Origin of the sequence: Bradyrhizobium sp. 87 (assembly GCF_023073015.1) — a bacterium.
GTDB classification, from domain to species: domain Bacteria; phylum Pseudomonadota; class Alphaproteobacteria; order Rhizobiales; family Xanthobacteraceae; genus Bradyrhizobium; species Bradyrhizobium canariense_D.
In genome coordinates this window covers 223,633-276,732 of the sequence record NZ_JADPIQ010000128.1, presented here as the reverse complement: position 1 = coordinate 276,732, position 53,100 = coordinate 223,633, and the positions used below count along the sequence as shown (strand labels likewise).

The following is a 53,100-nucleotide window of genomic DNA, read 5'->3' as shown; positions in this document are numbered from 1 at the left end:
GACCGCCCCAAGGTCGACGGGCTGCCGGTGCCGGCCGAGCAGACCTCCACCGGCCTCTGCCGCCAGACCGGCAATTTCGCCGCCAAGAAGGTGAACGACGTCACCTGCTCCGCGACCGACAGCGAGGGCCGGAAGTACGAACTCCTGTTCGTCTCCGACGGCACGCCGGTGAGCGTGCGCCGCATCAGGCAGTCGGCGCCGTCGATCCAGGATCCGTTCAAATAGCTCCATCCGTTACGTGAACGCCTTTCCAGCGTCGCGAAGAAGGCGAGATTGACGGAATTCCTGGGCACCGGCAGCGGTCGGCCGCGCTGCGCGGCATGAACATGCTGGTGATGTAGGGCATGCGGCAGGGAATGCAGATCGCATCCTCGAAGACGCCAGGGTCGAATTCAGATGGCCGCGCACCAGCTGTGTGTCGAAGCCGAGATTGCTCACCGACGAATTCGCGCGCATCGTCACCACCGATGACGTGATTGCGTCATTCGCGGCAGAGTGATGGCAGAGTTGCGATCACGCCGGTGATGCGACAATAGATCTCAAGAGACGCACGCAGCCGCGCGAACCGGACCAATGTAACTGCGTCGTTTCGACGCCCGCACTGGCCGGAACGTGCCGGATGACCATGTGTTGTCACACGACATTCAACCGGAGTGATGACATGAAGTATCTCTTTGTCGCGATGGCCGTCGGTGCTGCGGCGCTTGTCGGCGGATCCGCGGCGAACGCGGCCAATCATTCAAGTGCGAAACAGAACGCGCCAGCCGCCCAGTCAACCGATATCAGCGCGCAGCACAGGCACCACCATCACGGCTATCGCCATCACTGGCGTCCTCACCACCATCACGGATTTCATCGTCCGCACTACCGGAGCTACGGCTATTATCCGCGGCACCACGGCTATTACGGCGGTGGACCGTACGGATATTACGGCGGCGGCGGTCCCAGCGTGACGTTCGGCTTCGGCGGCAGCCGCTGGTAAGACGAAAGGCAGCAAGACGAAGGGCTCGCGAAACGCGGGCCTTTCTTTGCTCGTCAGCCTATTCCCGCAAGATTATCCCCGCCGTCTGTTGACCGCTCGCCAGCGCCGCTTCGACTGTACCCATGTCGGCTCCGCGATAGAGCGCCTCGCCGGAGAACAGCACCGGACCGTCGGCGCGCGCAAGGATCGTTTGCGCCTCGCGCGTTCGCGGCGTCGCCCAGGAATAAGCGCCGCGGGCGTAGGGATCGTGCGCCCAGTTTGTCGCGACCGCGATGACGAGTTCGCGTGCGAGGTCCTGGCCCGACAGGCCAAAGACGATCGCAAGCGAATCGAGCCCGGTATCGATCAGCGCTTGCGGGTCGAGACGCGACAGCGCTGCCGTGCGCGGGCCGCCGAACCATCCGGTCAGCACGGGATGCCGGTTCGGATATTGCGTCCACCACACCGGGATGGCCTGGTCGGACAAAAGGAAGGCCATGTCCGCGAGCTCTTCCTTGCGCTCACGCCACCATGGCCGCCTGAAGCGCAGCAGGATTTTTATCACGTTACCGAAGCCGATATCGTCGGCCGCCGCCGCCTTCGCGCGCGCGCGGCTCGGCAGCCCGATCTCGCGCAACAACGGCAACGGAACGGTGATGATCACGCGATCGCAGCCCTGCACGTCGCCGCCGACACAGCGAACGACGATCGCGCCGCCCTCCTCCTCGATCGCCGACACCACGCAGCCGAAGCGAAACGTCACGCCAAGCTTGCGGCACTCGGCTGCCAGGAAGTCGATCATCCCACCATAGCCGCCCTTGATGCGCGCCTGCGGAGAGTGCCCGCCAGCCATCCATTCCTCGCGCAGCGCCAGCGTGGAGGCGGACTCGGGATCGGCCGCATCATAGCCCTCAACCATTCGCTCGATCGAATGGCGCAGCCGCGCATGCTCATCCCCGGCAAAATGCCGGCGCAGGAAATCGGCGACAGTGAGGTCGTCGTTCAATTCCCGGACCACGGCGTGCAGCTCAGCCTGATGCGGATCGTGGCGATCCTCGCGCACGATGTCAGCGCCGTCAAAGCCCCATCGCTCGCCCTCGATCTCCTGTAGGGACAGCCCGGCTTCACGCAGCAACGCGCGCGTGACCGGCGCCTCGCCGTGGACGAATTCGGCGCCGCCGTCGGCGGGGTAGCCGAACTCCGAAGCAGGCAGCGGGTGGATGCGGCCGCCGCAGCGCTCGCGCGCCTCCAGGATTGTCACGGTCCTGCCCGCGCGCGCCAGCTCGCGCGCCGCCATCAGACCGGCCGCGCCGGCACCGACAATGACGATATGCTCGGATGTTGCCGACATCTCGGTGCTGTTACTTGCCCACGGCCTGCGGATCGTTCTGGATCAGATAACGCAGCAGCAGGACGCCGCCACCGAGATCCCGCGTGCTCTCCAGCGTCATCGCGCTCAGCGGTGCGCGCCGGTCGCCGTCCGAGTCCGTGGAATCGAACACGAAGGGCGCGCCCTTGGCACCGTCGATCGCGGGACTGAGGATCAGGTTGAACTCGTCGATCAGGCCGGCACGCAGGAACGCGCCGTTGGCGACACCGCCGCCCTCCACCAGCAGGCGCTTCACGCCGAGCTCGCGGTTGAGGATGTCCAGCGTCAGCGCGAGGTCGATCTCGGACTTGCCGGCAAAGATATAGGACACGCCCTCGCCGCGGAGCCCCGCGAGATGCGAATCGGCGACGCTCTCGGTCAACACGACGACGATCGGATCGCCGCCGATATCGGAGCGGCCCCAGCCGATCTTGCCCTGCGCATCGAGCACGACGCCATAGGTTTTCGCGTCGCGTCGCACAAACCAGTTTTCGCGCGGAAATTTCGCGTCCGCCGTCGTGGGATAGGCATCGCCCTTGGCGAACTCCGAGCCGGTGATGCGGCCGATCACCCAGGCGTCGCCGCCGAGCTCGTCGTGGATCTTCTCGAACCAGTCCGTTCCTGCCCCCTTCGGGCGCCAGCGGCTCGGATGGGTGCGGCCGTCCAGACTCGAATGCATCAGGCAGATGACGTAAGGCTTCATGCGTATCTCCGGGCCGCGCTCAGGCAGCCGGCTCATTGCCCTTCTCATTCCCCGTGGCGCGATCGTTCACGATCAAAGCGAGGGGATTGAGCTTTGGCGGCGCGATGAGTTTCAGCGTGTTGGTGTCGCGATGGTTGAACGGCGCGCCGTGCACGAACAACTCGGTCTGGATCAGATAGGTCCAACTGCCGTCGTCGTTGAAGGTGATGTCGCAGCGGTAAGCATCGGTGCGGAACGCTTGTTCCAGAAAATCAGTCGAGCAGATCCCGTAAGCGGTGTCGCCGCGCTTGGCGGTCACGGAGATCTCCTTGTCGCCCGGCCCGGCCTTGCCCGACGCCAGCAGCACCTGCCCGCGCGGAATCGCCAGCGTCTGCATGATCAACCCGGTCGCGGGCTCCCACAACCAGTAGCCGACCTGGTCGTGGAAGGTGATGTCTTCCTCGGGCGTGTTGATGTGGATGTGATACCGCAGCCCATAGAGCAGCTGCGGCCCGTTGGCCTGCGGATCGATCGGGTCCATCCGGATGCGCTCGATGAAGGTCCGCCGCTCCGGCCCCTCGGCCTTCGGATTGATGTCGATACCCTTGTCGGCCTGCCAGACACCGGCGAGACGGCGGAGCGGGCCGAGATTGGCAAGTCCGTCGGGCGAGACGTCCTCGGGCTCGGTGAAGATATCGGCGGGAAGGGGGAGCATGGGTGTCCTCGCGTCGTTGCGAGGCAGCAATAGCATGAGAGCGCGGGCGTGGCTCGTTCTCCAGCCTCACAATCGCGAATGGACATAGGCGCCACGCGCAGACGATGCATGACGCGAAGCGGAGCCGAACCTCCTCAGTTCGGCTCCGTCGCCAGGACGCTTAGTGGCGGTGGTCCCGGACGATGGGTTGATTGCGATGGTCGCCCACGATGGGCTGGTCGCGATGGTCGCAGACGATGCGTCGTCGCGCTCGAGGGTGTAACCACGTCGCCAATGCGATCGCTGGATGGAGTTGTGCATGGAGTTCTGCCTTTCGCTTGGTGGATCACTGCGAGCTACCTGACAACAAGGTAGATTTTGCAATCGACGTCGAATCTGCCGCAGTTTTAATCAGACACCCGAGCGTCGGGCTTATGCAGCCAAGGCGTTGACGTTCCGTAATTCGTGAAAATCATGGCAGCTGCCCAGGAGAGCGTCATAAGCATTTGTGTTCGGTGTTCCCGTTTGCGCCACGGAATCACGATGATAAGATCACCTCAGGATTGTGAAATACACCATAGGCGACGAAGCCACTCCTAAACTAGCGTTCACGTGACGTCCGTTATTTTCAAGTGAGTGGTTTGGAATGCAGCAGGCTTCGGTCGAGAAGTTCTCGGACCTCATCGGCAGTGTCTATGATTGTGTGATCGCGCCGGAAGGCTGGACCGAAGTTCTAGATCAGATCTGCGCCCAGTTCGGCTTTGCCACCGGCGCGCTCTCGGTCGCCAGCCTCACCAACATGAAGGCCGTCGTCAATGCGGTCTCCGGGTCCGACCTGGCCCAGATGGCCCAGAACGGGGTCGGCTACGGCCCCGACATCATCGAGCTCTGGGGCGGCGCCGAACGCATTCGGCAATACCCGCTCGGCGAGCCGGTCGTTCAATCCCAAGCCGTCCGGCCGGACGTTATTTCCAGCAACCGCTACTATCGCGAATGGGCCATGCCCAGGGGCCTGTTCGACGCCGTTGCCGTCGGCCTCGTTCGCGACAGGACGATGGTTGGAAATGCGATATTCAGCCAGCATGAGTCGGCAGGCCGGATCGACGATGCGCAGGTCGACGGATTGCGCCTTCTGGCGCCTCACATCCGCCGCGCCGTGACGATCAGCAATCTGTTCGACATGAAGGCGGTGGAAGCCAACACATTCGCGGCGACGGTGGAGGCCCTGACGGTGGGCGTCGTCCTGGCCGACGAGGATTCGAAGATCGTTCACACCAACGCCGCAGCCGCGGCGATGCTCGCGGCCGGCGATCCGATCGTGGCAAGGCATGGCAGGATCGCGGTTCAATCCGCGGCGAGCACGGCCACATTGCAATCAGCCGTCGCGCAGGCGGCAAAGGACGAGGCGACGCTCGGGCAAAAAGGCATCGGCATCCCGATCCCTCGCCAAAGCGGTGAGCCTCTCGTCATCCACGTTCTGCCGCTGCGACGCAGCCACACACGATCCGGTCTGATCCAGAGCGCCGCTGCCGCCGTGTTCGTGACGTCAGCCTCCGGGCCGCCGCGATTGCTTCACGATGCGCTCAACCAGCTCTATGACCTGACGCCGGCCGAGATTCGCATCTTCGAGCTCATCTGCGAGGGACACACACGAGACGCAATCTCGGCCTTGCTCCGCGTTTCCGTCAGCACCGTGAAGAGCCATCTCATTCACGTCTTCGAAAAGACGGGCTGCCGGCGCCAGGTCGATCTGGTCAGGCTCGCGAAATCGCTGACGTTCCCGGTGTAACAGAAGACCGCGCTCAAGCCGCTTCCGACGTTGATCGCGCACGCTGCTCGAGCACGCCGATCGTCGAGACCAAATTGTCGCGTCGCGCGCGAAGATTCAGCGCAAGAAGCGGATAGGTCGGCTGAAGCACGTCAAACACCCCTGCTCTCGCCTCTTCCTCGAGAATGTCGGTGTTGATGAGTCTAACGCGCCACCACAAATCGGCGACCAACGCATCGAGCCGGAGTTCGCCGGCAGCACCAGAACGGGACATTTCTTGCATCACTTGCCTCAACCTGAAACGGCCTCTCTTCCAAGGCCAGACTTTGGTCCTGGCTGAGCAAGCAGAGTGCCAGCAACGGCGGGCGCGATCTGGTTCCGGAACGGATTGCTGCGCGAGCCGGCTGGTCAAGGCTTGGCGCTCAAGGCTTGGCGCTGGGCAAGATGTTGCCCGTGGAGAGCGAAAATGGTGCCCAGGGGCGGAATCGAACCACCGACACTGCGATTTTCAGTCGCATGCTCTACCAACTGAGCTACCTGGGCGTGCTCCAAAGAGGGGCCAAAGCCCATCGAGCGGGCGGTTTATAGTGGGCTGAAGGCTGCCTGTCCACCCACGCTTCGCCGATGGCTTCGCGGGGCGTGGCCCGGCTGTGCACAAGGCAGGACGTGGCTCGGAGGCAACGCCGCGTAGCGGTGCATCTACAATTTAAATGCTTGATAGAACAGGGTTATTCCTCTCCGTCTGCCTCGTCATCCCGGCCGGGAATGACATAGGAGCCTTTCAGCCAGCGGTTCAGATCGACGTCGCGGCAGCGCGAGGAGCAGAACGGGCGGGTGGCCTCGGACTGCGGCTTGCCGCAGATCGGACAGGTTTTGAGGGGGCTTGCGGGCTTTTTCACCTGGTCGTCCATAGGGTGCTCAGCTTACACGAGGTGAGAGAGTTCAAGAGCCCGTCGCCAAAGGGGTTCCTCCGGCGGAAGCGCAGGCGTCCCGGCCAGATTTCCGCGGGGCAATTCTACTGTGCATGGGGTTGTTTTCGCGATTTTTGCAGGAGCGGCTTTTCGGCTCAGACGGCGGTGGCGTTGAGCCAGCCGAAGCGGATCGGGAAACCTTCGCCGCCCAGCAGCGTGGTGGTCTCGTAGAGCGGCAGGCCGACCACGTTGGTGTAGGACCCCACCATCTTGACCACGAAGGAGCCGGCGATGCCCTGCACCGCGTAGCCGCCGGCTTTGCCGCGCCATTCGCCGGAGCCGATATAGGCCTGAATGTCGTCCTCCGAGAGGCGCTTGAAGCGGACGCGGGTCTCGACCAGGCGCTGGCGGAAGGCCTCGCGCGGCGTCACCAGGGTGATCGCGGTGTAGACGCGGTGGTTGCGACCCGACAGCAGCCGCAGGCACTGCGCGGCCTCGTCGACGAGGTTGGCTTTGGGCAAGATGCGGCGGCCGACCGCCACCACCGTGTCGGCGGAGAGGATGAAGGCGCCGCGCAGCTCGTCGTCAAGCTGCACCGATTTGAGCGCCGCATCCGCCTTGGCCCGCGCGAGCCGGTTGGCGCAGGCGCGCGGCAGCTCGCCCCGCTTCGGCGTCTCGTCGACGTCGGCGGGCCGGAGCGCGTCCGGCTCGATGCCGGCCTGGTTGAGCAGCGACAGGCGCCGCGGCGAACCGGAGGCGAGAACGAATTTGGGGCGGCCGAGCATCAGGTGATTTGGGGAATGAAGCAGGGGGTGAATTGCGCGCGGAACCTATCGGACGGGGGCTGATTTCACAACCCGGGAACCCGGACTTTACTGATTCGACGGGTACAGGATGCGTGTGCCTGCAGTCTGTGACGCGGGTGTTACGGGCGCCGAATGCTACCCGTTCGCCGCGCCCACCTTCGAAAACCGCCGGCGGATGCGCAGCAGGAGCTGGTCGCAGACGTCGCGATAGGCAGCCAACTTCTGGTCGCGGCTGCCTTCCATGGTGGTGGGATCATGCGTCGGCCAATACTCGACGTCGGCGGCAAGCGTGCGGGTCAGCTCCAGCGCCTTGTGATGCGCCTCCGGCGACAGCGTGATGATCAGGTCGAAATTCAACCCCTCCCAATCCTCCAGTTCCTCGAAGGTCTGAGGCTTGTGGGCGGAGATGTCCTGGCCGAGCTCGGCCATCACGGACACCGCGAACGGATCGAGTTCGCCGCGCCTGGCGCCGGCCGATTTCACGTAGAGCCCTTGCGGAAACATGTGCCGCAGCAGGCTCTCGGCCATCGGCGAGCGCACGCTGTTCATGGCGCAAGCGAACAGCACCGATTGCGGATCGCGTGCGCGTGGCGGACCCGCCATCGCGCTTAACCCTTCCAGTGCAGAACGGTAATGAGCGTGAACAGCCGGCGCGAGGTCTCGAAATCGACCCGCACCTTGCCCTTCAGCCGCTCCTGCAGCGTGCGCGAGCCCTCGTCATGGATGCCGCGGCGGCCCATGTCGATGGCCTCGATCTTGTCCGGCGTCGCTGTGCGGATCGCCTGATAGTAGCTGTCGCAGATCATGAAATAGTCCTTCACGATCCGCCGGAACGGCGTCAGCGACAACAGATGCGCGACCACGGGCGTGCCGTCCTCGCGACGGATGTCGAACATCAGCCGGCTGCCGGTGATCCCGATATGCAGCGTGAACGGCCCCTTCCCGTCGGCGCCCTCCGGCGCGAACAGGTTCTGCTCGATCAAATCGTAGATCGCGATCGCGCGCTCATGCTCGATGTCAGGCCCGGAACGGCCGATCGAGTCCTCGTCGAGCGTGACGCCGACGATGCGATTGGTCGAGTCGTCCTGTTCGGGCGGCTGGGTCATGACAAATTGAGGCGCAATCCAATCGAGCGCGAATGGGCATCTAGCCCCTCCGCCTTGCCGAGAATCATCGCGGCTGGTCCCAGCGCACGCAGCTGATCCGGGCCGCATTTCAGGATCGAGGTGCGCTTGAGGAAATCGTGCACCGAGAGCCCCGACGAGAATCGTGCCGAGCGCGCCGTCGGCAGCACATGGTTGGAGCCGCCGACATAGTCCCCGATCGCCTCCGGCGTATGCGGCCCGAGGAACACGGCGCCGGCGTTGCGGATTTTTGCGGCGAGCGCGTCGGGATCTTGCGTCATGATCTCGAGATGTTCGGCGGCAATCGCATCCGCGAGCGGAATGGCGTCGTTGAGGTTCTTCACCATGATGATGGCGCCGAAATCGGCCCACGAGGCGCTGGCGATTACGGCGCGCGGCAGCGTCTTCAACTGCGCCTCGACGGCTTTTTCGACATCGGCGGCAAGGCGCGCGGAATCGGTAATCAGGATCGACTGCGCGCTGGCATCGTGCTCAGCCTGGGCCAGCAGGTCGGCGGCAATCCAGTCGGCATTGCCGGTGTCATCGGCGATGACGAGCACCTCGGAGGGACCCGCGATCATGTCGATGCCGACCTTGCCGAAGACCAGCCGCTTTGCCGCGGCGACATATGCATTGCCGGGGCCGACGATCTTGGCGACGGGCGCGATCGTCGCGGTGCCATGGGCGAGCGCGGCCACCGCCTGCGCACCGCCGACGCGATAGATCTCGGTGACGCCACCAAGCTTTGCCGCCGCCAGCACCAGCGGATTGAGCTTGCCGTCGGGCGAGGGCACCACCATGACGAGACGCGTCACGCCGGCGACCTTTGCCGGCACCGCATTCATCAGCACCGAGGACGGATAGGCCGCGGTGCCGCCGGGCACGTAGAGGCCGGCGGATTCGATCGCGGTGTAGCGCCAGCCGAGCTCGACGCCGAGCTGATCGGTGAAGCGCTCGTCCTTCGGCAGTTGGCGGCGGTGATAGGTCTCGATGCGATCGCGCGCGAGCTTGAGCGCATCCAGCGTCGCTGCATCACAGGCTTTCACCGCGGCCTCGATCTCGGCGGCGGTGACGCGCAGGTCGGATGCATCGAGCGTCAACCGGTCGAACTTTGCCGTGGCCTCGAGCAAGGCGGCATCGCCCCGCTTCGCCACGTCGTCGACGATGGCACGCGCGGCCGCCTCGACATCGGCCGAGGCCTCGCGCTTGGCGGCGAGGAAGGCCCCGAATCGCTGGTCAAAATCGGCGCTGCTGCGGTCGAGACGAACGGGCATCTTGGCTTCTAACTGGTTTTTGGGGGCGCGGTTTGGCTCACCAGGCCCCTGCTCAATGGCGCGGCGGGGAAGCTGCGTCAACCCTTGAGCCGGGCCGCTCCCCTCCGGCGTCGTCCTGGCGAAACCGGAAGGCGTGGCGTTGGCATGCCACCTCACCCCTCGCCTTCAGCCTCCAACCCAGTCCCCAGCTGATCCGCCCCCAGATCAGTCAGCTCGCATTCCAGGCATTCGACGTCGAGGCGGATGGCGCCGCCTTGGGCAAACAGCAGCAGGGCGCTCCCGCCGGGGGCGTCCTGGCCGTGGAATTCGATGCCGACAAGGTCCAGGACAGTGTCCGGCGCGTCGAGGTCGATGTCGCGCGACTTGCAGGCGAGCACGCGGTCGAACCGGAGAGCCGCCACCAGCCTGCGCGGCTCGGCTTCGCCGTCCAGCGTCTGCTCCCAGTCCAACCGGCTCATGCCGACGACCAGCCGCTTTTCACTTTGCCGCCAGATGATGTCCGAGGGCTGCACGCGGGCGTCCTGGACGTGGGCCGAGATTACGGAGAGGTCGTCGGCGTCGAGTGCGATCAGTTTGAGCTGGGGAGACATCGACGGCGCTTTCTCCTTCGGGCGGATAGGGCTCAACGCGCGCGGGCGGCGAAATTTCCCTAGAACTAATGCCCTACGGGACTAGAGGCTATTGATATCCTCCATCTCCAGCACCTTTCGCGGATACCCCTCCCGCGCAACCCGGATCATGGCGCGGCCGATCTGCTCGGTCGAGGTAACGAGCCGCGGCGAGAGCCGGCGCAGCACCGACCACAGCGGCCAACTTGCTGCATACACGGCCTGCACCCACGCAGTCTTGGAGCGGGCACCGTGGAGCGGTTGGATCGCACCGGGCCGGAACATGTAGGCCGCCTTGAATGGCAGCTTGAGCAGGTCGTTCTCGGTCTTGCCCTTGATCCGCGCCCACATCCGCGAACCCTGCTCGGTGGAATCAGTGCCGGCGCCCGTGACATAGACGAATGTCATCTGCGGATTGAGCCGTGCCAGCGCGGTCGCCGCTGCGAGCGTGATGTCATAGGTCAGATGGCGGTAGCGCTCCTCGCTCATGCCGATCGAGGAGACGCCGAGGCAGAAGAAGCAGGCATCGAAGCCGGTGAGCTGCGCTTCGATCGCCGAGTAGTCCGTGAACTCGCCGTGTGTGATCTCGGTGAGCTTGGCGTGGCGCACGCCGGTCGGGCTGCGGCCGACCACGAGCACGCGATCGATGCGGGCATCGATCAGGCATTCGCGCAAGACGCCCTGCCCGACCATGCCGGTCGCGCCGAAGATGATGATCTGCATCGGGATCTCCCCGCAGCGCGCCTTCCGCGGCAGACTGACTAATGAAAGGCTGCAACCACCGGCTCACACGCGACTGGAACGTGTTCGCACCCGGCCGGTTCGAAATCAGATCGGTCCGCGCGTGGACTGAGGCCGCTCACCCCTTGAAGAACGCAAGCAGGTCCGCGTTGATGGTCTCGGCGTGCGTCGTCGGCATGCCGTGCGGGAAACCCTTGTAGGTCTTCAGCGTGCCGTTCTTCAAGAGCTTGGCCGACAGCGGCGCGGAATCGGCGAAGGGCACGATCTGGTCGTCGTCGCCGTGCATCACCAGCACCGGCACATTGATCTTCTTCAGATCCTCGGTGAAGTCGGTCTGCGAGAACGCGACGATGCCGTCGTAATGGGCTTTCGCGCCGCCCATCATGCCCTGGCGCCACCAGTTCTGGATCACCGCTTCCGACGGCTTTGCGCCGGGACGGTTGTAGCCATAGAAGGGGCCGGCCGCGATGTCGCGGTAGAAGCTGGCGCGGCCGGCAGCGAGCTGCACCTGGAAATCGTCGAACACGCTCTTGGGCAGGCCGCCGGGATTAGCCTCCGTCTTCAGCATCAGCGGCGGCACTGCGGAGAGGATCGCGGCCTTCGCCACCCGGCTCTCGCCATGGCGCGCGATGTAATGCACGACTTCGCCGCCGCCGGTGGAGTGGCCGACATGGATCGCGTTCTTGAGATCGAGATGGGCCGTCACGGCTGCGAGATCATCGGCATAATGATCCATGTCGTGGCCGTCGGCGACCTGCGACGAACGGCCATGGCCGCGACGGTCATGCGCGATGACGCGATAGCCGCGCGTGACGAAGAACATCATCTGCGCGTCCCAGTCGTCAGCCGACAGCGGCCAGCCGTGACTGAACACGATCGGCTGGCCACTTCCCCAGTCCTTGTAGAAGATCTCGACGCCGTCCTTGGTGGTGATGGTGGGCATTGCTAGGCTCCTTGTATGTTCAGGCGACCGCCATCGGCTTGAAGCGGCGCCAGGCGCCGATGGTGAACACCACGAAGAACACCAGCACGAGGCCCTGCACCACGGCGAACACCGGACCTCCGGGCGGCGCCGGCGCCACGGCGGGAGCGAGCGCGGCGAGCGCCGGCACCTTCAGGAACGACTGGATCACCAGCACGAAGACGTTGAAATAGAGCGAGATCATCGCGGTCACGATGTAGACCGGGCGCCACACCCCAGCGAGCTTCATGCCGTAGAGCGCGACGCAGGCGATCGCGAGCAGGACCAGCGAGATGATGCCGATGATATGCGACGGCAGCAGCTCCTTGAACGGAAACAGGAAGCCGGTGGCGCTGGTGAGGATCGTGAACGCTAAGAAAATCGTGGTGAGGCGCGGCATCGGCTTCGAGCCGAGCAGGCCGAACATCACGACAAGGCCGGCGGCGATGCCGATCAGGCTGATGATGACATGAACCAGCGTGAAGGCGGGCAAGCTCAACCCAAGAACCATGACATCTCTCCTACTCTCCATATTGAGGTCGGGATTGATATTACGGTCCTCATCGAATTGCCACACGCGCTGGCGTCACACATGCGTGCGCAGCCATGCGTCGTCGTGCGAATAGAAAACGCATGGCTGAATTATTTGCACCGCTGTCACAAACGACGGCAGTTGTAGCCCGGATGGAGCGAAGCGAAATCCGGGGCTACGAGTCGACGAAGTCGAATCGCGGTTCACACTTCCTTGGTGTCGAAGATCAACAGGTCGGCGCCGCCACTGGCGAATTTCGGCACGTCGGCACCGGTCGCCTTGCCTTCCGGGCTAGCGAATGCCGCCTGGATGTCGGCTGTGCTGTCGAAGGTGAGAATGGCGACGAGATGGATTCCGGAAGGTCCAGCGGGGGAGCCGACCGGCCCCTTGCTGATGGCGTACTTCTTCAAGCCTGGAAGTTTCTTGGCGAGCGGAATATGGGTCTCGGCATAGTATTTGTCGAAGGCCGCAGCATCCGTGGGCGTTTTATACAGCACGACGATTTCAGCCATTTAGTCCTCCCGTTAAGCGCTTCTTTGTCGATCCTCATGGTGAGGAGGCGCGCGAGCGCCCCTGCGGACTATGCTTGCGCATCGCCGCGCGAACCATGCAGGCCCGACTTTGGCAGCTGGGCCTTCATCCTTCGAGACGCGCGCAATGCGCGCTCCTCAGGATGAGGAGATAGTCACGCATCACACCGCAAGATGGCAAGCCTCATTCGACTTGCCATTTACTTGCCTTGTCCTTGACTAAAGCGCCGGTTTTGCGGCGTCGCCGAGGAAGCCGTGCAGGGAGGCCACGACCTGGGCGCCTTCGCCGATGGCGCCGCCGACGCGCTTGACCGAGCCGGAGCGGACGTCGCCGACGGCGTACACGCCGGGCACCGACGTCTCCAGCGGCGCAACCAGCCGGCCCTGGTTCTGCTCGGACTGCGCGCCTGTGACGACGAAGCCGCCGCGATCGAGCGTGATGCCGCAGCCGTCGAGCCAGCTGGTGGCGGGATCGGCGCCGACGAACAGGAAGAGATTGCGGATGTCGGCGAAATCCTCGTCGGCCGAGAGCCGGCTCTTCCAGCGGATGCGCCGCAGCAGCGAGGCCTCGTCGCCTTCGAGCGCCGTGATCTCGGTGTTGAACATCAGTTCGATGTTCGGCGTGGCTTCGATGCGCTCGATGAGATAGCGCGACATGCTGGCGCCGAGACCGCCGCCGCGGATGATCATCAGCACTTTTTTGGCGTGCCCCGACAGGAACACAGCGGCCTGCCCCGCCGAGTTTCCGGCGCCGACCAGCGCCACTTCCTCGCCGGCGCAGAGCTTCGCCTCGACCGGCGAGGCCCAATACCAGACGCCACGGCCTTCGAACTTGTCGAGGTTCTCGATCTCGGGCCGGCGATAGCGTGCGCCGCTTGCGACCACCACCGCGCGCGAATGCAGGGGATCGCAGCCGTCAAGCGCCACCGAGAACGCGCCGTCCTTGCGCGTGCAGTCGAGCGACTTCACCGTCACCGGGATCATGATTTCCGCGCCGAACTTTTGTGCCTGGTTGAAGGCGCGCGCGGTCAGGGCCTGGCCGGAAATGCCGGTCGGAAAGCCCAGATAGTTTTCGATGCGCGCGCTGGCGCCGGCCTGGCCGCCGAAGGCGCGGGTGTCGAGCACGGCGACGGAGAGGCCTTCGGACGCGGCATACACGGCCGTGGCGAGCCCGGCTGGCCCCGAGCCGACGATCGCGACGTCGTAGATACGGTCGTTGCGCGGACCGCCGATCATGCCGATCGCGCGCGCAAGCTCGGTTTCGCCGGGATTGCGCAGCACCGCACCATCGGGTGTGACGACCAGCGGCCAGTCGTCCGGCTTGGGCGAATAACGCGCGATGACGTCGGCGGCGTCGCGATCGCGCGCGGGATCGAGCAGATGATGCGGCTGGCCGTTGCGGGTGAGGAAGCCCTGCAACCGCACCACGCCTGCCGAATGCGACGGACCGATCAGCACCACGCCGCCGACGCCGCCCTGGAGCAGATTGACCCGGCGCAGGATCAGCGCGCGCATGATGCGCTCGCCGAGTTCGGCCTCGGCGACCAGCAGCGCGCGCAGCCGCTCCGGCGGCAACAGCAGCGTCTCGACATCGCCTTCGGCGCGGCCGTCGACCAGCGCCGGCCGTCCGGAGAGCTGGCTCAGCTCGGCCAAAAATTGCCCCGGCCCCTGATCGATCAACGGCGTGACATGGCCGAGGCCGTCGCGCTGGGTGATGGCGACGTGGCCCTTGAGCACGACGAACATGCCGGGTCCCGGCTTACCGGTCTCGAACAGGAATTCCCCATCGGCATAGTTGCGGACCTCGCCGAAATGCCTGACACGCCCGATCTCGGCTGGTGTCAGCGCCGGAAAGGTCTGTTCAGGGCGGGTGAACCGCGACATCTGCGCGTCACTCTCGGGTCGTTGCGATTCGTCCTGCCCCATTGCCACGTCCATGCACTCCAAAAATTCTAGTCGCCGGTCTTGCCGGCTATCTCGCCGGCGGCCCCCTCATCTAGGGAACCATCTTCATTCTGCGAGGGGTCGGTGCTTGCGGCGCGTTCGCGCGCCTGCATCTTCCGCCGCTTCAGGTTTTCGCGCAGCGCCGATTTGAGCCGGTCGTCGCGGAACGCCCTCGCCTGTCTGGAGTCCTGCTTCGTGCTCTTGTCGTTCTCGTCTGCCATCACCGGTCCATTACAGCGATCGGCGATAACATGCCCGAGGAATAAGGCGGCTCAAGAGGCCCGCGCGATCCGATCGTGCGAAAATCGAAATGGATCGAATCCGGCGTATCGGGCAACTGGCCAGTTGGGTGGGGATATCGGAACCTATTCCGCGGAAAGTCGGCCGTTTCGCGCCAGAACAGGCATTTTGGCCCCGATATCGACCCGTTTTTATCGCTTTGGCGGAGCTAGCAAGCTTGCACAGGAGGGGGCCTTGTGGCAGATATCGGCCCGCTTGGTAGGCCCCTCGTGGCGGCCGATTCTTATCCCAGCACATGCTGCCGTAGCTCAGTGGTAGAGCACTCCATTGGTAATGGAGAGGTCGACAGTTCAATCCTGTCTGGCAGCACCATTCCCTCGCTCAAATCACACATGAAACAGCCTTCTCGCGGCATGAGATGCCCGAGTTTTGCTTCTACCTTGACCCTCCTCTGTGAAGAGGCGCAGGGAAGACCGGGTGCCGGCTTAGCACCCGCGGTCCGCTGCGCGAAAATGTAGCGCAAAAAGACCGCACAGCAGCATACAGGTGACGCCGAACACTCGGCCTTCCCTGCGCAGTGGGTTGACGGCTTATGCCGCGCTCTCCCCGGCGACGAGTTCCTTTTTGTCACCGTCGCCTTGCGAATTGACGATGCATTGAGACCCGGTTGAGCCTCGATCCATCTCCGCAAGGCTTGACCGTAGCAACGACGGCCAGGACCACACGATTTTGCCGTACGCAGCGATCCGGCTTCGCCAAGAGGCTCGCCGGACACAGGCGCCGTTCGTCCGCACGCAACAGGACCTCACGAGGTTCATCTCGCCCTGGTTCCGCCTTCGCGTGCCCGACACTGCCGCGTCCACCGCCCCCCGACCCACGCACGTTACGACGGACGATCGCCCCTCTCCCTGGACCGGGATGGCGGATTGATACTGCGATTCCGAATTTCGGTAAAGTGGAATATTTTTGTGGGGGAGGGTTGACGAGATTTTGCAGGAGAGAGGTGTTTTGCCCGACGGGTCAGATTTGCCTGCCTAGCGCGCGCCTAAGCACGTATATCGCCCAACCTATGGAAGGGGATACAAGCCGACGTCGAGCAGACTTCCGCTATGGGGCCAAAAGGGGAAGTGGACCTGCATGTAATGCAGTCTTCGGCGCAATCGATCCTTCTTCTGATAAGACGCCAGTTGCCGCGGTCATTCATCCTTACGTCCGCCGCGAGCAATCGTCGCCGCCTCCTGCAACGTAACGCCATGAACCAGCGGGTCTGCGTGGCGATGGACTAACTGCCATTCAGAACCGTCCTTGCGATAGATTTCCGTAACTCGGAGCGACCAGTCTTGTTTTGGTAAGCTCCCGACTTCGGCATATTGCCGCTCGACCATGACGAGAACGACCAGCTTGTCCGATGCATAGGTTTGCACGACCTCCAAGGTCGTCTCACCGTTCTTGAAAAACTGGGATAGCTTCGCCAAACGTTCAGGACTTGCGTCGAACCCGTGGCTAGTTGGGCCGCCGAATGGTTGCATTAACGTGAAGTCACTGGCGATGCGAACAAGGGCCAGCCAACGATCCATGTCCCCGCGCATGAAGGCCGCGTTTTTCGCAGCGGCGCGCTCGATAAGGTGAGCGACGTCGTCACTGGCAGCCACACTAGCGCAAAATCGAGGGGTCAACGATGCCGCAGCGACTGTCGTGATCGCGGACCGCCGTGACAGCGTTCCTGGCCAGTTTGCATGGTGTTTGGTCATTTCAGCTCCTGTGGCTAACGTTGCGCAATCCATGGAGCTTTCAGAGACATGAATCCAGTGATATAACCTCAGCAATATGCTGAACCACATTTCCTTGTCAAAAGTCGATCTTAACTTGCTGCTGGTCTTCCACACTGTGCTGGAGGAGAGCCACGTGGCGCGAGCGGCTAGCCGCTTGAACATCACCCCTTCTGCCGTAAGTCATTCACTTGGGCGGCTACGGCATCTATTTAATGACCCCCTGTTCTTACGGACGCCGAAGGGTGTTGTGCCGACGGAGCGTGCGCTGGAACTCGGCGAGCCAGTAGCAGATATCCTTTCTCGCGTAGGGCGCGTATTTGCTTCAGCTACGCCCTTCGACGCGACTACAAGTAGCCGCCGTTTTTCCATTGGCGCTCCTGATGCGATCATGGACACGGTGATGGGACCATTTGCGGGGCGGCTCAGGAGAAAGGCACCCCGTGCCGACCTGAGCTTGATCCATCTGATGCCAGGGAGGCATGCAAGCGCTGTGGAGCACCCTTGGCGGTCAAGCCTGGAGAAGCTGGAGAAGCGCGAAATCGACTTGGCCATCCTGCCCCTGGGCACAGTGCCAACCCGCTTCCAGGCAAGAAAGCTTTACGATGAGTGTTTCGTGGTCGCAATGCGCAAGGGAAACGGATTCGCCCGCGCACCAACGATTGCTGCATTCTGCAGAGCACAGCATCTTCTTGTGTCGCTCGACGGCGATCCGCGAGGTTTTGTCGACCAACTCCTGGAGAAGCGCGGCCTCCAGCGCCGCATTGTCCTGACCGTGCCCACCTTTATGATGGCACTCACGCAAATTTCAAACTCGGACTTGATAGCAACATTGCCGCGCCGTCTCGTCGAGAGATACGCGGCTCGTTTCGCGCTGCAATTGGTTGAGCTTCCTTTGAAGCGGAAGTCCGATGCAATCATGGCCATTACGACCAAGGCAGCAATGATGGATGCGGGCATTGCGTGGTTGACGGAAGAAATCGCCGCTGAGGTTGGCTCCCTCAGCTGAGGATGTCTCTTATATTCCTTAAAGCACATTTTAGGCCTGTGGGGCCTTAGCGAACCTCAACTTCCCCGCGACCGCCGCTTCGGGGTCACTTGCGGGCATCGCCCGAGCGAGAGCTCCAGTCAGTTTTGGCCAGGAATTGCATAGCATTGCTCGGTGACGAAGCATGATGGGTTTCGCAAGTGCTCTACCCATCCTACGCGAGCTGACTGGATCTACCGCCGACCACGTCGCCACGAGGCCCCGATCAGCCAGAACACGAACCGGACAAACAGGATCGCGGCCGTGATCTGGATCCAAAGGAAACCACCGAGTTCGCGCAAGACAATTTCGGCCTGAGCGCCCCAATAACCAGGAAGCGCATCGCCGACAGCTTCAATAGCGTGCGTGCCTGTTCGCAGGGCCCATCGGACCCACTCAGGCTTGTAAAAGAGCGTCGCGCCGAGCAGAATCCAAGTCAGAAAAGCAGTGCTGACTCTGAAGGAGTGCACCTTGGCGTGGTGCTTGAACGCCGCGAACCGTCCATTATCTCCGGCTTGAGCCATGTTAGTTTCCTATTCGAAGCCTACGGTGCCGGGGAGTTCGTAGGATGGGTACAGCGAAACGAAAATCCATGGAAGATTTGCGCGGTGACGAGACATGATGGGTTTCGCTTCGCTCTACCCATGCTACGCATGTCAACTCTCGTCACCCACCTGATGCCCCGCTAACCGATCGTCTGAACGGCGCAGCCGTCGGCATAGCTCGCGATTGATGTTTTGCAGGACGATCACATAGGTGTGGATATCGGCCTTGTAGCAAGCGTAGAGCTTCTGGGCGGTCAGCTCGTAAAGCACGGTCGGACTCTCCGCGACCACCGTGGCGGATCGATTTTGCATTTCAATCAGCGTCATCTCACCGAAGAAATCGCCGGGCTCCAGAACGGAAATCGGGATGACGTTGCCCGCATTCGCCCGCTTGCTCACCGCCAGCCGGCCGGATTTGACGATGAACAGCGAGCGTCCGGGCTCGCCCTCCGTCACGACGGTTGCTCCGGTATCAAATCGGCACTCAACCAGCATCGACATCAGGAGGTCGAGACTTTGATCCGGGATACCGCCGAAGAACGGTGTGGCGAGCAGGAATGCTCTCAGGTCGGGGACACTGACGGCCATCGCGCGAGGATAATCTTGACCGCCTTCCCGGGCAAGCGGAGCCGATACCAGCGGTAACGACGCCGAACGTGTTGGAACAAGGGGGTCAGCGAAAGTTTCGGAGCTCGTAGGCTGGGCGAAGCGAAGCGTGCCCACCAACCACCATTGATAGATAGATGGTGGGCACGGCGCTACGCGCCTTTGCCCACCCTACGCTTACGGCCGCGCAATGCTGCTATCGCGCAACGTCCGCCTTCTCCAGAGATCAACCATCACCTTGACGGTCGCCGCCAGCACAGCTGCGCAAAGCGCAGCCTTCGAGATCGTCTCCATCGTCCCCTCGATCAGCAGGCAATGGGCGACGCTGCCTGCGACGATGACGATCGCGAGGGGAATATGGACGATGCGCCACGTGCGCAACCGCAATCCCAGCCGCCGGCGCAGCAGAGCCAGGAGCGCAACAATGAAGATGGCCCACATGGCGGTCACGCCGAAGGGGGAGAACGGTGTCGGTGACGTATAAGTCAGGGCGTCGATCATGTCGGGCGGGCTGGTGATCCAGAGGCCGGCGACGTGGATCACCACCGCCAGAGCCAGCGTGCCGCCGATCCAGTGGTGGGCGCGCCGGCCGCGATAGGCCGACAGTCCCGGCAGATATCCGCCGATCAGCAGGGGCTGAGCGAGCACGAGACCGAGCGCAATGATGCCAGCGAAGCCGGCGAGGATGTAGACCGGGCCGCGCCATGTGAGCTGTTCGCTTCCCGCAGCGAGCGCGATCGGCACGCCGATGGCCAAGGCAAGGGCGATCCAGATCAGGGGCGCCCGGGCCGATCTCCGCCCCTTCATCTCCAATGCGATCAGGCCGGCTGCAGGACGAAGTGCGCCTCGAGGCTGGTTTCCTTTGCGCTCCGCATTATCGGCCGCAGGAAGACGGTTTTGAATTCACCGCTGTCATAGGCGAGGTGGCCATGCGGCTGGCCGAAGATGGGAATGATCTGCGGCATTTCGAGCCGGAACTTGCCGTCCTTGTCGGTGAGCGTGGCGCCATGACTCTGCGGCTCGTGCTCCTGGCCTTCGACCGTGTGCGCCCAGATCTGGATGCGCTGCCCGGCCAAGGGAGTCCCGTCGCCGGCGCGGCGCACGGTGCCGCTCATCCAGAAGCCACCCTTTCCGATCCGCTCCACGATCGCCGCGCCCTTGCGGTAGTTGTTCGCCCCGCCAGACATCGTCTCGGTCGGTGCGAGGCCGTCCGCGCGTGCAGGCAACAGCAGGCCGGGGACGCCGGTCGCCAAGAGCCCGGTTGCGAGGATCGAGCCGCCCGCGGCGAGGAGGCTCCGGCGATTGAGTACGACCGTGGTCATGTCGGTTCCTCCTGGCGAGCGTCCAAAGGCTCAGTGAGTGTACAAGAAAACGCGCCAGACGCACAGTTGGGCCGGGGGACGCAGCGGGTCGCGATGACGTTGTTGTGAACGGGGTGCAGGCCGCTCGCACATGCATCAGTGATCGTCTTCTTCCTTGACCAGCGTCAACAAGCGAAGCGTCAGGAACGTGAATACGGCGACCGTCACCGCGACATCAAAAGCGCCGAGCCCGACGGAGACGCCGATGGCGCCGGTCGCCCAGAGGCTCGCGGCCGTCGCGGTCCCCTGCACCGAATTCCCCTGCTTGAGAATTGCGCCACCGCCGATGAAGCCGATGCCGGTGATGAGGCCCTCGATCACCTTCGCCATTCCGTCAGGCGAATGCACGAGCAGGCTTTCGCTGGCCTGCACGAAGCCGCAGCTTGCCATTGCGACCAGTGGAAAGGTGCGCAAGCCCGCGCTTCGCGCCCGCTTCTCGCGGTCCCAGCCAATGGGAACGGCGAGTGCGAAGGCCGCAGCCAGCGCAACGACATGAACACCAATGTTGAATCTGTCCAAAGAAAGCCCCCGAAATGAAAATCGTCGCCGTTGATCAAACCGGCCGGCAACGCGGCAATGCGGCCCGCGGTTTCCATACAGGCGAATTTGCCGCATGCAGCGCAGCGATGGCCCCGTCTCCGCGCGATGGAGCCGCCGGCGCAGCACCATGATCGTTTCGGCTGGTATTCCTGCGACCGGCTCCTACATGTCGAGTCCACGTTACCACCGCACGCTCCATCCGGACCCTTCCATGATCCCCTTCTCCGTGCTCGACCTCGCGCCCATCCGCCAAGGCGGCGATGCGTCACAAGCGTTCCGCAATTCGCTCGATCTCGCGCAGCATGCGGAGGGCTGGGGATACAAGCGGTTCTGGCTGGCCGAGCATCACAACATGACGGGGATCGCGAGCGCGGCGACGTCGGTGGTGATCGGGCATATCGCGGGCGGGACGAAGACGATCCGGGTCGGGTCCGGCGGGATCATGCTGCCGAACCATTCGCCGCTCGTCATCGCCGAGCAGTTCGGCACGCTGGCTTCGCTCTATCCCGGGCGGATCGATCTCGGGCTCGGGCGGGCACCGGGCACCGACCAATTTACCGCACGCGCCCTGCGGCGCGACCTCGCGACGAGTTCGGAAAACTTTCCGCAGGACGTGCTGGAGTTGCAGGCGCTGCTCGGCGACGTGCAGCCGAACCAGGCCATCCGGGCCGTGCCGGGCATGGGGACGAAGGTGCCGCTGTGGATCCTGGGATCCAGCACCTTTGGCGCGCAGCTCGCAGGGATGCTCGGCCTGCCGTTCGCGTTCGCTTCACACTTCGCACCGCAAATGATGATGCCGGCGCTGCGGGAGTATCGGGCGCGGTTCGAACCCTCGACGCAGCTCGACAAGCCCTATGCGATGGTCGGCGTCAACGTGTTCGCCGCCGACAGCGACGCGGACGCGCAGCGCATGTTCTCCTCGCTGCAGCAGCAGTTCATCAATCTGCGCCGCGGCACGCCCGGCCCGCTGCCGCCGCCGGTCGACGACATGGACGCGCTGTGGTCGCCAGCCGAGAAGGCGATGGTCGGCCAGTCGCTGTCGTGCTCGGCGGTCGGCACGCCTGACATGGTCGAAGCGAAGCTGAAGGCGCTGATCGCCGACACCGGCGCGGACGAGCTGATGACGACGGGGCAGATCTACGACCACGCCGCACGGCTGCGCTCGTTCGAGATCGCAGCCGGGGTAAGGGACCGGTTGGCGGGGTGAGCGGGTGCGATTGTTGCGACGGTGAAGCTGCGCTCGTGGCAGGCCGTGAGCGCCCTAATCCGGAAAGCCGAACAGCTTGGCCGGATTGTGCACCAGGATCTTCTCCAGCGTCGACTGGTCGGGCGCGTAGCGGTACATCAACTCCAGCAGATCGGCGTCGTTGGGCGGCTGCTTGACCGAGACCGGGTGCGGCCAGTCGCTGGCCCAGACGCAGCGGTCGACTGCTGCCTCGATATAGGCACGCGCGATCGGGATGACGTCGTCGTAGGGCGGCCCGAGCTTCGAGGACTTCTCGCCGAGCGACAGCATCACCCAGAAATTGCCCTTGCCGAGCAGCTCCAGCATCTTGCGCAGGTTCGGATCGTTCCTGCCGGCTTCAGGATCGGGCCGTGCCATGTGGTCGATCAGCACGGGCACGTCGAGATTCTCGTATTTGGCGACGCTGGAGACGATGCCGTCCTTCTCGGGCTGGATCTTGACGTACCAGCCGAGCTCGCGGATGCGCGCAATCGCGCGGGCAAAATCGGCATCCGACAGCACAGCGCCGAGCTCCTGGCGGAAGCTGAAGCGCGCGCCGCGGACCCCAGCATCATGCAGCTTGGCAAGATACGAATCGTTCGCCTCGGCGAACACCAGCGCGTTGGCGCAGCCGCGATAGTTCGGGCCCATCGCGGCGAGACCGTCGAGCACGACGGCATGGTCGGCGCCATACGTCGTGGTCTGCACGATGATGCCGCGCTCGATGCCGAGCGTCTTGTGCACGCGCAGCGCCGCCTCCCAGGTCGCGGTCGGCATCCGATAGGCAGCACCGGGACGCTCCGGATATTTGTCGAGGGGGCCGAGCACGTGAAACTGGCTGTCGAGGGATTTGGGCGGCGGCCCCTTGACCGGGCGGCGCGGGTTCGGGTCGAACGGAAGATAGGTCGGCATGCGCAAAACTCCCTCAGTCGATTACGGCGGTGAAGTCGCACTGCACCAGCGCGCCGCCGTCCATGTTGTCCATCGGCAGCGCGTGGCGCGCCGGGCGCGAATGCTCGTCCGGAAACATCTTCAGCCACTCGACATTGACCGGGCCGCGCTGCGTACGGTCCTTCAGCCACACCGTCATCTTGATGATGTCGTCGGTGGTGCCGCCGGCAGCCTCGACCGTCGCCTTCATATGCGCGAACATGTTGGCACATTGCGCCTCCAGGCTCTCGGGCATCGCACCAGTCGCATCGCGGCCGAGAATGACGCCCGACATCACGAGATTGCCGATGCGGCAGGCGTTCGGAATCGGGTTGGCATGCTTGAAGCCGCCGATATGGATGCTCTTGCGCCGCGTGTGACCGGTCATGATGCGCTCCCTTTCATGTGTTGATTCAGACGAACTGGCACGACACCGAGCCGAACGCGCCATAATCGGCATGAAACGTGTCGCCGCGGCGAATGTCGACCGGACGCGTGAACGATCCCGCCAGCACCACCTCGCCGGCGGCCAGATGCTCGTCATGCGGCGCGAGGCGGTTGGCGAGCCAGGCAATGCCGTTGGCGGGATGGTTGAGCACGCCGGCGGCAAGCCCGGTTTCCTCGACCTCGCCGTTGCGGAACAACAGCGCGCCTATCCAGCGCATGTCCGCGTCCATCGGACGGAAAGGCCGGCCGCCAAGCACCAGCGCGGCGTTCGCCGCGTTGTCCGAGATCGTGTCCATGACCTTTCGCGCCTTGCCCGTTTCGGGATCGACGCGGTGCATGCGCGTCTCCAGGATCTCCAGCGCCGGGGTGACGTAGTCGGTGGCGTTGAGCACGTCGAAGATGGTGCAATCGGGCCCGCGCAGCGGCGCCTTCAGCACGAAGGCGAGCTCGACCTCGATTCGCGGCGCCTGGAAGCGGTCGAACGGAATCGGCGTGGCGTCGGCATAGAACATGTCGGCGAACAGCACGCCGTAATCGGGTTCGGAAATGCCGACCGCGTTCTGCATCGCTTTCGAGGTCAGGCCGATCTTGTGGCCCTTGATGACCCGGCCGCGTCCGAGCTGGAGTCTGGTCCAGGCGCGCTGAACGGCATAGGCATCCTCGATGCTGAAATCGGGATGGTCTTTCGAAAACATCGTGATCAGCGTCTTGGTGCGTTCGGCTTCGTCGAGCCGCGTGGCAAGACGTTCGATCGTGGCAGTATCCAGCATGACCTATTGCTCCGCCGCGACGGTGTTGCGCAGCACGCCGATGCGGCTGGATTCGACCTCGACGACGTCACCGACTTTGAGCCAGCGCGGCGGGTCGAAGCGGGCGCCGGCGCCGGTCGGCGTGCCCGTCACGATCATGTCGCCGGGCTTGAGGGTTGCGAAGGTCGAGAGATAGGAGATCAGGAAATCGAACGGGAACATCAGCCGCTCGGTGGTGTCCTGCTGCCGCACCTCGCCGTTGACGCGCGTGACGATGTCATGAGGCCCGCGCGGATCGAGCTCGTCCGCGGTGACGATCCACGGACCGATGCTGCCGGAGCGGTCGAAATTCTTGCCCTGCGTGACGTTGAACTTGCCGTGGCGGAGCCAGTCGCGGATCGTGCCCTCGTTGCACAGCGTCATGCCGAAGATGTGCGCCCAGGCCTTTTCGCGCGGAATGTGGCGGCCGCCCTGGCCAATCACGATGACGAGCTCGCCTTCATAGTCGAGCTGCTCGGAGACGTGAGGCTTCTCCAGCGGCTGGCCTGAGCCCGTCATCGAGGACATGCTGCGCACGAACAGACTGGGATATTTGGGCAGGTCAGAGCTGTCCTTATACTCCGCATTGCGCTCGGCGTAATTGACTCCGATGCACCAGAGCTTTTCCGGCGCCAGCACCGGCGGAAGCAGCACGAGCTCTTCCAGCGCGTAGTCCGGCTTTTGTCCGGCGACGGCTTCCTGCGCGTCGGCCAGCGCGTTGGCTGCGATCAGCGCCCTGACATCGGAGAAGTCGCGGCCGATCCGCCGGGTCAGATCAACGACGCCGCCTTCCATGACGGCACCGTAGCGCGGCTCTCCGTCCACGAGATAGCTTAGGAGTCGCATGGTCGTTCTCCAATGGTCTTGGGGCGCGCGCGGGGGCGGCGCGCTCAGTCTTTCGATTTGGGAGTCTGGAACACGCCGTGCAGCGTCACGATCTCGCCGAGCCGGGCGTAGCGCGGCCCGCCGATGCGCGCGATCGGATCGAGCGCGACGGTTTCGACCTTGCCGTCGTTCACGAGGCCGTCGCGGAGGTGGAACATCACGACTTCGCCCACGATGAGACGGCTGCGGGCGTCGCCGAATTCGAGGCACTGCCGAAAGCGGCACTCCATCGCAACGGGTGCAACGCTGAGCCGCGGCACCTTGATGCGCTCGCTCGGGAGCGTCTCAAGGCCGAGCTCCGCGACCTCGCTGATCTCGGGCGGATGCTCGACCGATGAGTCGTGCACCGCCTGCATCAGCGGGGTATCGGCGATGTGGATCACGTATTCCTCGGTATCGAGGATGTTATGCGCGGTGTCCTTGTAGTCCGCGCCCTTGCGGCCGACGCTGATCGCGAGCATCGGCGGCTTCTGCGAGACGAAGGTGAAGGCGCTGAACGGCGCGAGGTTGAGCACGCCTGCGCGCGACAGGCTCGTCACCCAGGCGATCGGACGCGGCACCACGATGCCGGTCATCAGCCGGTAGATGCGCTCGGCGCCGAGCTCGCTGGGGTCGATCCGCATCGATCAATCCGCCTTGATGTTGGCCTTGCGCACGATCGGAATCCATTTGGCGTCCTCGCGCGCGAGATAGGCCTTGAATTCGTCGGGCGTCATCGCGACGGCTTCACCGCCGAGCTTCTCGAACTTGTCGACCACGGCGGGGTCCTTCAGGATCGCGGTCAGTGCCTCGTGCAGCTTGTCGATCACGGGCGCCGGCGTGCCTGCCGGTGCGAACAGGCCGGTGAAGGTCTGGCCGTCAAAATCCTTGTAACCAAGCTCGGCGAAGGTCGGCACGTCGGGCAGCGACTTCAGGCGGTGCGGGCTGGTGACGGCCAGCGCCCGGAACAGACCGGCCTTGATGTGCTGCAGGCTGACCGTGAGCTGGTCGAACGCGAACTGCACCTGCCCGCCCAAGAGATCGTTGACGGCAGGCGCATTGCCGCGATAATGCGCGGTGACCCATTGCAGGTCGAGGCTGGACTGCATCAGCTCGCTGAGCAGATGATTGGTGGTGCCGGGGCCGGGCGAGGCCATCGTCAGCTTGCCCGGCTCGCGCTTGGCGAGGTCGATGAATTCCTTGAAGGTGGTCGCCTGCACCGACGGATGCACCTCGAGCACCAACGACGTCATCGAGATCGTCGTGATCGGCAGGAAGTCCTTCTTCCAATTGTAGGCGTCGCGCTTGTTGATTTCGGTCGCGAACAGCACCGGGCCGTTGGCGCCGACGAACAGCGTGTAGCCGTCGGGCGCGGATTTCGCGAACGCCTCGCCCGCGATCATGCCGCCGGCGCCCGCCTTGTTCTCGATGATGAAGGGCTGGCCGAGCTTTTCCTGGAGCTTGTCCGCGATGATGCGCGCGGCGCTATCGACATTGCCGCCGGCCGGATAGGGCACGATCAGCTTGACGTTGCGCGCCGGCCATTGCTGGCCCGACGCCGGTCCCGTCAACATCGCCGCTGCGGCAGCTAGGGCAATCCAGATTAATCGCATGTTAACCTCCCGGCGGCGCTTCCAATTTTACGTCGATTTGCCTGACGTCGTACACGGCATGTCGATTCGGAGCGCAATCTCCAGATGGGCGCTTTACCTGTCGAGTGAATTGTGGCGTTCTCGTCCATATTATGGACAAGACGACTTCCGCGAAATCCACCCGCCGCATCACGGGACCGCGACAGGGCGCGCAGGCGATCCGGCGCGCGCTCGCGGTGCTGCGCATCCTTGCCGCAGGCCGCGAAGACGGCGTGCTGCTGGCCGAGGTGGTGCGGGCGACCGGCCTCACCCGCCCGACCGTGCACCGCATCGTCCACGTGCTGATCGAGGAAGGCATCGTCGAACGGCATGACCGGACCGGCCGCTACGCGATCGGCAACCAGGTGCCGGAGCTCGCGCTCGCACGGCCTCGGCCGTCGCGGCTGCTGATCGCGGCAAATCCGTCGCTGCAACGCGCCTCGGCCGAGATCGGCGACACGCTGTTCCTGACGGTGCGGACCGGCAACGACACGCTGTGCGTTGATCGCCGGATTGGCGTCTATCCGATCCAGGTGCTGTCGATCGAGGTCGGCGCGCGCCGACCGCTCGGCGTCTCCAGCGCAGGCGTCGCCATCCTCGCCGCGATGCCGGCGCAGGACGCGCGAAAAATCGTCGCAGCCAACGAGAAGAGACTGGAGGCCTACCGGACCGATGTTGCGACGGTGCTGGGCCAGGTCACCGCCGCAAGACGGCTGGGATACGGCATGAGGGAAATTGGTCTCGTGCAGGGTACGAAGTCGATCTCGACCTGGATCGAGACCCCGGACGGCCGTCCCGCTGCCGCGATGACCGTCTCCGCCGTTCGCACCAGGCTCGGCCCACGACGCGAACAGGAGGTCGCGGAGATCCTGCTGCGGGAGGCGCGGATCATCGGGCAGGCGATCCGGGGTTAGACAACGCTGTCAATGGGCTGACGCAGCGCGCCATTTTATGGCACAAGAGCCGCCTCCGCCGACCGAGCAACGAGGCCCCGCATGCCCGCGCCAAAACCGCCTGCCTTCGAGACCCTGAGCCTGCATGCGGGCCAGCATCCGGATCCCGCGACCGGCGCCCGCGCGGTGCCGATCTACCAGACCACGTCCTACGTGTTCCAGGATTCCGATCACGCCGCCGCGCTGTTCAATCTCGAACGCGCCGGCCACATCTATACGCGCATCTCCAATCCGACCACCGGCGTGCTGGAAGAACGGCTTGCGGCGCTGGAAGGCGGCGTCGGCGCGATCTGCACCGCGAGCGGCATGGCGGCGCTGCATCTGGCCATCGCCACGCTTCTGAACGCCGGCGACCATATCGTGGCATCGAGCTCGCTCTATGGCGGCACCATCAATTTGCTGGCGCACACGCTGCCGCGCTTCGGCATCACCACAACGTTCGTCAAGCCGCGCGATCTCGACGCGTTCCGCGCGGCGATCAAGCCGAACACGAAGCTGATGATCGGCGAGACCATCGGCAATCCCGGGCTCGAGGTGCTGGACATTCCGAAAGTCGCTTCGATCGCGCATGACGCGAAGATTCCGCTGCTGATCGACAACACCTTTGCCACGCCCTATCTCAGCCGTCCGATCGAGCTCGGCGCCGACATCGTCATGCATTCGGCGACCAAATGGATCGGCGGCCACGGCATCGCGATCGGCGGCGCCATCGTCGACGGCGGTCGTTTTGACTGGCGCTCATCCGGAAAATTCGGCGTGCTGACCGAGCCCTATGGCGGCTATCACGGCATCGTCTTCGACGAGCAGTTCGGCACCGCCGCCTTCATCATGCGCGCGCGTACCGAAGGCCTGCGCGATTTCGGCGCTTGTCTATCCCCGACCAACGCGTTCCAGCTGTTGCAGGGCGTCGAGACGCTCGGGGTGCGCATGGACCGCCATATGCAAAACACCCAGCTCGTGCTGGAAGCACTGAAGTCCAACAAGGCCGTGGATTGGGTGCTGCATCCCTCGCTGGAAGATCATGCGGACTACCAGCTCGCAAAACAATTGCTGCCGCGCGGCGCCGGCTCGATCGTCTCCTTCGGCATCAAGGGCGGGCGGCCCGCCGGCCGCAAGTTCATCGAATCGCTGCGCATGATCAGCCATCTCGCCAATGTCGGCGACGCCAAGACGCTGGTGATCCACCCCGCCTCGACCACACACCAGCAGATGGACGCCGAGCAGCTCAAGGCCTCCGGCATCGGCGAGGAGCTGGTGCGACTCTCGGTCGGCATCGAGACCGCAAGCGACATCGTCGACGATCTCACCCAAGCGCTGCGCATCTCGCAAAAGGTCTGACACCATGAAGCTCTCCGTCAACGGCGCCGAGGTGCTGGTCGCAACCGGCGGCCGCGACTTCGACAGATCCCTGCCCGCGGTCGCCTTCCTCCACGGCGCCGGCTTCGATCATTCGACCTGGGCGCTGCACACGCGCTGGTTCGCCCATCATGGCTTTGGCGTGCTGGCGCCGGATCTGCCCGGCCACGGCCGCTCGCCCGGACCTTCGCTCGGCAGCATCGCCGAGATGGCCGACTGGACGGCGGCCCTGCTCAATGCGGCCGGAGTGACGAAAGCGCATCTGATCGGCCATTCCATGGGCTCGCTGATCTCGCTGGAGACGGCCGCACGTCACCCCGACAAGGTTTCCGCGCTCAGCCTGATCGGCACGGCCGCGACCATGACGGTCGGCCCGGATCTGCTGAAGGCGGCCGAAGCCAATTCGCAGGATGCAAACGACATGGTCTCGATCTGGGGCCTCGGCTTCAACGCCGAGCTCGGTGGCAGCCTCGCACCGGGCCTGTGGATGCATGGCGGGGCGCAGGCCGTATTGAAACACTGCGAGCCGGGCGTGCTGTTCCGGGATTTGTCGGCCTGCAATGCTTACGCGAATGCGCTGCAAGCAGCCGCAAGCGTGAAGGTGCCCACGACGCTCATCCTCGGCGAACGGGACATGATGACGCCGGTGAAGGCCGGCAAGGCACTTGCCGCCGCGATCCCGCATGCGAAGACCGTCGTGGTGCCCGGCGCGGGCCACATGATCATGGCCGAACGCCCGGATGAGTTGTTGGCTGCGCTCCGGAACTGACAGGATCAATCATCCATCTTGCGCGTTGCGGTCAGATATCCCTGTGAAGATCGAGGGAACAGGACCCATGCCAAGACAGGAAGTCATTCGCAAAGCCAGGCAAGACAAGCGTGCCGGTAAATCGGCAAGCACGCAGGCCGGCGAATTCGTCAAGGACCAGATCGACAAGATCCGCAAGGGCAAGCATGGCGCCCGCTCGACGAAGCAGGCCATTGCCATCGGTCTCTCCGAAGCGCGCCGCGCCGGCATCGATCTGCCGCCACCGCGCAAGGAAAGCGTCAAGAAATCGACGCGACGCAGCGCCAAATATGCCTACGAGGTCGGTCAGGGCAAGCGCACCCCGAAGCGCCGGCCGCGCGTGTCGCAAGCAGTCGAAAAGGTTTTGAAGAAGGAGCCGCGCTCGACCGCCTCGCGCAGTGCACTGTCGAAGCAGGGCAAACGTGCCGCGAGCCGGCGAACGGCCGCGTCGCGTTCAGCCGCCGCGCGCAAGGCGAGCCGCACCAAGGGCGCCAAGGCCCGCTCCAGCGCCGCAAAGAAGGCGGCACGCACCAGGGCGCGCCGCCGGAGCTGATCAGTTCGCGCGCCGGCCCCGCTCGGAGAATACCGCACGGGCGGCGCGCTCCGCCTCGCGCGCCGAGCGGAACTGGCGGCCTTCGAGGCTGTCGAACAGACGCTCGGAGGAGAAGAAGCGGAAGCCGCGCGTATCCCTCGTGACGATGCCGGCGGCGCGGTCGTGGATCTCGATGACGTAGGCATTCGATTGAGTTCGGGACATGACTGCTCGTCCGCCGGGTCTCGGCGTTCCTGTCTTTGGATTTGCTTCTTGGGATTTGCTGGGTGAGGTGCTGCTAGGAGGCGGCGGTCAGCAACAACAACATGCGCCGGTGGCCGCCGAGAAACAGCGGCGCGTCATGCACGCATGCATGTCATTGTTACTGCGCGGGTGATCGGTTCTCATATCGCGGCTTCGGCTCGAAGGAGCAGTGTCGATGCGTCGAATATCGAGCGTTTAGCGCGAACGGTCAATGAAATGTCTATCCATAATTGCGATGAGCGCGCAGGGGCGCGTCTCCGGGTGCGAGCGCCGACAAACGAATTCATCTCGCGATGAGTTCTTCCTTCTCCCCTTGCGGGAGAAGGTGGCGCGAAGCGCCGGATGAGGGGTTTGCCTCCGCGAATCCTCAAGAGAGTCGCACGCGGAGAGAGACCTCACCCGTCTCGCCGCTACGCGGCGAGCCACCCTCTCCCGCAAGGGGAGAGGGGAAGAACGAACTCACCACATCGTCGCGGCCGCACGCTCCGGCCAGGCGCGATCATACTCCGCGCCGCCGACCTTGTTCTCGCTCATCTCGGCGAGGATCTGGCCGGGCGTCGGCAGCGTCTTGGGGTCGATGCGCTTGTCGGGATTCCAGAGATCGGAGCGGACGATGGCGCGGGCGCACTGGAAGTAAATTTCGTCGACCGTCATCACCATGACGCTGCGCGGCGCCTTGCCGTCGACCTTGAACGAGGCCAGCAATTCGGAATCGATGGACAGATGCGCCCGGCCATTGGCCCGAACCGCATTTCCGGAGCCGGGGATCAGGAACATCAGCGATACCCTGGGATCGCGCACGATGTTGCGCAAGGAATCGACCCGGTTGTTGCCGCGGCGATCCGGCAGCATCAGCGTCTTCGGGTCATGAATGCGGACGAAGCCGGAGAGATCGCCGCGCGGCGAGCAGTCGATCCCCTCGGGTCCGATGGTAGCGAGCGCGGCGAACGGCGCCTTTTCGATGAAGACGCGATAGAGCGGGGTGACGTGGTCGGCGACTTTCACGATCGATGCGTCGTTGGTGACGCCGTAGATGGCCTCCAGCTGCTCGACCGTTTCGATCACCGACATTCCAGTCTCCTTGTTGTGCGGGCTATTCGTGCCAGCCCTGGTTCCTGATCACGCGCAGAAGCTGGCGGCCGTGATACTCAGCGCTGCCGGCGTTGAGGATGGTGACGTCGGCCTGAGTCGATGCGTCGTCGACGCTGCGCGTCAGCCGTTCCGCGATATTGCCGTCGCTGTGCCGGGCGCGAGCGGCAAGCCGCTGCGCCAGCACATCCGGAGGCGCCGTGATCGCGACCACCACGACGTTTGCATAGGTCTGGCGCAGCACGCCGATCACCGTGCGCGAAACATTGGCCACGACGGCGCGTCCGGCACGAATATCGTCGTTGAGGTCGAGCGGCAGCGCGTAACAATGCCCATGCGCCTCCCAATGCACGGCGAATTCGCCATGCTCGCGCGCGCGACGGAATTCGTCAGGGCTCACCGCAATATTGTCTTCGTCGGCCGAGGATTCCCGCGTCACGACACGGCGCGGGAAGACGATGTCGTGATCCTCGATGCAGGCTGCCCGCGCCAGCCGCAGCAGCGTGTCCTTGCCGGCACCGCTGGGACCGACCACGAGCACGAGCCGCCCGGGCCCGATCGCACCCGTTGTCTTTCCCGCCACGGTGACGGCCTCGCTCATGCGACACGGCTTCCTTCGCGCCAGACGCTGCGGACCGCGGGGACGCGGCCCGCGACATGCACGCGGATCAGATCGGCACGCTTGCCGATCGCGATCTCGCCGCGGTCGGACAGGCCGACTGCCTCCGCGGGCGCCTTCGTCACGGTGCGGATCGCCGCCGGAAGAGTGATGGCGGGCACGTGCTCGGGCAAGTGCAGCGCGGCCATCAGAAGGCTCGAGGGGATGTAGTCCGACGACAGGATGTCGAGCAGGCCCTCGCGGGCGAGATCGACCGCGGCGATATTGCCGGAATGCGAGCCGCCGCGCACGACGTTCGGCGCGCCCATCAGGATGTCGATGCCGGCCTCGTGCAGGCCGCGCGCGGCCTCCAGCGTGGTCGGAAATTCCGCCACCGAAACGCCATCGCGCACGGCGTCCACGACGTTCTCCTCAGTGGTGTCGTCATGGCTCGCCAGCGGGATCTTGTACTTGTGGGCCAGCGCCACGATCTCGCGCATGTTGGTCGCGGCATAGGCCTTCTGATATTCGAAGCGCTTCGCGAACAGCTCGTCGAGCTCGGCGTCGGTCTTGCCGCCGCCCTTACCGCGATAATAGTCGCGCAGCTTGCCTTCGTCCCGGAACTGGCGCTGGCCGGGGGTGTGGTCCATCAGCGACATCAGCCGCACGTCGGGACGGTCGATCAGCTCCCTGGCCTCCTCGACCACGCTCGGCATCGGGATTTCGCAGCGCAGATGCAGGAAGTGATCGGCGCGGAGCAGGTCAGCATCGCGAGCGGTCGTGATTGCGGCGGCAAGCGTGCCGGCGCGGCCGTCGACTTCCTCGGCGCCATCCTCGCGCCAGACCCGGAGCGAGTCGAACACCGTCGTGATGCCTGATGTCGCGAGCTGGCCGTCATAGGAGACGACGGCGGCGACTGGATTCCAGAACACTTTTGGTCGCGGCACGTAATGCGCCTCGAGGTGATCGGTGTGGAGCTCGATCAAGCCGGGCATGATCAGATCGCCGCCGGCATCCTCTGCCCCCGCGGGCGCCCTGCCCTCGCCGATCTCGGCAATGCGTCCATCGGCGAGGGCAAGCCAGCCCTGCTCGATCACCCGTTCCGCCAGCACGATCCTGGCGTTGGCGATCACGATGTCCTTCTTGGCGTTCATGTCCATTTCCTTCAGGCCGCGGCGGCGAAGCTGGTGACGTCGACGGTGCGGTCGGCAATCTGATGACGGATTTCGTCGTCATGGACAATGGCGACCATGGCGACGCCCTGGCGCTTCTTTTCGGCTACCAGCCCGACCACGACGGCGCGGTTGGCGGCGTCGAGCGACGCGGTCGGCTCGTCGAGCAGCAGGATCGGCAGATCCGAGATGAAGCCGCGCGCGATGTTGACGCGCTGCTGCTCGCCGCCGGAAAAGGTCGCGGGCGGAAGCTGCCAGAGCCGCTCGGGGATGTTGAGGCGATGCAACAGTTCGCCAGCACGGGCTTGCGCCTCCGCGCGCGCCAGGCCGTTGACGATCAGCGGCTCGGCGACCACGTCGAGGGTCGCGACGCGCGGCACCGCGCGCAAGAACTGGCTGACATAGCCAATGGTCGCGCGGCGGATGTTGAGAACCTGCCGCGGCTCGGCGGTGGCGAGATCGACCAGCGCGCCGCGATGGTGGATGCCGATCCGGCCGGAATCGCAACGATAATTGCCGAAGATCATCTTCAGGATCGACGATTTTCCGGCGCCTGATGGCCCCGACAGCACGACGCATTCGCCGGGATTGACGTGAAAGGTCACGCCGCGCACCACGGGCAGCTCGATGCCACCTTGCAGGTGCATCGTGAAGGTCTTGTTGGCGTCGGCGATGTCGATCATGGCGGTCATTGGAGAACTCTTCTTGCAAGGCTCATTACGTTGGAAGGCTCATGGCGGCAGGATCGAGGAGACGAGCAGCTGGGTATAGGGCTCGCGGGGGTCGTCGAGCACCTGATCGGTGAGGCCGGTCTCGATGACTCGGCCGCCCTTCATGACCATGACCCGATGCGACAGCAGGCGCGCGACCGCGAGATCATGGGTGACGATGATGACCGCGAGATGCAGCTCCGCGACCAGGCTGCGCACGAGGTCGAGCAGACGGGCTTGCACGGAAACATCGAGGCCGCCGGTCGGCTCGTCCATGAACACCAGCCGCGGCTCGGTGACGAGGTTGCGGGCGATCTGGAGCCGCTGGCGCATGCCGCCGGAATAGGTCCGCGGCGCATCGTCGATGCGCGCGATGTCGATCTCGACGCGAGTCAGCCAGTCCGACGCGGTATCGCGGATGCGGCCGTAGTGATTCCACCCCACCGCCATCAGCCGCTCGCCGACATTGGCGCCGGCCGAGACGGTCATGCGCAGCCCCTGCGCGGGATCCTGATGAACGAAGCCCCAATCGGTACGAAACAGGAAGCGCCGCTCGGCCTCGCCCAGCGTGGTGAGATCGCGGGTGACGCCATCGCGCATCCGGTAGGACACCTCACCGCCGCTGGCCGCGAGCTGACCCGACAGCAGCTGCAGCAGCGTCGATTTGCCCGAGCCGGATTCGCCGACGATCGCCAGCACCTCGCCGGGGTAGAGCGCAAAGGACACGTCGCGGCACGCCGCGATCCGGCCATAGGACTTACTGAGGGATTTTGCGACCAGCAGCGGCTCGTCGTTCTCGAGCATGTCTTGATCAGCCATTCGATGCCTCCTGCGCCTTGTCCTTGTACGGCGCGGCGCTGAGGCTGCCGTGATGGCCGGCGGCCTGACGTCCCTCGCAATAATCGGTGTCGGAGCAGACGAACATGCGCCCGCCCTTGTCGTCGGTCACGATCTCGTCGAGGTAGGAATTTTCAGCGGCGCACAACGCGCACGGCGCGTTGAAGCGGTACGGCTCGAAGGGATGGTCCTCGAAGTCGAGCGACACAACTTGCGTATAGGGCGGGATCGCATAGATGCGCTTCTCGCGGCCGGCGCCGAACAGTTGCAGCGCCGGGCAATTGTCCATCTTGGGATTGTCGAATTTGGGCGTCGGCGACGGGTCCATCACGTAGCGCGCATTGATCTTCACCGGATAGGCGTAAGCCGTCGCGATGTGGCCGAAGCGGGCGATGTCCTCGTAGAGCTTCACATGCATCAGGCCGTATTCGGCGAGCGCGTGCATGCGCCGCGTCTCCGTCTCGCGCGCCTCGAGGAAGCGCAGCGGCTCCGGGATCGGCACCTGGTAGACCAGCACCTGATTTGCGTGTAGCGACGTCTCCGGAATGCGGTGGCGGGTCTGGATCACGGTCGCATCGATCGTCGCCGTCGTCGTGGCGACGCCGGCGGTCTTGGCAAAGAACTTCCTGATCGAGATCGCATTGGTGGTGTCGTCGGAGCCCTGGTCGATCACCTTCAGCACGTCCTCGGGCCCGAGGATCGCGGCCGTCACCTGCACGCCGCCGGTGCCCCAGCCATAGGGCATCGGCATTTCACGGCTGGCGAACGGCACCTGATAGCCGGGGATCGCGATCGCCTTGAGGATCGCGCGGCGGATCATCCGCTTGGTCTGTTCGTCGAGATAAGCGAAATTGTAGGCGGGCGCGTTCATTCCGCGGCCTCCTTCATGGCATCGGGCGCATTGGCCTCAGTGAATTCCTTCCGCAGCTTGCGCAACAGGCCGAGCTCAGACTGGAAGTCGACATAATGCGGTAGCTTCAGATGCTCGACGAAGCCGGTAGCCTGGACGTTGTCCGAATGCGACATCACGAATTCTTCGTCTTGCGCGGGGGCGAGTGCCTCTTCGCCGAGCTCGCGCGCACGCAACGCGCGGTCGACCAGCGCCATCGACATCGTCTTGCGCTCGCTCTGGCCGAAGGCGAGGCCATAGCCGCGGGTGAAGCACGGCGCCTCCGTCGCGGAGCCCTTGAACTGATTGACCATCTGACACTCGGTGAGCTCGATCGAGCCGAGCGGCACGGCGAAGCCGACGTCTTCCGCGGAGAATTCAACCTCGACCTCACCGAAGCGAATCTCGCCGGCGAAGGGATGGTTGCGGCCGTAGCCGCGCTGGGTGGAATAGCCCATCGCCAGCAGAAAACCTTCGTCGCCACGCGCGAGATTTTGCAGGCGCAGGTCACGATCGGCGGGAAAATTGAGCGGCTCGCGAGTGAGATCGCCGACGCTGGCGCCGTCCTCAGCCTGAGGCGAGGATTCGATCAGCCCGTCGCGGCCGAGGATGTCGGTCACCCGCGGGGTTGGCGCAGACGATGCTTCGGCCGTCGCCGGTGTCTCCGGCACAAAGCCCTCGGCGAGCGAGGGATCGAGCAGGCGGTGGGTATAGTCGAAGGTCGGGCCGAGGATCTGGCCGCCGGGAATGTCCTTGAAGGTCGAGGACACCCGCCGCCGTATCCGCATCGCGCCGGTCTCGACCGGCTCGCTGGCGCCGAAGCGGGGCAGCGTCGCGCGGAAGGCGCGGACCAGGAAGATCGCCTCGATCAGATCGCCGCGCGCCTGCTTGATGGCGAGCGCCGCGAGCTCGCGGTCATAGAGCGAGCCTTCGCTCATGACGCGGTCCACGGCGAGACCAAGCTGCTCGGAGATCTGGTCGAGCGAGATTTCCGGAACGCTTTGGTCGCCACGCCGCGCACTGGCGAGCAGGCGATGGGCGTTCTCGATGGCGCGTTCGCCGCCTTTGACTGCGACATACATGCTTAGCTTCCCCTGCTCACGATACGCGTGGTGCGCGGGATCGCAACCATGGCGTCATCGGCGACCAGCACCACATCGATACCGCGCGGAAACAGCGCCTCGTTAATACGAAGTCGCTCGAACACGTCGAACGGCTTGATCGACGCCTGGAGCGTGGCGACGCCGTCGATGCCGGGCCCGCGCAGCTCGAAGCTGCGTCCCGAATCGAGACTCTCGACCTGCAGGATCAACGTGGTCGACCGATCCGGATATTCGCTGGTGCCGAGCGCGAAGCGCTCCAGCGAAGGCAGCGCCCCGCCGTCGCTGATCAGCGCGAAGCTGGCGATGGAAGAATCCTGCACCACCGGCGCACCAGTATGGAATTTCAGCCATTTCACGACGTCGGAAGTCTCATGCATGCGCGCATCGAGCCAGAGCGGCGTGTCGTGATCGAACAGCGTCAGCGCGATCGCGGCCGTCCCGCGCATCATCACACGAGGCGCTCCTGATGTCGGCACGATGCGCTGCACCGATCCCGGCCGCGCCATCGCGTCCATGACCGAGCGAAAGGTCGATTGCGCCGACAAGACCTTATCGGCGAACCCCGGCGGCAGTTCCGCAATCGTGGTCATGATCTCACCCCTCACCGCGCACCATGGTGTAGAAATCAACCTTCGTCGCGGCGGTCTGGGCCGCCACCTGCTTGCGCCTGACCATCAGCTGCTCACGCAACGGCGCGATAATGTCCCGCTCCACCGCGGCGCCGAAATCGCTGGACTGCACCAGGGCATCGCACAGCGCGATCAGCCGCGCCTTCTCGCCGTCGCGGCCGAGCGTGTAGCCGAAACCGACCTCGCCGCTCGCAAGCCGCACCGCGGCGCGCGACACCGTGGCTTCACCGAGGTTGAACGGCGCACCATCGCCGCCGACCCGGCCGCGCAGCATGACGAGGCCGTTTTCCGGCGCGCGCAGATCCTGATGCGCCGGCAAAGCGAGAGCGTGGAGGCGAGCGGCGATCTCGCCCGCCTCCGCGTGCGCCAGCACGGACATTGCGGCCTTGCGCTGGGCTTGCTGATTATTGTGCTGGGTCACCGCATCCACCGACTTCTCTGCAGAACTTGCCGAATCCAAGTTGTCTATGATACTAGACAACTTGATACGGGAGCGCCATGACTGTTTCGTGACAAAGGCGTGATTTCTGGAGTAGCTTCCCGGCCACATGAGCATGCAGGACACAGCCTCCTCCGGCGTCGCGTTGTGGCGCCTCGTTGCCGACGGCATCGAGCGCGGCATCGCCGACGGCCGCTTTGCGGCGGGCGACAAGCTGCCGGGCGAGGTGGAGATCGCCGAAACCTATCGCGTCAACCGCCACACCGTGCGACGCGCGCTGGCCGCGCTTGCCGAGCGCGGCATCGTGCGGGCAGAACGCGGCAGCGGAACCTATGTCGAGGCGCAGAAGCTCGCTTATCCACTGCGCTCGCGGACCCGTTTCTCCGAGATCGTCGGCGCGGACGGCCGCGAACCGCATGGCCGGCTGATCGAGGCGTCCGCTGACGTTGCGACCCGCGAACTCGCGCGGGAGCTTGGCCTCAAGACCGGCGCACCGCTGGTCCGGATCGAGGCGATGCGCCTCGCCGACCGCACGCCGATCTGTGTCTCCACGACGTGGCTATCGGCACAGCTATTCCCCGCTGCGGGCGACGTCTTTGCCGCGACCCGCTCGATGACGAAATTGCTCGAGCATTACGGCGTCCGGGACTATCGCCGCGGCGCGACCCGGATCACCGCCGGTATCGTCGACGCAACCGACGCCGCACGGCTCGATCTGGCGCTGGGACGGCCGATCCTGGTGGTCGACGCCACCGATCACGATCTCGACGGCAAGCCGCTGGTCACCAAGCATTCGCGCTTTGCGGCGGAGCGGGTGGAATTTCTGGTGGAGAACGGGTGAACTGGCTGCCCTCTGCCCCTCTCCCCTTGCGGGAGAGGGTGGCTCGCCGCGCTAGCGGCGAGACGGGTGAGGGGTTGCCTCCGCGCACTGATCTGAATTGAGGATGCAGACCCCTCATCCGGCGCTTCGCGCCACCTTCTCCCACAAGGGGAGAAGGAAGAAGGTTACGCCACCGCCCGCCGCCCGATAATCGCAAAACGCAATTTGCCCGAAACGAAATCGATCGCGGCGACTGCGACCAGGATCATCAGGATCAGGAACGACACCTTCTGCCATTCCAGCACGCGGATCTGCTCGGCGAGCTGGAGGCCGATGCCGCCGGCGCCGACGATGCCGATGATGGTGGCCGAGCGCGTATTCGACTCGATGAAATAGAGCACCTGCCCGGCAATCACGGGCAGGACCTGCGGCAGCAGGCCGAAGCGAATCTCGTGCAGCGCGCTACCGCCGGAGGCGCGGATGCCCTCGACCTGCTTCTGGTCGGCGCCCTCGATCGCCTCCGAGAACAGTTTTCCAAACGCGCCGAAATCCGACACGGCAATAGCGAGCACGCCGGCAAACGGGCCGAGCCCGACCACGTTGATCCACACCAGCGCCCAGATCAGCGTGTCGACTCCGCGGATTGAATCCAGGAAGCGCCGCACCGGAAACCGCAAAATCCTCGACGGCACCACATTGCGCGCGGCAAGAAGACTGACCGGCAGCGCGAAGACCGCGGCCAGCGTCGTGCCGAGCAGCGCAATCGACAGCGTCTCGCCCAGCGCCTTCAGATAGACCGGCAGCGACGAGCCGGGATCCGGCGGGATCATCATCAGGCTGATCCAACCGAGCTGGCTGAGCCCCGCGAACAACCGCGACGGCGAGAAGTCGAGATCGATGAGGCCATAAATCAGAACCGCGAGCGCCGCGACGATCATCGCCGGCATCGGGAGCCGCGCCGAAGCCGGCCGGTCGAACACATCAGGGTAGCGCGCGCGAAGCGCTGATGTGTCAATGTCCTGCGGCCCCGTCACGTCCGCGCCTCCTTGCCGAACAGGCGGCCGCGCAGCCAGCCGGTGCTGATGTCGATAATGAAAACCGTGACGATGATGGTGAGCAGGATGGCGCTGACGTCCGAGTAGTAGAACTTGCGGATGGCGACGACGAGCTCCTGGCCGATGCCGCCGGCACCGACGAAGCCCATCACGGAGGCCTCGCGGACGTTGATCTCGAAACGCAGCAGCGCGTAGCTGGCATAGCCCGCCGTGACCTGCGGCAGGATGGCGAAGCGCATGCAGGACAGCCAGCTCGCGCCGGTCGAGCGGACGCCTTCGACCGGTTTCATGTCGGCGTTCTCGACGATCTCCGAGAACAGCTTTCCAAGCGCGCCGGTGGAGTGAATCGCGATCGCCAGCACGCCCGCCATCGGCCCCAGCCCGAAGGCGATCACGAAGATCAGGGCAAACACGATGCCGGGGACCGTGCGGGCGAATTCGAGCAGGCGCCGCACGACGAAGCGCAACCACGGCGCGGGCGAGGTGTTTTCAGCCGCAAAGAAGTTCAGGCAAAACGCAAAAGTCGCGCCGATCAGCGTGCCGACATAGGAGATCAGCAAAGTCTCGCCCAGCATCCTCAGCCATTTGCGCCAGCCCCACAGCCACTCGCCGACATCGGTCCAGACCCGCTGGCCGGTGTCGAGTGTGAGGATGCGGTCGAAATAGCTGATGAAGTTGCCAAAGTGGGCGAACAGCGTGCGCAGATTCACTTCAGCGCCGATCGCGGCCAGACACAGTGCTGCGGCGAAGATCACGGCTCCAGACAGGATTCGGAGCCGCTTGCGCGCCACCGCCTGGCGATAGGCGGCGTTGAGCACGGCGAGCTGTTGCTCGGGGAGGATCGAAACCGCGACGGTCATCTTGGGCAGGAAAATGGTCAATCAAAGAGAAAGAGCCGGGTCCATCGACCCGGCTCCAGTGGCATCGTCCCGAAACTCAGGACGCCTTCTTCTTACGCAGCGCATCGACGAACTTGATCAGCTCGATCGTGCCATCCCAATCCTTGGTGGTCGCGGGATGAAAACCCTTCTTCTGGCCGTCCTGGAGGCGATGGAACGCAGCCTTGTCCTTGGCCGGCGCGTCGAAGAACGCCTTGGCGATGGCGGCCTTGGCCTCTTCCGGCAGGTCAGAATTGTAGGCATAGGGGCCGTTGATGATCGGCGCCGACTTGTGGATGATGCGGAAATCATCCTTCTTCATCGCCGAGCCATCGGCATTCTTCAGCATGCCCTTGGTCAGCATCTGCGCTAATGTCGAGTCGTTGTCGCTGGTCCACTGGTTGGCCGCGACGTCGACCGTGCCCTGCGCCAGCGCCAGGATCGCGTTCTCGTGGCTTCCGGTGAAGACGACCTTGCTGAAATAGGTGTCGGCGTCCGCGATGCCCATCTTGTCGAGCTCGAAGCGCGGCACGTTGTTGCCGGAGGTCGAGTTCGGGTCGACCAGGCCGAGGTTCTTGCCCTTGAGCTGGTCGATGCTCTTGTAGGCGCTGCTCGCCTTGACGAAGAACATCGAGTAATAACCGGTGGAGCCGTCGGAGTTGATGTCGTTGGCGAAGGCGTCGGTCTTGACGCCGGTCAGGCGGGCGCGGGCGAACGAGGCCGAGCCGTAGCTCGCGATGTGAATGTTGCCGGCACGCTGGCCTTCGATTACGGCAGCGTAGTCGTTGGCGATGCGCAGCGTGACTTTCACGCCCAATTCCCTGGAGAGATAGCTCATGAACGGCGCCCAGCGCTCGGTCACGCCCGAGGCGTTTTCCGCCGGAATGACCGCGAAGGTCAGCTCGGGATATTTGGCTTTCCAGTCTTCGGCGGAGGCCGAAGTCGTCAACGCGAGCGCGGCGGCGCCGGCGAGAATCAATCTGCGAGTAATCATGATAGCCTCTTCATTGGTTGAGGTCGGTTGACGCAAAATTGGTAAGTCCTGATGCGGCGCAGCTCAGGCGGCGGCCGCCGTTCCAAGCGCCGGAATGCCCTGTCGCACCGGTGCAGGCGTGCCGCCCATGACTTCGGCGGCTTCGAGATCGTAGAGCTCGCGCGCCACGTGGTCGGTCAACTCGGCCGGCGCGCCGTCGAACACCACGCGGCCCTGCGCCATGCCAATCAGGCGGTCGCAATAGCTGCGCGCCAGGTCGAGCGAATGCAGATTGCAGAGCACCGTGATGCCGAAGTGCTTGTTGATGCGCAGCAGCGCATCCATGACGATCTTGGTGTTGCGCGGATCGAGCGAGGCGATCGGCTCGTCGGCGAGGATGATGTCGGGCTGCTGCACCAGCGCGCGGGCAATCGCGACGCGCTGCTGCTGGCCGCCGGAGAGCTGATCGGCGCGCTGGGCCGCGAGCGGGGCAATGTCGAACTGTTCGAGCGCGGACATCGCCAGCGCCCTGTCCTGCTCGGGCCAGGTCTGCGACAGCGAGCGCCAGGCCGGCATCGTCGCAAGCCGTCCCATCAGGACGTTGGTGAGCACATCGAGCCGGCCCACCAGATTGAACTGCTGAAAGATCATCGCCGAGCGCGCCCGCCACTGCCGCAGCTCCTTGCCGCGCAGCGCCGTGACGTCGAGGCCGTCGAACAGGATGCGGCCCTGTGCAGGGGTCGCGAGACGGTTGATGGTGCGCAGCAGGGTCGACTTGCCGGCGCCGGAGCGTCCGATCACGCCGACGAAGCCGCCGGGAGAGACTTGAAACGAGGCGTCGTCCACCGCGGCTTTCACGCCGAAGCGACACGTCAGACCTTCAACCACCAGCATGCAGGCTCCAGAGTAGCTGGGACCCACCGCTAACGCCGGCGCTTGACACTTGTGTGACACGGACGTTGCGGTGCGGCGATCCTACACACCTCATCTCCTGTTCATCCCCTGTCATGGCGTCGTCATGACATTGTCATCAAGCCGCTCGAAGAGAAACGCCCGCCCTCTCGTTCGGATTCAACATGGCCGCCAAAGCTCTTTCGGTCCAGCCGACTGTCGATCCCTCCGCGAAGCTGCACGACGCCAGGCTTGGGGCCTACACCGAGGTCGGCGCGCGCACGATGCTGCACGAGGTGACGATGGGGGATTACTCCTATGTCGTGAACGACGCCCAGATCACCTACACCACCATCGGAAAATTCTGCTCGATCGCGGCGATGACACGGATCAATCCGGGCAATCACCCGATGCAACGCGCCACGCAGGCGCACTTCACCTATCGTTCGAGCGCCTATTTCGAAGGCGAGAGCGACGACACGGAATTCTTCGACTGGCGGCGCCAGCATCACGTCCATATCGGCCATGACGTCTGGATCGGCGATGGCGCGATCGTTCTGCCGGGCCGCAACATCGGCACCGGCGCGGTGATCGCGGCCGGCGCCATCGTCACCAAGGACGTTCCGGCCTACACCATCGTCGCCGGCAATCCGGCGCGCATCGTGCGCCGGCGGTTCTCGGAAGAGGTTGCGGGGCGGCTTGCGAGGCTCGCTTGGTGGGACTGGGATCACGACAAGTTGCGTGAAGCCCTGCCCAATTTCCGCAAGCTCGGGATTGAGGATTTCCTCACGGCATACGAAGCAGGGGCACCCTCTTCTGCCAGCAAACGAAGCGCGGTCGCGTGACAGACATATTCCTCGAGGGCGGGCGGGCCCTGATCGGCTCCGAGTTCGCCGAAACGTCGCTTCTCGTGTCCGGAACGGACATCGCAGAGATCAATGCCTCGCGCAGCCGGGCGCGGCTGGCGATCAAGGCGCGCGATCTGCTGGTCCTGCCGGGCATCGTCGATCTGCATGGCGATGCCTTCGAGCGACAGATGATGCCGCGCGCCGGGGTCGATTTCCCGATCGACGTCGCGCTCGCCGACAGCGACCGCCAGGCGATCAGCAACGGCATCACCACGGTTTTTCACGCCACGACCTGTTCGTGGGAGCCGGGCCTGCGCAGCGCCGGCAATGCGCGCAGCCTGATGGAGGCGATCGAACGGCAGCGCCCGCAATTCGCCGCCGACACCCGCTTTCACCTGCGCCACGAGACCTACAATCTCGACGCCGAAACCGAGATCAGCCAATGGCTCACTGAGGGCCGCGTCGACCTGTTCGCCTTCAACGACCACATGGACGGCACGGTTGGGGACATGGCCAAGCCGCGCAAGCGCAATCGCATGGTGGAGCGCACCGGCCTGTCGAGCGAGGAATTCGACCGGCTGGTCGGACACATAATGTCCCGCGCCGCGGATGTGCCGGCTTCCGTGTCACGGCTGGCCGCGACGGCCCGCGCCGCCGACGTGCGGATGCTCTCGCACGATGATGCGACGCCGGCGATGCGCGAAGGCTTTCGCGCCATGGGCGTGGCGATTGCGGAGTTTCCGATCAACGAGGAGACAGCGCGGGCGGCAGCAAGCCACGGTGACGCCATCGTCTACGGCGCGCCGAACGTCGTGCGCGGAGGCAGCCACACGGGCTGGACCAGGGCATCCGACATGATCGCCAAAGGGCTCTGCTCGGTTCTGGCCTCGGACTACTACTATCCCGCGCAGCTGCTCGCTGCGTTCCGGCTCGCCGCCGATGGCGTGCTGCCGCTGACCGAGGCCTGGAATCTGGTCTCCGCCGCGCCCGCGCGCGCGACCGGTCTTGCAGATCGCGGCGTGCTCGCGGAAGGCCGGCGCGCGGACATTCTGCTGGTCGACGACAGCATGCCGCTGCGGCCGCGGCTGATCGCCGTGATATCAGGCGGCAAGCTCGTGCATCTCACCGAGGCGACGCGGTTGCTTGGCATGCCAGCTACCCCGCGCCAAGCTGTCGCCGCGGCATAAACCCGCTATGCTCGGACGATGACGAGTTTCCCCCGCTACGCGATCTATTTTGCCGCAGGCAGCGACAGCGCGCTCACCCGCTTCGGCGCGGAGTTGCTCGGCTACGATGCCTATACCGGCAACGAGCTGCCGTTTCCCGCCGACGCATCGCGTCTCGCGCCGGACTGGCGTGATGTCACCGCCGATCCCCGCAAATACGGCTTTCACGCCACGCTGAAGGCGCCGATGGCGCTGGCGTCCGACAGGCGCGAGGTCGAGCTTGTTGCGGCCTGCGCGACATTCGCCGGCAGGGCACGCGCAATTCCGGTGATCCGCCCGGTCGTCGATTCCATCAGCGGCTTCATCGCCGTCATTCCCGGGGAGCCGGTCGGCGAACTCCAGCAGCTCGCCGCCGATTGCGCGCGCGACTTCGACTCCTTCCGCGCGCCGCTGAGCGCGGAAGACCGTGCGCGGCGCAAGCCGGAGAAGCTGAGCGAACGGCAGCGCCACTATCTCGACCGCTGGGGCTATCCTTACGTGATGGAGGAATTCCGTTTCCACATGACGTTGACGGGCCGGCTCGACGTGGAGCGGCGCGGGCCGATTCTGGAAATGCTGCAGGGAAGGTTTGCTGCGCTCGGCCTCAAGACGCTTGCGATCGATCGCGTCGCGCTGTTCAAACAGGACCACGCCAAGGCTCGCTTCCGCATCATCGGCGAGTGGGCTTTGACCCAGTAAGTGTCAGTGCCAGCTCGCGAGATTGAAGCCGAAGGCCACAACGCCAACCAGAATGAGGCTGGTGGCCCAGATTACATCCAGATTGAACCAGCTTCGCGAGACGAACCTCAATCCCAGATGGCGGTAGACCAGCCACGCCAGACATCCGCCGGCGCTGACCATGGCAGCGACGTGCACCAAAGACACCAGAACCGCCATCCCGAGACTCGCCTTCATCAGCGCGCCGGCGGCCTCATGGCCGGCATCGAGTTCGAAGGCCTGGCAGAGCCCGAGATAGATCGGCACGAGCATCAAGGCGGCGCCGTGAGCAATGGCAACGGCAAATGACCAGAGCGCCAATTGCGTCGGCGGAATTCGTGCCAGCGCGCGCGGATGGCGCCGCTCGACCAGCCGATAGACGCCGAAGCCGATGACGAAAAGGCTCGCGCCGAGCTGGATCGAACGCTGCCACTCGGCCAGCACGAGCAGGAACGCGAATGGCAGCAGCACGAGAAGCGTTGCCAGGAGATGTCCGGCGGCCAGAGCCCACAACGCACGAAAGAGCGCGCGCGGGCTCTTGTCCATGAGCCCGGCCGAAACGGCGAGCGGCCAGCCCATTCCCGGATTGACCCCGTGATAGAGACCGCTCGCAACAAGAGCGAGCCACAGCCAGCCGAGGCTCGCGTGTGCCCAATCTAGGCCGACGGGTAGCAAAAGGAGTCCGTCGAACAATCGCCGCCCTCCAGCCTGATCTGGTGCGCACGATATCCGTCGGGGAAGCTCACGAAGTAGTTCTTGTCGAGCTCGAAGCCACCATTGCGACCGACATTGGCCATGACTTCCAAACCCGGAACGCCATCGGGATAGAACTGGTCATCCCAGGTGGAATAGAGCGAATTGGTCCAGTACACCCGCCTGCCGTCCCGGCTGATCTCGACCATCTGCGGACCGGCCGCAAATGCCTTGCCGTTCGGATGGGGGGTGCGGCGCGCGATGCCGCCGATGTGAACCGAGCCCGCAAGCTTCGGCTTTCGCGGATCACTCACGTCGTACTGGCGCATTTCACCCGTGCCCCAGCACGAGACATAGAGAAAACGATCATCCATCGACAGGTCGATGTCGGTCACCAGCGGCGGCACGGCGCCAAAGCCCTGAAGCAGCGGCGGGAGCTTCTCCTTTGGCGCAGGCTCGGGCGGGATCGTCGCCGTCTTCTCCGCATGGAATTTTCCGCCTTCGCGCCACCAGGTCCAGATCGAGGCTTCGAGATTCGTGGTGTCGACCACAACGCCTACAAAGCCGTATTCGCGAACCGGATCGTGCGCCGGCCGTACCTCCAGCGCCATCTGATGATTGGCGCCGAGGTCGATGGTCTGCACGTTGCGACGGGCGCGGAGATCCCAGAAGTGGAGACGATGGCCATATTTGTTCGCCAGCAGATCTTCCGGGACGATCCCGTTCTCGAACTGCGGCGGCAATGCCCATTCGCTCGTCACCACGTAGTCGCGCGGCAGGTTCCACCAGAAATCATAGTGCAGCGTCTGCGGACCGCGGTCGATCTCCCATCGTCCAAGGACCTCGAACGTCTCGCAATCCATGATGAAGACGCCTGGAGGCCCGTTGGTGCCGTCCTTGCCGCCGCCGCCGAGCGTGCTCACATAGACGCCGTCCGGCCCGCAATGGATGGTGTGCGGCCGCGAATAGCCGGTCTTTTTGAAGACTTCCTCGGGCTCGATGATCTTGTGGATTTTGGCTTTGGTCGGATCGGGCTTGGTATCGATGATGTAAATCCGCGACGAGCGCAGCCCGGGGATGATGAGATAGCGCCGCTCGATGAAGGCATGCCCAGTGAGCGGCGACAAGGCGGAGGAGCAGGCATTCCAGCCGAAGTGATGAAACTCATCGCCCTTGTTGGGCATCGTCACGGTGTGGACGATCTGGCTGTAGGTCGGCGATCCCGGCTTGGCGTCGATCACCGCGAGAGCATCCGGTTTCGAGAAATCCGGACTGAGCAGCAACGTGTAGGCAAAGTTCTCCGCAGGAGCTTCCATCGCAAGCTTGGGCGATGCGTGAAAGGTGGGATCCGGCCTCATCGTCATGGCACTGCCTCCCTGTTTCGTTGGTTCGCACCAACCTGGTTCGGAATAGCGGCATAATGAAGAGCTGTTGCGCGATGTCTTGAGTTGCTCCGCGGGCCAGGTTGGCGAGCGTACAATATGTCATCGCCGGGCTGCGGGAAACCGCCCGAACCGCGTTAATTCGACGCCTTCAGCCAGATGGAAGCTGGCGGGATCAGGCCAGGGGTGCGCACCTCACACTCAGCGTCGTCCCGGCCTTCGCCGGGACGACAGCGTTGCGCTACTTCCCCCACCTCAACGCCAGCGCATCGCGCTCCTTGGCCAACTCCAGCAGCCCGGCCCGCGTCGCCGGGTGCAACGGCTGGAGCGGATGCCGCACCGTGTCCGACTTGATCACGCCGCCGGCCTGCATCATCGCCTTGCAGGCGATCAGGCCGCATTGGCGGTTTTCGTAGTTGATCAGCGGCAGCCAGCGTTCGTAGGCGGCTTTGGCCTCTTCACGCTTGCCGGCGAAATAGGGATCGACGATCTGGCGGATGCCGTCGGGATAGCCGCCGCCGGTCATCGCGCCGGTGGCGCCGGCATCGAGATCGGCGAGCAGCGTGATCGCTTCCTCGCCGTCCCAGGGACCCTCGATATCGCTGCCGCCGGCGTCGATCAGGCTGCGCAGCTTTGCAGCCGCGCCCGGCACCTCGATCTTGAAATAACGGATGTTGGCGAAATCGCGCGCCAGCCGCGCGAGTAGCTCAACCGACAGGGGGGTGCCGGCGACAGGCGCATCCTGGATCATGATCGGAATCTTGATCGCGCCCGACAGCACCTTGAAGAATTCGACGACGCCTTTTTCGGGCACGCGGAAGGTGGCGCCGTGATAGGGCGGCATCACCATGACCATGGCGGCACCGGCCGCCTCGGCCTGCCGGCTGCGCGCGGCGCAGACGGCCGAGCTGAAATGCGTGGTGGTGACGATCACGGGAACGCGGCCCGCGACATGCTCCAGCACCGCATGCATCACGGTCTCACGCTCGGCATCCGTGAGCACGAACTGCTCGGAGAAATTGGCGAGAATGCACAGACCGTTCGAGCCTGCGTCGATCATGAAATCGATGCAGCGACGCTGTCCCTCAAGGTCGAGTTCGCCGCGCTCGTCGAAGATGGTGGGTGCGACCGGGAACACGCCGCGATAGGGGCGCTGGGCCTTGTGGTGGGGCGTGACCGGCATCGAACTCTCCATCCCTGATATCTCTTACATCTGCCGCGACGCTCGCACAGCGCCACAGATGTACCCGCCGCGCGCATCGGCGGCAATGCCGATCGCGCGACGTAAGGACGGAAGATTGTCGAAGCTATGCGGTCCTCACCGCGCCCAAAAAGCCCTCGACCGCGACGCGGAGACGATCGGCGTCGGCGGACATTTTCGTCACGGACACCGACAGGACCGAACCGGCATTGCCGGTCTCCTGGTTCAGCCTGGCGACGCTGCCGATGGTGTCGGTGACCTCGCGGGTTCCCTGCGCGGCCTGCTGGAAGTTGCGGGAGATCTCGGTGGTGGCCGCACGCTGCTGTTCGACCGCTGCCGCGATCGCCGTCATCTTTTCGTCGATGCCGCTGATCGCGCCGCCGATCGCGCGGATGGCCGCGACCGCCTGGCCCGTCGCGCCCTGGATCTCCGCGACCTGGCGGGAGATTTCTTCCGTCGCCGTCGCCGTCTGCGAAGCGAGGCTCTTGACCTCGCCGGCGACCACGGCGAAGCCGCGGCCGGCCTCGCCCGCGCGCGCGGCTTCGATGGTGGCGTTCAACGCCAGGAGATTGGTCTGCCCTGCGATGGCGTTGATCATCTTCACGACCTCGCCGATGCGGCCAGCGGTCTGATCGAGGATTTCGACCGTCGCATTGGTCTGCGCTGCCTGCGACACGGCTTCGCGGGCCTCGCGGGCGCTGGCCTGCACCTGCGCGGAGATCTCGCCGACGGACGCCGAGAGTTCTTCGGTCGCCGCTGCGATGGTCTCGAGATTGTTGGTGGCCTGCTCGGCGGAGGAGGAGACCGCCGCGGTCTGGCTGCTCGATTCCGAAACCAGTGAGCGGACGTCAGTCGCGGTGGCATCGAGCTCCTTGGTCGACGCCGCAACGCTGTGAATGACGGCTTGCACGGTGTCGTCGAAACTGCGGCAGGCCGCATCGACGGTGCCGGAGCGGGCGAGCTGGAGCGCCTGCTGCGATTCGCGCTCCTGGCCCAGGCGTTCCGCGGTCGCCGCGCTCTCGCGCAGGCTTTCGAGTGCGGCCGCCATGGTGCCAAACTCGTCGGGATACCTGGATTGCGGGACGGGCGTCGCGTAGTCGCGGGCGCTGATCTTGGCGATCGCGTCCAGGATGGCGCGCACCGGGCGCATCAGGCGATTGCGCACCACGTACACGCCGGTCAGGGTCACGGCCAGCGCGAGCAGGAACGCGAGCGACTGCACGACGAGATTGGTGAGCGCCTTGGCCTGCACCGTTTCCGCCCGGACGATCGACTGGTCGAGCGCCTTGTTCGCCACCGCGACGATGGACGCAAAGGGTGACTGACACAGCGTATTCCATTCCGCGGCGGGCATCGCGGGCTTACCGCTGCCGTCGAAATTCTTGGTGAGGTCGCCGATCTGCTTGAGGGCACCGTCGGTCTTGGCCTTCGCGTCCGCCGCTGCCGTCACCAGCTCCGCCGCCACGCCGGGCGCGGCCAGCAACTCGGCCATGCCCGCCCAACCGGAGGCGATCGTGCCATCCCATTGCGCCACTGACCGCTTCTGAGCGTCGTCGAGCGGCTTGCTGGCGTTGACGTTGGAGCGAAGGGACGAACAATGGATACCATAACGATCGCGCACCTGCCAGGCGAAGCGCCGGACCTGGATCATGCGGGCGATGAAGGGGTCGTCCATCCAGGCGCGGTTCGACACCGCGGTGGAAGCGAGGTTGGCCGTTTCGATCACCTTGGTGACGCCATCATACCAGGAGTTGGTGCGCTCGATCTTGCGCTCCGCGCGCGGGCGCTTGGCCTCGTCGTAGAACAGCTGGAACTGCGGCGCGGCGGCGCTCCAGCCCTGCTTCAATGTGCCAGCGAGTTCGTCGCGGCGGGCGAAATCGACGGTGGCGAGCGCGGCGCCGATGGCGTCATAGCCGCCCTGCTCGGCCTTCTCCGCCGCCTCGAGTTTTGCTCGCGGATCATCCTCGCCGAGGATCGCGCTCTGGGCATCGCCGCGATTGTTGCGCAGCGCCAGCACGCCATGGAAGATCGCCTTGTCGGCCGCGGCAAGCCGCGCGGTCTCGAGGCTGTCGCTATAGCGGCCGAACGCCCCAACCATCTGGATCGCCGTGGAGGCCAGCGCACCCGCAGCCAGCAGGGCCATCAAGGTCAGAAGGAGCGAACTTACCGATTTCTTAAACATTGCCATGGTGTCGGGGGCCTGGGTCGGGGGCCTATTCTTTCGAGCGCCACCTTGCCCGCGACATGCCAATGTTCCGTTAAGGTTTTAATCGAATGGGCGTGAGTTTCCGGCCCGACGAGCCTCAGCGCAGTCCCGGATATCACGCAACCTTGGTGAAATCCGGCGGGCGGCGTTCCGCGAACGCCGTGAAGGCCTCGCGCGCCTCAGCGGTGCGCAGGCGCAGCCCGAACTGCTCGCCTTCGGCATTCATCTGCGCGACCAGCGTCTCGCCGTTGCGCATCAGCTTCTTGGTGGCGGTGAGTGCGCCGGCCGGCTGACGGGCAAGACGCTGCGCCAGCGCGAGCGCCTCGGCATCGAGCTTGTCGAGCGGCACGACGCGGTTGGCGAGCCCCCATTCCAGCGCGGATTTGGCCGGCACCGTCTCGCCCAGCGCGAACATCTCGTAGGCCCGCGCATAGCCGATGCGCGCCGGCATCAGCAGGCTGGAAGCTGCTTCCGGCACCAGTGCGAGGCTGACGAAGGGCGTCGACAATTGCGCGTTGGCGGCAAGCACGACGAGGTCGCAATGCAGCAGCATCGTGGTGCCGACGCCGACGGCGCGGCCCTGCACCGCGGCCACCAAGGGCCGGGAGCAGCGCGCCAGCGACTGGATGAAGCGCACGACGTTGCGGCTTCCTTCCGACTTGCCCGCCGCGACCGCCGCGAACTCGCCGACATCGTTGCCGGCGGTAAACATGTCGCCTTCGCCGCGGATCAGGATCACGCGGACCGACGGATCGTGCTCGGCTGATTCGATGGCATCGGCGAGCTTGCCGTACATCGCATCCGTCAGCGCATTCTTCTTGTCGGGGCGTGCCAGCGTGAGCGTGAGAATTCCGCCGTCGTTCCGGATCCGGACGTGCTCGGTCATGGGTCTCTCCTCTATTCCTATGGATCTCTAGAAAGCTCTGTTGAAAGCTGTCTTGGAAACTTGTCCTGAATGCTGGTCAGCCAGCGCGCGACGATATCGATCTCCGCACTGGTGAATCCGTCCGTCAACGCCGCGTTGACCCGTGCCGCGCTGGCCTTCGCCTGCGCCAGTGCCGTCCGCCCCTTCGGCGTCAGCCAGACGCGCCAGGCGCGACCATCCTCGTGATCCGCGCGCCGCTCGACCAGTTTAGCCGCCGCCGTACGGTCGACCAGCCCCGAGATGCCGGCCGGCCCCATGTCGAGCGCCGCGCCCACCTCACCCATCAGGACGCCGTTCTGCTTGCCGAGGATGAACAGCAGCCCCGCTTGCGCCGGCGTGACCTCGCTCGAAGGCTGCGCCGCCATCCAGCGCTGCACGCGCCGCTGCGCCACGCTCAACAGGTAGATCAACCGATGGTGTCTCGCGCCCTCGTCTTTATTTCGCATGCGAAATAGATAATCGAGGCGGATCAGATTGTCAAAGGACGGCAGCTGGACATGTGCCGCGGCAGTCGTCGAGGAACAGGGCCGCCCCGGCGCACCAGGACCTCACCCACCAATCGCAATTAGCCGCCGCCGTCACGCTTGACGGCCGCTTCCCTTTATGTTCTCTATTCGTTCTATTCAATCATAGATTGTCCCGGAGGCCTTTCGTGATGAACAGTATGCGTGGCGAGAACCAGCCGACCCAGCTCATAATTCATAATGACGATGATACGCCGGACCAATTCGTGATGGATCTGCTTCGGCAGGTTTTCGGCAAATCAGACCGTGAAGCGACCGCGCTGATCACCCAGATCGAGCAGAAGGAAAAAGCGGTTTGCGGACCTTACCCGCAATCGGTTGCCGAAGCCCTTTTCAAATCTGCGCAACAATCCATCGAATTGGCCGGCCACCAACTGCAGGTCACGCTAGAGGCGGTCAAGAGTCCTTGCGAACTCTGTGGCAAGCCTGAGGGACAGACCGACGTTCGTATCGGCAGCCGCACGGTCTGGCTGTGCAGCGAATGCAAGCGGCGGATGAGCCCTCGAACGAGCGAGAGGAGAATTTCGACTTTGCATGCGACATTCT

General features: G+C 64.6%; 63 protein-coding genes, 2 tRNA genes and 1 pseudogene (2 of these 66 cut by a window edge). 16 read left to right on the top strand and 50 right to left on the bottom strand.

Annotated features, from left to right (window positions below; all coding sequences use genetic code 11):
• On the top strand, positions 1–225 hold the end of the coding sequence (locus IVB50_RS32740; protein WP_018453119.1) for a hypothetical protein. The gene continues 366 nt to the left of window position 1, outside the view; only the last 225 of its 591 coding nucleotides appear in the window; the start codon falls outside the window, past its left edge; its stop codon occupies positions 223–225.
• Between the two features lie 32 nt (positions 226–257).
• Here the strand turns inward: IVB50_RS32740 and IVB50_RS32735 are convergent.
• Positions 258–391, bottom strand: a pseudogene (locus IVB50_RS32735) (oleate hydratase); the annotation flags it as partial.
• Between the two features lie 270 nt (positions 392–661).
• Between IVB50_RS32735 and IVB50_RS32730 the strand changes: the two are divergent.
• Entirely contained in the window at positions 662–982 is a 321-nt protein-coding gene (locus tag IVB50_RS32730; RefSeq protein WP_018453118.1) for a hypothetical protein, read from the top strand.
• Positions 983–1,040: 58 nt separating this feature from the next.
• Here IVB50_RS32730 and IVB50_RS32725 read toward each other — a convergent pair whose 3' ends face one another.
• From IVB50_RS32725 to IVB50_RS32715, 3 genes are read right to left on the bottom strand one after another with little or no spacing between them, the layout of a single operon-like run.
• The gene (locus IVB50_RS32725; RefSeq protein WP_018453117.1) at positions 1,041–2,312 is read right to left on the bottom strand and encodes an NAD(P)/FAD-dependent oxidoreductase; all 1,272 of its coding nucleotides are present in this window, start codon (positions 2,310–2,312) and stop codon (positions 1,041–1,043) included.
• Positions 2,313–2,322: 10 nt separating this feature from the next.
• Positions 2,323–3,033, bottom strand: coding sequence for a dihydrofolate reductase family protein (locus IVB50_RS32720; protein WP_026232465.1), 711 nt, complete (start codon positions 3,031–3,033; stop codon positions 2,323–2,325).
• A 19-nt stretch (positions 3,034–3,052) separates the two neighbouring features.
• A complete protein-coding gene (locus IVB50_RS32715; RefSeq protein ID WP_018453115.1) occupies positions 3,053–3,727 on the bottom strand; it encodes a heme-binding beta-barrel domain-containing protein in 675 nt (224 codons plus the stop codon).
• 625 nt (positions 3,728–4,352) lie between these two features.
• Between IVB50_RS32715 and IVB50_RS32710 the strand changes: the two genes are divergently transcribed.
• Entirely contained in the window at positions 4,353–5,495 is a 1,143-nt protein-coding gene (locus IVB50_RS32710; RefSeq protein ID WP_018453114.1) for a helix-turn-helix transcriptional regulator, read from the top strand.
• A 13-nt stretch (positions 5,496–5,508) separates the two neighbouring features.
• Here the strand turns inward: IVB50_RS32710 and IVB50_RS32705 are convergent, their stop codons facing one another.
• The 14 genes from IVB50_RS32705 to IVB50_RS32640 form a co-directional block, all read right to left on the bottom strand.
• Positions 5,509–5,757, bottom strand: coding sequence for a hypothetical protein (locus IVB50_RS32705; protein WP_007615460.1), 249 nt, complete (start codon positions 5,755–5,757; stop codon positions 5,509–5,511).
• Between the two features lie 184 nt (positions 5,758–5,941).
• Positions 5,942–6,017, bottom strand: a tRNA-Phe gene (locus IVB50_RS32700).
• A 185-nt stretch (positions 6,018–6,202) separates the two neighbouring features.
• Positions 6,203–6,385 (bottom strand): DNA gyrase inhibitor YacG, encoded by a 183-nt coding sequence (yacG, locus tag IVB50_RS32695; RefSeq protein ID WP_007597555.1) that lies wholly within the window; start codon positions 6,383–6,385, stop codon positions 6,203–6,205.
• Positions 6,386–6,540: 155 nt separating this feature from the next.
• Complete coding sequence (locus IVB50_RS32690) at positions 6,541–7,170, bottom strand: Maf-like protein (RefSeq protein WP_007597557.1); 630 nt, start codon at positions 7,168–7,170, stop codon at positions 6,541–6,543.
• Between the two features lie 156 nt (positions 7,171–7,326).
• A complete protein-coding gene (locus IVB50_RS32685; RefSeq protein ID WP_018453112.1) occupies positions 7,327–7,794 on the bottom strand; it encodes a low molecular weight phosphatase family protein in 468 nt (155 codons plus the stop codon).
• Positions 7,795–7,799: 5 nt separating this feature from the next.
• Positions 7,800–8,297 (bottom strand): UPF0262 family protein, encoded by a 498-nt coding sequence (locus IVB50_RS32680; protein ID WP_018453111.1) that lies wholly within the window; start codon positions 8,295–8,297, stop codon positions 7,800–7,802.
• On the bottom strand, positions 8,294–9,589 hold the full coding sequence (gene hisD, locus IVB50_RS32675; RefSeq protein WP_018453110.1) for a histidinol dehydrogenase: 1,296 nt from the start codon (positions 9,587–9,589) through the stop codon (positions 8,294–8,296). Before hisD ends, IVB50_RS32680 begins: the two co-directional genes overlap by 4 nt.
• Before the next feature lie 152 nt (positions 9,590–9,741).
• The gene (locus IVB50_RS32670; protein WP_026232464.1) at positions 9,742–10,179 is read right to left on the bottom strand and encodes a DUF2948 family protein; all 438 of its coding nucleotides are present in this window, start codon (positions 10,177–10,179) and stop codon (positions 9,742–9,744) included.
• Positions 10,180–10,260: 81 nt separating this feature from the next.
• Positions 10,261–10,920 (bottom strand): NAD(P)H-binding protein, encoded by a 660-nt coding sequence (locus IVB50_RS32665; RefSeq protein WP_018453108.1) that lies wholly within the window; start codon positions 10,918–10,920, stop codon positions 10,261–10,263.
• Positions 10,921–11,056: 136 nt separating this feature from the next.
• Positions 11,057–11,881: an alpha/beta hydrolase gene (locus IVB50_RS32660; protein WP_018453107.1), complete on the bottom strand. Its 825-nt coding sequence runs from the start codon at positions 11,879–11,881 to the stop codon at positions 11,057–11,059.
• A gap of 19 nt (positions 11,882–11,900) precedes the next feature.
• Positions 11,901–12,410 (bottom strand): hypothetical protein, encoded by a 510-nt coding sequence (locus IVB50_RS32655; protein ID WP_026232463.1) that lies wholly within the window; start codon positions 12,408–12,410, stop codon positions 11,901–11,903.
• Positions 12,411–12,634: 224 nt separating this feature from the next.
• On the bottom strand, positions 12,635–12,943 hold the full coding sequence (locus IVB50_RS32650; protein WP_007615494.1) for an EthD family reductase: 309 nt from the start codon (positions 12,941–12,943) through the stop codon (positions 12,635–12,637).
• Between the two features lie 237 nt (positions 12,944–13,180).
• The gene (locus tag IVB50_RS32645; RefSeq protein ID WP_018453105.1) at positions 13,181–14,887 is read right to left on the bottom strand and encodes an FAD-dependent oxidoreductase; all 1,707 of its coding nucleotides are present in this window, start codon (positions 14,885–14,887) and stop codon (positions 13,181–13,183) included.
• 26 nt (positions 14,888–14,913) lie between these two features.
• The gene (locus tag IVB50_RS32640; RefSeq protein ID WP_018453104.1) at positions 14,914–15,126 is read right to left on the bottom strand and encodes a hypothetical protein; all 213 of its coding nucleotides are present in this window, start codon (positions 15,124–15,126) and stop codon (positions 14,914–14,916) included.
• A gap of 316 nt (positions 15,127–15,442) precedes the next feature.
• Between IVB50_RS32640 and IVB50_RS32635 the strand changes: the two genes are divergently transcribed.
• Positions 15,443–15,517 (top strand) — tRNA-Thr (locus IVB50_RS32635).
• An 824-nt stretch (positions 15,518–16,341) separates the two neighbouring features.
• On the opposite strand, the gene IVB50_RS32630 is transcribed toward IVB50_RS32635, so the two are convergent.
• Positions 16,342–16,896, bottom strand: coding sequence for a DUF4440 domain-containing protein (locus IVB50_RS32630; protein WP_026232462.1), 555 nt, complete (start codon positions 16,894–16,896; stop codon positions 16,342–16,344).
• Between the two features lie 76 nt (positions 16,897–16,972).
• Here IVB50_RS32630 and IVB50_RS32625 point away from each other — a divergent pair, with 76 nt between their 5' ends.
• Complete coding sequence (locus tag IVB50_RS32625) at positions 16,973–17,923, top strand: LysR family transcriptional regulator (protein WP_018453102.1); 951 nt, start codon at positions 16,973–16,975, stop codon at positions 17,921–17,923.
• Positions 17,924–18,135: 212 nt separating this feature from the next.
• Here IVB50_RS32625 and IVB50_RS32620 read toward each other — a convergent pair whose 3' ends face one another.
• From IVB50_RS32620 to IVB50_RS32600, 5 genes are all read right to left on the bottom strand, one after another.
• Positions 18,136–18,465, bottom strand: coding sequence for a hypothetical protein (locus tag IVB50_RS32620; protein ID WP_085361134.1), 330 nt, complete (start codon positions 18,463–18,465; stop codon positions 18,136–18,138).
• A gap of 132 nt (positions 18,466–18,597) precedes the next feature.
• A complete protein-coding gene (locus IVB50_RS32615; RefSeq protein ID WP_018453100.1) occupies positions 18,598–19,074 on the bottom strand; it encodes a cyclic nucleotide-binding domain-containing protein in 477 nt (158 codons plus the stop codon).
• A 195-nt stretch (positions 19,075–19,269) separates the two neighbouring features.
• On the bottom strand, positions 19,270–19,899 hold the full coding sequence (locus IVB50_RS32610) for a ferric reductase-like transmembrane domain-containing protein (protein WP_026232461.1): 630 nt from the start codon (positions 19,897–19,899) through the stop codon (positions 19,270–19,272).
• Positions 19,900–19,910: 11 nt separating this feature from the next.
• The gene (locus tag IVB50_RS32605) at positions 19,911–20,414 is read right to left on the bottom strand and encodes a twin-arginine translocation pathway signal (protein ID WP_018453098.1); all 504 of its coding nucleotides are present in this window, start codon (positions 20,412–20,414) and stop codon (positions 19,911–19,913) included.
• Positions 20,415–20,549: 135 nt separating this feature from the next.
• The gene (locus tag IVB50_RS32600) at positions 20,550–20,972 is read right to left on the bottom strand and encodes an MgtC/SapB family protein (RefSeq protein ID WP_018453097.1); all 423 of its coding nucleotides are present in this window, start codon (positions 20,970–20,972) and stop codon (positions 20,550–20,552) included.
• 232 nt (positions 20,973–21,204) lie between these two features.
• Here IVB50_RS32600 and IVB50_RS32595 point away from each other — a divergent pair, with 232 nt between their 5' ends.
• Complete coding sequence (locus IVB50_RS32595) at positions 21,205–22,200, top strand: LLM class flavin-dependent oxidoreductase (RefSeq protein ID WP_026232460.1); 996 nt, start codon at positions 21,205–21,207, stop codon at positions 22,198–22,200.
• 54 nt (positions 22,201–22,254) lie between these two features.
• Here the strand turns inward: IVB50_RS32595 and IVB50_RS32590 are convergent, their stop codons facing one another.
• The 6 genes from IVB50_RS32590 to IVB50_RS32565 are packed head-to-tail and all read right to left on the bottom strand — an operon-like array spanning position 22,255 to position 26,860.
• Complete coding sequence (locus IVB50_RS32590; protein ID WP_018453095.1) at positions 22,255–23,130, bottom strand: amidohydrolase family protein; 876 nt, start codon at positions 23,128–23,130, stop codon at positions 22,255–22,257.
• 13 nt (positions 23,131–23,143) lie between these two features.
• The gene (locus tag IVB50_RS32585) at positions 23,144–23,536 is read right to left on the bottom strand and encodes a RidA family protein (protein WP_018453094.1); all 393 of its coding nucleotides are present in this window, start codon (positions 23,534–23,536) and stop codon (positions 23,144–23,146) included.
• A 25-nt stretch (positions 23,537–23,561) separates the two neighbouring features.
• On the bottom strand, positions 23,562–24,365 hold the full coding sequence (gene hpaH / locus IVB50_RS32580; protein WP_018453093.1) for a 2-oxo-hept-4-ene-1,7-dioate hydratase: 804 nt from the start codon (positions 24,363–24,365) through the stop codon (positions 23,562–23,564).
• A gap of 3 nt (positions 24,366–24,368) precedes the next feature.
• Positions 24,369–25,229 (bottom strand): fumarylacetoacetate hydrolase family protein, encoded by an 861-nt coding sequence (locus IVB50_RS32575; protein WP_018453092.1) that lies wholly within the window; start codon positions 25,227–25,229, stop codon positions 24,369–24,371.
• Between the two features lie 44 nt (positions 25,230–25,273).
• A complete protein-coding gene (locus IVB50_RS32570) occupies positions 25,274–25,891 on the bottom strand; it encodes a flavin reductase family protein (RefSeq protein WP_018453091.1) in 618 nt (205 codons plus the stop codon).
• 3 nt (positions 25,892–25,894) lie between these two features.
• Positions 25,895–26,860 carry a tripartite tricarboxylate transporter substrate binding protein gene (locus tag IVB50_RS32565; protein WP_026232459.1) on the bottom strand — a complete coding sequence of 322 codons (966 nt, stop codon included), beginning with the start codon at positions 26,858–26,860 and terminating at the stop codon, positions 25,895–25,897.
• 131 nt (positions 26,861–26,991) lie between these two features.
• On the opposite strand from IVB50_RS32565, the gene IVB50_RS32560 reads away from it, so the two are divergent.
• The 4 genes from IVB50_RS32560 (at position 26,992) to IVB50_RS32545 (ending at position 30,527) form a co-directional block, all read left to right on the top strand.
• Positions 26,992–27,792 (top strand): IclR family transcriptional regulator, encoded by an 801-nt coding sequence (locus IVB50_RS32560; protein WP_247299243.1) that lies wholly within the window; start codon positions 26,992–26,994, stop codon positions 27,790–27,792.
• An 81-nt stretch (positions 27,793–27,873) separates the two neighbouring features.
• Positions 27,874–29,169: an O-acetylhomoserine aminocarboxypropyltransferase gene (locus IVB50_RS32555; RefSeq protein ID WP_018453089.1), complete on the top strand. Its 1,296-nt coding sequence runs from the start codon at positions 27,874–27,876 to the stop codon at positions 29,167–29,169.
• A gap of 4 nt (positions 29,170–29,173) precedes the next feature.
• Entirely contained in the window at positions 29,174–29,956 is a 783-nt protein-coding gene (locus IVB50_RS32550; RefSeq protein WP_018453088.1) for an alpha/beta hydrolase, read from the top strand.
• Positions 29,957–30,023: 67 nt separating this feature from the next.
• The gene (locus tag IVB50_RS32545) at positions 30,024–30,527 is read left to right on the top strand and encodes a DUF6496 domain-containing protein (RefSeq protein WP_018453087.1); all 504 of its coding nucleotides are present in this window, start codon (positions 30,024–30,026) and stop codon (positions 30,525–30,527) included.
• Here IVB50_RS32545 and IVB50_RS32540 read toward each other — a convergent pair whose 3' ends face one another.
• Positions 30,528–30,731: a hypothetical protein gene (locus IVB50_RS32540; protein ID WP_018453086.1), complete on the bottom strand. Its 204-nt coding sequence runs from the start codon at positions 30,729–30,731 to the stop codon at positions 30,528–30,530.
• Here IVB50_RS32540 and IVB50_RS32535 point away from each other — a divergent pair.
• Positions 30,730–30,903: a hypothetical protein gene (locus IVB50_RS32535; protein WP_247299241.1), complete on the top strand. Its 174-nt coding sequence runs from the start codon at positions 30,730–30,732 to the stop codon at positions 30,901–30,903. The two genes, IVB50_RS32540 and IVB50_RS32535, sit on opposite strands and share 2 nt — an antisense overlap.
• 326 nt (positions 30,904–31,229) lie before the next feature.
• Here IVB50_RS32535 and IVB50_RS32530 read toward each other — a convergent pair whose 3' ends face one another.
• The 9 genes from IVB50_RS32530 to phnG are packed head-to-tail and all read right to left on the bottom strand — an operon-like array spanning position 31,230 to position 38,227.
• Positions 31,230–31,841: a pyridoxamine 5'-phosphate oxidase family protein gene (locus IVB50_RS32530; RefSeq protein ID WP_247299239.1), complete on the bottom strand. Its 612-nt coding sequence runs from the start codon at positions 31,839–31,841 to the stop codon at positions 31,230–31,232.
• A gap of 22 nt (positions 31,842–31,863) precedes the next feature.
• The gene (gene phnN / locus IVB50_RS32525) at positions 31,864–32,460 is read right to left on the bottom strand and encodes a phosphonate metabolism protein/1,5-bisphosphokinase (PRPP-forming) PhnN (RefSeq protein ID WP_018453085.1); all 597 of its coding nucleotides are present in this window, start codon (positions 32,458–32,460) and stop codon (positions 31,864–31,866) included.
• Positions 32,457–33,611 (bottom strand): alpha-D-ribose 1-methylphosphonate 5-triphosphate diphosphatase, encoded by a 1,155-nt coding sequence (locus tag IVB50_RS32520; RefSeq protein WP_247299237.1) that lies wholly within the window; start codon positions 33,609–33,611, stop codon positions 32,457–32,459. Before IVB50_RS32520 ends, phnN begins: the two co-directional genes overlap by 4 nt.
• Before the next feature lie 11 nt (positions 33,612–33,622).
• Positions 33,623–34,321: a phosphonate C-P lyase system protein PhnL gene (phnL, locus tag IVB50_RS32515; protein ID WP_018453083.1), complete on the bottom strand. Its 699-nt coding sequence runs from the start codon at positions 34,319–34,321 to the stop codon at positions 33,623–33,625.
• Between the two features lie 39 nt (positions 34,322–34,360).
• Positions 34,361–35,158 carry a phosphonate C-P lyase system protein PhnK gene (gene phnK / locus IVB50_RS32510; RefSeq protein ID WP_018453082.1) on the bottom strand — a complete coding sequence of 266 codons (798 nt, stop codon included), beginning with the start codon at positions 35,156–35,158 and terminating at the stop codon, positions 34,361–34,363.
• Positions 35,151–36,047 (bottom strand): alpha-D-ribose 1-methylphosphonate 5-phosphate C-P-lyase PhnJ, encoded by an 897-nt coding sequence (locus IVB50_RS32505; RefSeq protein WP_018453081.1) that lies wholly within the window; start codon positions 36,045–36,047, stop codon positions 35,151–35,153. Before IVB50_RS32505 ends, phnK begins: the two co-directional genes overlap by 8 nt.
• Positions 36,044–37,147, bottom strand: a complete 1,104-nt coding sequence (locus tag IVB50_RS32500; RefSeq protein WP_018453080.1) for a carbon-phosphorus lyase complex subunit PhnI — start codon at positions 37,145–37,147, stop codon at positions 36,044–36,046. The genes IVB50_RS32505 and IVB50_RS32500 overlap by 4 nt, the downstream gene beginning before the upstream one ends.
• A 2-nt stretch (positions 37,148–37,149) precedes the next feature.
• On the bottom strand, positions 37,150–37,758 hold the full coding sequence (gene phnH, locus IVB50_RS32495) for a phosphonate C-P lyase system protein PhnH (RefSeq protein ID WP_018453079.1): 609 nt from the start codon (positions 37,756–37,758) through the stop codon (positions 37,150–37,152).
• A gap of 4 nt (positions 37,759–37,762) precedes the next feature.
• Entirely contained in the window at positions 37,763–38,227 is a 465-nt protein-coding gene (gene phnG, locus IVB50_RS32490) for a phosphonate C-P lyase system protein PhnG (RefSeq protein ID WP_018453078.1), read from the bottom strand.
• 118 nt (positions 38,228–38,345) lie between these two features.
• Here phnG and phnF point away from each other — a divergent pair, with 118 nt between their 5' ends.
• Positions 38,346–39,077 carry a phosphonate metabolism transcriptional regulator PhnF gene (phnF, locus tag IVB50_RS32485; protein ID WP_018453077.1) on the top strand — a complete coding sequence of 244 codons (732 nt, stop codon included), beginning with the start codon at positions 38,346–38,348 and terminating at the stop codon, positions 39,075–39,077.
• 164 nt (positions 39,078–39,241) lie between these two features.
• Here the strand turns inward: phnF and phnE (IVB50_RS32480) are convergent, their stop codons facing one another.
• From phnE (IVB50_RS32480) to phnC, 4 genes are all read right to left on the bottom strand, one after another.
• Positions 39,242–40,090, bottom strand: coding sequence for a phosphonate ABC transporter, permease protein PhnE (gene phnE, locus IVB50_RS32480; protein ID WP_026232457.1), 849 nt, complete (start codon positions 40,088–40,090; stop codon positions 39,242–39,244).
• Entirely contained in the window at positions 40,087–40,971 is an 885-nt protein-coding gene (gene phnE, locus IVB50_RS32475) for a phosphonate ABC transporter, permease protein PhnE (protein ID WP_026232456.1), read from the bottom strand. The genes phnE (IVB50_RS32480) and phnE (IVB50_RS32475) overlap by 4 nt, the downstream gene beginning before the upstream one ends.
• Positions 40,972–41,047: 76 nt before the next feature.
• Positions 41,048–41,983 (bottom strand): phosphonate ABC transporter substrate-binding protein, encoded by a 936-nt coding sequence (phnD, locus tag IVB50_RS32470; protein ID WP_247299235.1) that lies wholly within the window; start codon positions 41,981–41,983, stop codon positions 41,048–41,050.
• Positions 41,984–42,046: 63 nt separating this feature from the next.
• On the bottom strand, positions 42,047–42,856 hold the full coding sequence (gene phnC, locus IVB50_RS32465; RefSeq protein WP_018453073.1) for a phosphonate ABC transporter ATP-binding protein: 810 nt from the start codon (positions 42,854–42,856) through the stop codon (positions 42,047–42,049).
• A 182-nt stretch (positions 42,857–43,038) separates the two neighbouring features.
• Between phnC and IVB50_RS32460 the strand changes: the two genes are divergently transcribed.
• From IVB50_RS32460 to IVB50_RS32450, 3 genes are read left to right on the top strand one after another with little or no spacing between them, the layout of a single operon-like run.
• Entirely contained in the window at positions 43,039–43,698 is a 660-nt protein-coding gene (locus IVB50_RS32460) for a chloramphenicol acetyltransferase (protein ID WP_247299233.1), read from the top strand.
• The gene (locus IVB50_RS32455; protein WP_018453071.1) at positions 43,695–44,888 is read left to right on the top strand and encodes an alpha-D-ribose 1-methylphosphonate 5-triphosphate diphosphatase; all 1,194 of its coding nucleotides are present in this window, start codon (positions 43,695–43,697) and stop codon (positions 44,886–44,888) included. The genes IVB50_RS32460 and IVB50_RS32455 overlap by 4 nt, the downstream gene beginning before the upstream one ends.
• Before the next feature lie 18 nt (positions 44,889–44,906).
• Positions 44,907–45,605, top strand: coding sequence for a DUF1045 domain-containing protein (locus IVB50_RS32450; protein ID WP_018453070.1), 699 nt, complete (start codon positions 44,907–44,909; stop codon positions 45,603–45,605).
• A 3-nt stretch (positions 45,606–45,608) separates the two neighbouring features.
• Here IVB50_RS32450 and IVB50_RS32445 read toward each other — a convergent pair whose 3' ends face one another.
• The 6 genes from IVB50_RS32445 to IVB50_RS32420 form a co-directional block, all read right to left on the bottom strand.
• Positions 45,609–46,202 carry a hypothetical protein gene (locus IVB50_RS32445; RefSeq protein ID WP_018453069.1) on the bottom strand — a complete coding sequence of 198 codons (594 nt, stop codon included), beginning with the start codon at positions 46,200–46,202 and terminating at the stop codon, positions 45,609–45,611.
• 77 nt (positions 46,203–46,279) lie between these two features.
• The gene (locus IVB50_RS32440; RefSeq protein WP_247299231.1) at positions 46,280–47,680 is read right to left on the bottom strand and encodes a selenium-binding family protein; all 1,401 of its coding nucleotides are present in this window, start codon (positions 47,678–47,680) and stop codon (positions 46,280–46,282) included.
• Positions 47,681–47,939: 259 nt separating this feature from the next.
• A complete protein-coding gene (locus IVB50_RS32435) occupies positions 47,940–48,881 on the bottom strand; it encodes a dihydrodipicolinate synthase family protein (RefSeq protein WP_026232453.1) in 942 nt (313 codons plus the stop codon).
• 124 nt (positions 48,882–49,005) lie between these two features.
• Positions 49,006–51,087 (bottom strand): methyl-accepting chemotaxis protein, encoded by a 2,082-nt coding sequence (locus IVB50_RS32430; protein ID WP_026232452.1) that lies wholly within the window; start codon positions 51,085–51,087, stop codon positions 49,006–49,008.
• Positions 51,088–51,220: 133 nt separating this feature from the next.
• Positions 51,221–51,991 carry an enoyl-CoA hydratase gene (locus IVB50_RS32425; RefSeq protein ID WP_018453065.1) on the bottom strand — a complete coding sequence of 257 codons (771 nt, stop codon included), beginning with the start codon at positions 51,989–51,991 and terminating at the stop codon, positions 51,221–51,223.
• 17 nt (positions 51,992–52,008) lie between these two features.
• Positions 52,009–52,476: a MarR family winged helix-turn-helix transcriptional regulator gene (locus IVB50_RS32420; protein WP_026232451.1), complete on the bottom strand. Its 468-nt coding sequence runs from the start codon at positions 52,474–52,476 to the stop codon at positions 52,009–52,011.
• Positions 52,477–52,685: 209 nt separating this feature from the next.
• Between IVB50_RS32420 and IVB50_RS32415 the strand changes: the two genes are divergently transcribed.
• On the top strand, positions 52,686–53,100 hold the 5' portion of the coding sequence (locus IVB50_RS32415) for an ATP-dependent Clp protease adaptor ClpS (protein WP_247299353.1). 41 nt of this gene lie beyond the right edge of the window; 415 of the gene's 456 nt are visible here — the first part of the coding sequence; the start codon lies at positions 52,686–52,688; its stop codon lies off the right edge, out of view.

Bases quoted from the DNA above. Each gene is read 5' to 3' on its own strand.
- phnC (WP_018453073.1), bottom strand. From the start codon at position 42,856: ATGCTGGTGGTTGAAGGTCTGACGTGTCGCTTCGGCGTGAAAGCCGCG.
- IVB50_RS32430 (WP_026232452.1), bottom strand. From the start codon at position 51,087: ATGGCAATGTTTAAGAAATCGGTAAGTTCGCTCCTTCTGACCTTGATG.
- IVB50_RS32435 (WP_026232453.1), bottom strand. From the start codon at position 48,881: ATGCCGGTCACGCCCCACCACAAGGCCCAGCGCCCCTATCGCGGCGTG.
- IVB50_RS32705 (WP_007615460.1), bottom strand. From the start codon at position 5,757: ATGCAAGAAATGTCCCGTTCTGGTGCTGCCGGCGAACTCCGGCTCGAT.
- phnH (WP_018453079.1), bottom strand. From the start codon at position 37,758: ATGACCACGATTGCGGAACTGCCGCCGGGGTTCGCCGATAAGGTCTTG.
- IVB50_RS32565 (WP_026232459.1), bottom strand. From the start codon at position 26,860: ATGCGATTAATCTGGATTGCCCTAGCTGCCGCAGCGGCGATGTTGACG.
- IVB50_RS32595 (WP_026232460.1), top strand. From the start codon at position 21,205: ATGATCCCCTTCTCCGTGCTCGACCTCGCGCCCATCCGCCAAGGCGGC.
- IVB50_RS32460 (WP_247299233.1), top strand. From the start codon at position 43,039: ATGGCCGCCAAAGCTCTTTCGGTCCAGCCGACTGTCGATCCCTCCGCG.
- IVB50_RS32555 (WP_018453089.1), top strand. From the start codon at position 27,874: ATGCCCGCGCCAAAACCGCCTGCCTTCGAGACCCTGAGCCTGCATGCG.
- IVB50_RS32590 (WP_018453095.1), bottom strand. From the start codon at position 23,130: ATGCCGACCTATCTTCCGTTCGACCCGAACCCGCGCCGCCCGGTCAAG.
- IVB50_RS32575 (WP_018453092.1), bottom strand. From the start codon at position 25,229: ATGCGACTCCTAAGCTATCTCGTGGACGGAGAGCCGCGCTACGGTGCC.
- IVB50_RS32425 (WP_018453065.1), bottom strand. From the start codon at position 51,991: ATGACCGAGCACGTCCGGATCCGGAACGACGGCGGAATTCTCACGCTC.
- IVB50_RS32630 (WP_026232462.1), bottom strand. From the start codon at position 16,896: ATGACCAAACACCATGCAAACTGGCCAGGAACGCTGTCACGGCGGTCC.
- yacG (WP_007597555.1), bottom strand. From the start codon at position 6,385: ATGGACGACCAGGTGAAAAAGCCCGCAAGCCCCCTCAAAACCTGTCCG.
- IVB50_RS32670 (WP_026232464.1), bottom strand. From the start codon at position 10,179: ATGTCTCCCCAGCTCAAACTGATCGCACTCGACGCCGACGACCTCTCC.
- IVB50_RS32445 (WP_018453069.1), bottom strand. From the start codon at position 46,202: ATGGGCTGGCCGCTCGCCGTTTCGGCCGGGCTCATGGACAAGAGCCCG.
- IVB50_RS32570 (WP_018453091.1), bottom strand. From the start codon at position 25,891: ATGCGGATCGACCCCAGCGAGCTCGGCGCCGAGCGCATCTACCGGCTG.
- phnE (WP_026232456.1), bottom strand. From the start codon at position 40,971: ATGACCGTCGCGGTTTCGATCCTCCCCGAGCAACAGCTCGCCGTGCTC.
- IVB50_RS32620 (WP_085361134.1), bottom strand. From the start codon at position 18,465: ATGGCTCAAGCCGGAGATAATGGACGGTTCGCGGCGTTCAAGCACCAC.
- phnD (WP_247299235.1), bottom strand. From the start codon at position 41,983: ATGATTACTCGCAGATTGATTCTCGCCGGCGCCGCCGCGCTCGCGTTG.
- IVB50_RS32715 (WP_018453115.1), bottom strand. From the start codon at position 3,727: ATGCTCCCCCTTCCCGCCGATATCTTCACCGAGCCCGAGGACGTCTCG.
- IVB50_RS32660 (WP_018453107.1), bottom strand. From the start codon at position 11,881: ATGCCCACCATCACCACCAAGGACGGCGTCGAGATCTTCTACAAGGAC.
- IVB50_RS32685 (WP_018453112.1), bottom strand. From the start codon at position 7,794: ATGGCGGGTCCGCCACGCGCACGCGATCCGCAATCGGTGCTGTTCGCT.
- IVB50_RS32645 (WP_018453105.1), bottom strand. From the start codon at position 14,887: ATGGGGCAGGACGAATCGCAACGACCCGAGAGTGACGCGCAGATGTCG.
- IVB50_RS32640 (WP_018453104.1), bottom strand. From the start codon at position 15,126: ATGGCAGACGAGAACGACAAGAGCACGAAGCAGGACTCCAGACAGGCG.
- phnF (WP_018453077.1), top strand. From the start codon at position 38,346: ATGAGCATGCAGGACACAGCCTCCTCCGGCGTCGCGTTGTGGCGCCTC.
- IVB50_RS32655 (WP_026232463.1), bottom strand. From the start codon at position 12,410: ATGGTTCTTGGGTTGAGCTTGCCCGCCTTCACGCTGGTTCATGTCATC.
- IVB50_RS32530 (WP_247299239.1), bottom strand. From the start codon at position 31,841: ATGTCGGTGATCGAAACGGTCGAGCAGCTGGAGGCCATCTACGGCGTC.
- IVB50_RS32680 (WP_018453111.1), bottom strand. From the start codon at position 8,297: ATGACCCAGCCGCCCGAACAGGACGACTCGACCAATCGCATCGTCGGC.
- IVB50_RS32665 (WP_018453108.1), bottom strand. From the start codon at position 10,920: ATGCAGATCATCATCTTCGGCGCGACCGGCATGGTCGGGCAGGGCGTC.
- IVB50_RS32610 (WP_026232461.1), bottom strand. From the start codon at position 19,899: ATGAAGGGGCGGAGATCGGCCCGGGCGCCCCTGATCTGGATCGCCCTT.
- hpaH (WP_018453093.1), bottom strand. From the start codon at position 24,365: ATGCTGGATACTGCCACGATCGAACGTCTTGCCACGCGGCTCGACGAA.
- phnK (WP_018453082.1), bottom strand. From the start codon at position 35,158: ATGGCTGATCAAGACATGCTCGAGAACGACGAGCCGCTGCTGGTCGCA.
- IVB50_RS32420 (WP_026232451.1), bottom strand. From the start codon at position 52,476: ATGCGAAATAAAGACGAGGGCGCGAGACACCATCGGTTGATCTACCTG.
- IVB50_RS32535 (WP_247299241.1), top strand. From the start codon at position 30,730: ATGACTGCTCGTCCGCCGGGTCTCGGCGTTCCTGTCTTTGGATTTGCT.
- IVB50_RS32540 (WP_018453086.1), bottom strand. From the start codon at position 30,731: ATGTCCCGAACTCAATCGAATGCCTACGTCATCGAGATCCACGACCGC.
- IVB50_RS32725 (WP_018453117.1), bottom strand. From the start codon at position 2,312: ATGTCGGCAACATCCGAGCATATCGTCATTGTCGGTGCCGGCGCGGCC.
- IVB50_RS32545 (WP_018453087.1), top strand. From the start codon at position 30,024: ATGCCAAGACAGGAAGTCATTCGCAAAGCCAGGCAAGACAAGCGTGCC.
- IVB50_RS32505 (WP_018453081.1), bottom strand. From the start codon at position 36,047: ATGAACGCGCCCGCCTACAATTTCGCTTATCTCGACGAACAGACCAAG.
- hisD (WP_018453110.1), bottom strand. From the start codon at position 9,589: ATGCCCGTTCGTCTCGACCGCAGCAGCGCCGATTTTGACCAGCGATTC.
- phnN (WP_018453085.1), bottom strand. From the start codon at position 32,460: ATGAGCGAGGCCGTCACCGTGGCGGGAAAGACAACGGGTGCGATCGGG.
- phnL (WP_018453083.1), bottom strand. From the start codon at position 34,321: ATGACCGCCATGATCGACATCGCCGACGCCAACAAGACCTTCACGATG.
- IVB50_RS32450 (WP_018453070.1), top strand. From the start codon at position 44,907: ATGACGAGTTTCCCCCGCTACGCGATCTATTTTGCCGCAGGCAGCGAC.
- IVB50_RS32605 (WP_018453098.1), bottom strand. From the start codon at position 20,414: ATGACCACGGTCGTACTCAATCGCCGGAGCCTCCTCGCCGCGGGCGGC.
- IVB50_RS32440 (WP_247299231.1), bottom strand. From the start codon at position 47,680: ATGACGATGAGGCCGGATCCCACCTTTCACGCATCGCCCAAGCTTGCG.
- IVB50_RS32500 (WP_018453080.1), bottom strand. From the start codon at position 37,147: ATGTATGTCGCAGTCAAAGGCGGCGAACGCGCCATCGAGAACGCCCAT.
- IVB50_RS32560 (WP_247299243.1), top strand. From the start codon at position 26,992: ATGGACAAGACGACTTCCGCGAAATCCACCCGCCGCATCACGGGACCG.
- IVB50_RS32625 (WP_018453102.1), top strand. From the start codon at position 16,973: ATGCTGAACCACATTTCCTTGTCAAAAGTCGATCTTAACTTGCTGCTG.
- IVB50_RS32720 (WP_026232465.1), bottom strand. From the start codon at position 3,033: ATGAAGCCTTACGTCATCTGCCTGATGCATTCGAGTCTGGACGGCCGC.
- IVB50_RS32710 (WP_018453114.1), top strand. From the start codon at position 4,353: ATGCAGCAGGCTTCGGTCGAGAAGTTCTCGGACCTCATCGGCAGTGTC.
- IVB50_RS32730 (WP_018453118.1), top strand. From the start codon at position 662: ATGAAGTATCTCTTTGTCGCGATGGCCGTCGGTGCTGCGGCGCTTGTC.
- IVB50_RS32550 (WP_018453088.1), top strand. From the start codon at position 29,174: ATGAAGCTCTCCGTCAACGGCGCCGAGGTGCTGGTCGCAACCGGCGGC.
- IVB50_RS32690 (WP_007597557.1), bottom strand. From the start codon at position 7,170: ATGCTCGGCCGCCCCAAATTCGTTCTCGCCTCCGGTTCGCCGCGGCGC.
- IVB50_RS32650 (WP_007615494.1), bottom strand. From the start codon at position 12,943: ATGGCTGAAATCGTCGTGCTGTATAAAACGCCCACGGATGCTGCGGCC.
- IVB50_RS32585 (WP_018453094.1), bottom strand. From the start codon at position 23,536: ATGACCGGTCACACGCGGCGCAAGAGCATCCATATCGGCGGCTTCAAG.
- IVB50_RS32615 (WP_018453100.1), bottom strand. From the start codon at position 19,074: ATGGCCGTCAGTGTCCCCGACCTGAGAGCATTCCTGCTCGCCACACCG.
- IVB50_RS32520 (WP_247299237.1), bottom strand. From the start codon at position 33,611: ATGAACGCCAAGAAGGACATCGTGATCGCCAACGCCAGGATCGTGCTG.